General features: G+C 70.3%; 43 protein-coding genes and 8 pseudogenes. 24 read left to right on the top strand and 27 right to left on the bottom strand.

The window, feature by feature from the left end; all coding sequences use genetic code 11:
- Window positions 1-79 precede the first annotated feature (79 nt).
- The 5 genes from IG99_RS20465 (at window position 80) to IG99_RS20445 (ending at window position 4,353) form a co-directional block, all read left to right on the top strand.
- Window positions 80-643 (top strand): DUF5134 domain-containing protein, encoded by a 564-nt coding sequence (locus IG99_RS20465; RefSeq protein WP_037676037.1) that lies wholly within the window; start codon window positions 80-82, stop codon window positions 641-643.
- Between the two features lie 112 nt (window positions 644-755).
- Complete coding sequence (locus IG99_RS20460) at window positions 756-1,691, top strand: M56 family metallopeptidase (RefSeq protein ID WP_037676209.1); 936 nt, start codon at window positions 756-758, stop codon at window positions 1,689-1,691.
- Window positions 1,692-2,044: 353 nt separating this feature from the next.
- Window positions 2,045-2,716 (top strand): phosphatase PAP2 family protein, encoded by a 672-nt coding sequence (locus tag IG99_RS20455; RefSeq protein ID WP_037676036.1) that lies wholly within the window; start codon window positions 2,045-2,047, stop codon window positions 2,714-2,716.
- 125 nt (window positions 2,717-2,841) lie between these two features.
- On the top strand, window positions 2,842-3,552 hold the full coding sequence (locus IG99_RS20450; protein ID WP_037676035.1) for an HAD family hydrolase: 711 nt from the start codon (window positions 2,842-2,844) through the stop codon (window positions 3,550-3,552).
- Between the two features lie 123 nt (window positions 3,553-3,675).
- Window positions 3,676-4,353, top strand: coding sequence for a TetR/AcrR family transcriptional regulator (locus IG99_RS20445; protein WP_037676033.1), 678 nt, complete (start codon window positions 3,676-3,678; stop codon window positions 4,351-4,353).
- Here the strand turns inward: IG99_RS20445 and IG99_RS20440 are convergent.
- On the bottom strand, window positions 4,341-5,768 hold the full coding sequence (locus IG99_RS20440; RefSeq protein ID WP_037676031.1) for an LVIVD repeat-containing protein: 1,428 nt from the start codon (window positions 5,766-5,768) through the stop codon (window positions 4,341-4,343). The genes IG99_RS20445 and IG99_RS20440 overlap by 13 nt on opposite strands.
- 149 nt (window positions 5,769-5,917) lie before the next feature.
- Between IG99_RS20440 and IG99_RS20435 the strand changes: the two genes are divergently transcribed.
- Both IG99_RS20435 and IG99_RS20430 read left to right on the top strand, forming a co-directional pair.
- Window positions 5,918-6,577, top strand: coding sequence for a DUF305 domain-containing protein (locus IG99_RS20435; protein ID WP_037676030.1), 660 nt, complete (start codon window positions 5,918-5,920; stop codon window positions 6,575-6,577).
- A 125-nt stretch (window positions 6,578-6,702) separates the two neighbouring features.
- The gene (locus tag IG99_RS20430) at window positions 6,703-8,046 is read left to right on the top strand and encodes an FAD-dependent oxidoreductase (protein ID WP_037676028.1); all 1,344 of its coding nucleotides are present in this window, start codon (window positions 6,703-6,705) and stop codon (window positions 8,044-8,046) included.
- A gap of 20 nt (window positions 8,047-8,066) precedes the next feature.
- On the opposite strand, the gene IG99_RS20425 is transcribed toward IG99_RS20430, so the two are convergent.
- Entirely contained in the window at window positions 8,067-8,420 is a 354-nt protein-coding gene (locus tag IG99_RS20425) for an ArsR/SmtB family transcription factor (protein WP_037676027.1), read from the bottom strand.
- 120 nt (window positions 8,421-8,540) lie between these two features.
- On the opposite strand from IG99_RS20425, the gene IG99_RS20420 reads away from it, so the two are divergent.
- Window positions 8,541-9,620, top strand: a complete 1,080-nt coding sequence (locus IG99_RS20420; RefSeq protein WP_037676208.1) for an NADH:flavin oxidoreductase/NADH oxidase — start codon at window positions 8,541-8,543, stop codon at window positions 9,618-9,620.
- A 34-nt stretch (window positions 9,621-9,654) separates the two neighbouring features.
- On the opposite strand, the gene IG99_RS20415 is transcribed toward IG99_RS20420, so the two are convergent.
- From IG99_RS20415 to IG99_RS47695, 3 genes are all read right to left on the bottom strand, one after another.
- Window positions 9,655-10,212 (bottom strand): DUF2087 domain-containing protein, encoded by a 558-nt coding sequence (locus IG99_RS20415; RefSeq protein WP_078947804.1) that lies wholly within the window; start codon window positions 10,210-10,212, stop codon window positions 9,655-9,657.
- Window positions 10,213-10,369: 157 nt separating this feature from the next.
- Window positions 10,370-11,665: an extracellular catalytic domain type 1 short-chain-length polyhydroxyalkanoate depolymerase gene (locus IG99_RS20410; protein ID WP_037676022.1), complete on the bottom strand. Its 1,296-nt coding sequence runs from the start codon at window positions 11,663-11,665 to the stop codon at window positions 10,370-10,372.
- A gap of 120 nt (window positions 11,666-11,785) precedes the next feature.
- On the bottom strand, window positions 11,786-12,154 hold the full coding sequence (locus IG99_RS47695) for a non-reducing end alpha-L-arabinofuranosidase family hydrolase (protein WP_234311903.1): 369 nt from the start codon (window positions 12,152-12,154) through the stop codon (window positions 11,786-11,788).
- 351 nt (window positions 12,155-12,505) lie between these two features.
- Here IG99_RS47695 and IG99_RS20405 point away from each other — a divergent pair, with 351 nt between their 5' ends.
- Together IG99_RS20405 and IG99_RS20400 are read left to right on the top strand one after the other, a co-directional pair.
- Complete coding sequence (locus IG99_RS20405) at window positions 12,506-13,483, top strand: pectate lyase family protein (protein ID WP_037676021.1); 978 nt, start codon at window positions 12,506-12,508, stop codon at window positions 13,481-13,483.
- A gap of 39 nt (window positions 13,484-13,522) precedes the next feature.
- Window positions 13,523-14,332, top strand: coding sequence for a pectate lyase (locus tag IG99_RS20400; protein ID WP_037676019.1), 810 nt, complete (start codon window positions 13,523-13,525; stop codon window positions 14,330-14,332).
- A gap of 93 nt (window positions 14,333-14,425) precedes the next feature.
- Here the strand turns inward: IG99_RS20400 and IG99_RS20395 are convergent.
- Window positions 14,426-14,836, bottom strand: a pseudogene (locus tag IG99_RS20395) (PaaX family transcriptional regulator C-terminal domain-containing protein); the annotation flags it as partial.
- Between IG99_RS20395 and IG99_RS50400 the strand changes: the two are divergent.
- Window positions 14,773-15,045, top strand: a pseudogene (locus tag IG99_RS50400) (DNA alkylation response protein); the annotation flags it as partial. The pseudogenes IG99_RS20395 and IG99_RS50400 sit on opposite strands and share 64 nt — an antisense overlap.
- Before the next feature lie 342 nt (window positions 15,046-15,387).
- Here IG99_RS50400 and IG99_RS20390 read toward each other — a convergent pair.
- Window positions 15,388-15,972 (bottom strand): Rv1733c family protein, encoded by a 585-nt coding sequence (locus tag IG99_RS20390; RefSeq protein ID WP_037676018.1) that lies wholly within the window; start codon window positions 15,970-15,972, stop codon window positions 15,388-15,390.
- Window positions 15,973-16,243: 271 nt separating this feature from the next.
- On the opposite strand from IG99_RS20390, the gene IG99_RS20385 reads away from it, so the two are divergent.
- From IG99_RS20385 to IG99_RS20375, 3 genes are all read left to right on the top strand, one after another.
- Window positions 16,244-17,329: a WD40/YVTN/BNR-like repeat-containing protein gene (locus IG99_RS20385; protein ID WP_051865673.1), complete on the top strand. Its 1,086-nt coding sequence runs from the start codon at window positions 16,244-16,246 to the stop codon at window positions 17,327-17,329.
- Between the two features lie 81 nt (window positions 17,330-17,410).
- A complete protein-coding gene (locus IG99_RS20380; RefSeq protein ID WP_037676015.1) occupies window positions 17,411-18,088 on the top strand; it encodes a uracil-DNA glycosylase in 678 nt (225 codons plus the stop codon).
- Between the two features lie 314 nt (window positions 18,089-18,402).
- Window positions 18,403-19,323, top strand: coding sequence for a sirohydrochlorin chelatase (locus IG99_RS20375; protein ID WP_037676014.1), 921 nt, complete (start codon window positions 18,403-18,405; stop codon window positions 19,321-19,323).
- Between the two features lie 103 nt (window positions 19,324-19,426).
- Here the strand turns inward: IG99_RS20375 and IG99_RS20370 are convergent, their stop codons facing one another.
- From IG99_RS20370 to IG99_RS20355, 4 genes and pseudogenes are all read right to left on the bottom strand, one after another.
- Window positions 19,427-20,461, bottom strand: coding sequence for a lactonase family protein (locus IG99_RS20370; protein ID WP_037676011.1), 1,035 nt, complete (start codon window positions 20,459-20,461; stop codon window positions 19,427-19,429).
- A gap of 116 nt (window positions 20,462-20,577) precedes the next feature.
- A pseudogene (locus tag IG99_RS20365) lies at window positions 20,578-21,018 on the bottom strand (hypothetical protein); the annotation flags it as partial.
- Between the two features lie 140 nt (window positions 21,019-21,158).
- A complete protein-coding gene (locus IG99_RS20360) occupies window positions 21,159-22,655 on the bottom strand; it encodes an FUSC family protein (RefSeq protein WP_037676205.1) in 1,497 nt (498 codons plus the stop codon).
- 389 nt (window positions 22,656-23,044) lie between these two features.
- On the bottom strand, window positions 23,045-23,611 hold the full coding sequence (locus IG99_RS20355) for a TetR/AcrR family transcriptional regulator (RefSeq protein WP_037676007.1): 567 nt from the start codon (window positions 23,609-23,611) through the stop codon (window positions 23,045-23,047).
- A 151-nt stretch (window positions 23,612-23,762) separates the two neighbouring features.
- Between IG99_RS20355 and IG99_RS20350 the strand changes: the two genes are divergently transcribed.
- The 4 genes from IG99_RS20350 (at window position 23,763) to IG99_RS20340 (ending at window position 26,665) form a co-directional block, all read left to right on the top strand.
- Window positions 23,763-25,232, top strand: coding sequence for an MFS transporter (locus IG99_RS20350; RefSeq protein ID WP_037676005.1), 1,470 nt, complete (start codon window positions 23,763-23,765; stop codon window positions 25,230-25,232).
- A 60-nt stretch (window positions 25,233-25,292) separates the two neighbouring features.
- The gene (locus tag IG99_RS20345; protein ID WP_037676003.1) at window positions 25,293-25,946 is read left to right on the top strand and encodes a CatB-related O-acetyltransferase; all 654 of its coding nucleotides are present in this window, start codon (window positions 25,293-25,295) and stop codon (window positions 25,944-25,946) included.
- 58 nt (window positions 25,947-26,004) lie between these two features.
- Window positions 26,005-26,142 (top strand): hypothetical protein, encoded by a 138-nt coding sequence (locus tag IG99_RS48795; RefSeq protein WP_158973211.1) that lies wholly within the window; start codon window positions 26,005-26,007, stop codon window positions 26,140-26,142.
- A 175-nt stretch (window positions 26,143-26,317) separates the two neighbouring features.
- Window positions 26,318-26,665, top strand: coding sequence for a YciI family protein (locus IG99_RS20340; RefSeq protein ID WP_037676001.1), 348 nt, complete (start codon window positions 26,318-26,320; stop codon window positions 26,663-26,665).
- Between the two features lie 545 nt (window positions 26,666-27,210).
- Here the strand turns inward: IG99_RS20340 and IG99_RS20335 are convergent.
- The 10 genes and pseudogenes from IG99_RS20335 to IG99_RS50390 form a co-directional block, all read right to left on the bottom strand.
- On the bottom strand, window positions 27,211-28,533 hold the full coding sequence (locus IG99_RS20335; protein WP_037676000.1) for a ricin-type beta-trefoil lectin domain protein: 1,323 nt from the start codon (window positions 28,531-28,533) through the stop codon (window positions 27,211-27,213).
- Window positions 28,534-28,600: 67 nt separating this feature from the next.
- Window positions 28,601-30,583 carry an alpha-L-fucosidase gene (locus tag IG99_RS20330; RefSeq protein WP_037676203.1) on the bottom strand — a complete coding sequence of 661 codons (1,983 nt, stop codon included), beginning with the start codon at window positions 30,581-30,583 and terminating at the stop codon, window positions 28,601-28,603.
- A 68-nt stretch (window positions 30,584-30,651) separates the two neighbouring features.
- Window positions 30,652-33,060 carry a ricin-type beta-trefoil lectin domain protein gene (locus IG99_RS20325; protein WP_037675999.1) on the bottom strand — a complete coding sequence of 803 codons (2,409 nt, stop codon included), beginning with the start codon at window positions 33,058-33,060 and terminating at the stop codon, window positions 30,652-30,654.
- A gap of 79 nt (window positions 33,061-33,139) precedes the next feature.
- Window positions 33,140-34,981, bottom strand: a complete 1,842-nt coding sequence (locus tag IG99_RS20320; RefSeq protein ID WP_051865668.1) for an RICIN domain-containing protein — start codon at window positions 34,979-34,981, stop codon at window positions 33,140-33,142.
- A 201-nt stretch (window positions 34,982-35,182) separates the two neighbouring features.
- Window positions 35,183-36,610, bottom strand: a complete 1,428-nt coding sequence (locus IG99_RS20315) for an arabinofuranosidase catalytic domain-containing protein (protein ID WP_037675996.1) — start codon at window positions 36,608-36,610, stop codon at window positions 35,183-35,185.
- A gap of 427 nt (window positions 36,611-37,037) precedes the next feature.
- A complete protein-coding gene (locus tag IG99_RS20310; protein ID WP_037675995.1) occupies window positions 37,038-38,186 on the bottom strand; it encodes an SGNH/GDSL hydrolase family protein in 1,149 nt (382 codons plus the stop codon).
- Window positions 38,187-38,241: 55 nt separating this feature from the next.
- Window positions 38,242-40,695 carry an RICIN domain-containing protein gene (locus IG99_RS20305; protein WP_037676202.1) on the bottom strand — a complete coding sequence of 818 codons (2,454 nt, stop codon included), beginning with the start codon at window positions 40,693-40,695 and terminating at the stop codon, window positions 38,242-38,244.
- Window positions 40,696-40,796: 101 nt separating this feature from the next.
- Window positions 40,797-40,999, bottom strand: a pseudogene (locus IG99_RS50395) (arabinofuranosidase catalytic domain-containing protein); the annotation flags it as partial.
- 961 nt (window positions 41,000-41,960) lie between these two features.
- Window positions 41,961-42,866, bottom strand: a pseudogene (locus IG99_RS20300) (non-reducing end alpha-L-arabinofuranosidase family hydrolase); the annotation flags it as partial.
- Between the two features lie 544 nt (window positions 42,867-43,410).
- Complete coding sequence (locus tag IG99_RS50390; RefSeq protein WP_234311910.1) at window positions 43,411-43,575, bottom strand: hypothetical protein; 165 nt, start codon at window positions 43,573-43,575, stop codon at window positions 43,411-43,413.
- Window positions 43,576-43,889: 314 nt separating this feature from the next.
- On the opposite strand from IG99_RS50390, the gene IG99_RS20290 reads away from it, so the two are divergent.
- Both IG99_RS20290 and IG99_RS20285 read left to right on the top strand, forming a co-directional pair.
- The gene (locus IG99_RS20290; protein WP_037675993.1) at window positions 43,890-45,206 is read left to right on the top strand and encodes a ferredoxin reductase family protein; all 1,317 of its coding nucleotides are present in this window, start codon (window positions 43,890-43,892) and stop codon (window positions 45,204-45,206) included.
- A gap of 269 nt (window positions 45,207-45,475) precedes the next feature.
- Entirely contained in the window at window positions 45,476-46,600 is a 1,125-nt protein-coding gene (locus tag IG99_RS20285) for a glycoside hydrolase family 12 protein (protein WP_037675990.1), read from the top strand.
- A gap of 94 nt (window positions 46,601-46,694) precedes the next feature.
- On the opposite strand, the gene IG99_RS20280 is transcribed toward IG99_RS20285, so the two are convergent.
- The 5 genes from IG99_RS20280 to IG99_RS50380 all read right to left on the bottom strand — a co-directional run bounded on the left by IG99_RS20280 (window position 46,695) and on the right by IG99_RS50380 (window position 53,275).
- On the bottom strand, window positions 46,695-47,981 hold the full coding sequence (locus tag IG99_RS20280; protein WP_051865666.1) for a CE1 family esterase: 1,287 nt from the start codon (window positions 47,979-47,981) through the stop codon (window positions 46,695-46,697).
- 18 nt (window positions 47,982-47,999) lie between these two features.
- A complete protein-coding gene (locus tag IG99_RS20275; RefSeq protein ID WP_051865664.1) occupies window positions 48,000-49,448 on the bottom strand; it encodes a glycoside hydrolase family 43 protein in 1,449 nt (482 codons plus the stop codon).
- 58 nt (window positions 49,449-49,506) lie between these two features.
- Window positions 49,507-51,087, bottom strand: a complete 1,581-nt coding sequence (locus IG99_RS20270) for a glycoside hydrolase family 27 protein (RefSeq protein ID WP_234311908.1) — start codon at window positions 51,085-51,087, stop codon at window positions 49,507-49,509.
- A gap of 371 nt (window positions 51,088-51,458) precedes the next feature.
- Window positions 51,459-52,637, bottom strand: a complete 1,179-nt coding sequence (locus IG99_RS20265) for an SGNH/GDSL hydrolase family protein (protein ID WP_234311902.1) — start codon at window positions 52,635-52,637, stop codon at window positions 51,459-51,461.
- Between the two features lie 371 nt (window positions 52,638-53,008).
- Window positions 53,009-53,275, bottom strand: a complete 267-nt coding sequence (locus IG99_RS50380; protein WP_234311901.1) for a hypothetical protein — start codon at window positions 53,273-53,275, stop codon at window positions 53,009-53,011.
- 133 nt (window positions 53,276-53,408) lie between these two features.
- Here IG99_RS50380 and IG99_RS49620 point away from each other — a divergent pair, with 133 nt between their 5' ends.
- The 3 genes and pseudogenes from IG99_RS49620 to IG99_RS45630 form a co-directional block, all read left to right on the top strand.
- Window positions 53,409-54,440, top strand: a complete 1,032-nt coding sequence (locus IG99_RS49620) for a hypothetical protein (protein WP_051865661.1) — start codon at window positions 53,409-53,411, stop codon at window positions 54,438-54,440.
- 71 nt (window positions 54,441-54,511) lie between these two features.
- Window positions 54,512-54,708: pseudogene (locus tag IG99_RS50375) on the top strand (NF041680 family putative transposase); the annotation flags it as partial.
- Between the two features lie 30 nt (window positions 54,709-54,738).
- A pseudogene (locus IG99_RS45630) lies at window positions 54,739-55,150 on the top strand (isocitrate/isopropylmalate family dehydrogenase); the annotation flags it as partial.
- 44 nt (window positions 55,151-55,194) lie between these two features.
- Here the strand turns inward: IG99_RS45630 and IG99_RS20250 are convergent.
- Window positions 55,195-56,619, bottom strand: coding sequence for a family 43 glycosylhydrolase (locus tag IG99_RS20250; RefSeq protein ID WP_037675983.1), 1,425 nt, complete (start codon window positions 56,617-56,619; stop codon window positions 55,195-55,197).
- Window positions 56,620-57,503: 884 nt separating this feature from the next.
- Here IG99_RS20250 and IG99_RS47680 point away from each other — a divergent pair.
- A pseudogene (locus tag IG99_RS47680) lies at window positions 57,504-57,671 on the top strand (1,4-beta-xylanase); the annotation flags it as partial.

Here is a 57,671-nt window from a genome sequence, read left to right as displayed (position 1 = left end):
GTACATCCATGCGCTCGCGTGCGCGACGGGTGACCCGGGCATCGCATCCGGTGACCGACCGTCGAGCGGGGAGGTGCGTGTGACCGGACCGGCTTCGCCCGGCTGGCTGCTGGTCGCGCTGTGCGCGGCGACCGGCGTCTATTGCCTGTCGCGGCTGCGCAGCAGCGTCGAGGAACAGCGCCGGGCCGCGGGCGGCGAGGCGCTGATGGGGTTCGGCATGGCCGTGATGGCCGTTCCCGGGGCGGTGTTCACGCCCCCGCCCTGGGCCTGGCCCGTCTACGCGGCCGTGTTCGGCGGCGCCGCCCTGCGTGCCCTGTGGTCGGCGCGAACGGGCCACCGTCATCTGCATCATGCGCTGGGCGCGGCGGCCATGGTCTACATGGCGGTCGTGATGGCGGACTCCCCCGCGACCGCCACGGCGGGCCACGGTCACGGACACGGCGGTGCGGGAGTGCCACTGGTGACCGGTGTGCTGCTGCTGTACTTCGCCGGGTACGTCCTGGTCTCCGGCGTCCGGCTGCTCCCCGTGGCCGTCATAGCCGGGGGCGGCACGCCGGCCGGCTGGAGCGACCGGCCGGAGCTGGCGCGGGCGTGCCGGCTGTCGATGGGGATCGGGATGCTCGCGATGCTCCTGACGCTGTAGGGACACGGAGACGTCCGCCGCGTGAGGCCCGGCTACCGACAAACGTGGGCTGTGTCACTTTGCCGTGACAAGCCGTACCCGTGCGTAGCCCGGCGCTCGTAGGGTGCTGCTCATGATGGTCCCCGCGCTCCTGCTGCTGCTCGGCGCCCTGACCGCCGTCGCCGCCCCACGCTTTCTCGCCCGGGCCGAATGGCCGGACCGGGAACCGGTGGTGGCGCTGTGGGTCTGGCAGTGCGTGGTGGCGGCGGTCCTGCTGTGCTGCGCGCTGTCGATGACGCTGAGCGCGGCGGCCGCCTGGCAGGCGGTGCGCGGCCATGTGTTCGCCCCGGCGCCGCAAGGGGTGGTGGAGGCCTACGCGTTCGGCGCGACCGGCTCCTGGGCGGCGGCCACCGCCGTGGCTCTCGCCTGTGGTGCCGTCTGGACCGCGGCGATGCTGATCCGCGAGATCGTGCGGGCGCGGGCCCGGAGCCGGCAGCGACGGGATGAAGTCCTGCTGCGTGCGCCGCTGTTGCCGGGTGAGGAGCCCGGTACCGGTCGGCTGGTGGTGCTGGAGGGCGAGCGGCCGGACGCCTGGTGGCTGTCGGGTGCGGCGCCCCGACTCGTCGTCACCACGGCCGCGTTGCGCCGCCTGAAGGGTCGTCAGCTGGACGCGGTCGTCGCCCATGAAGAGGGCCACGCGCAGGCCCGGCACGACTGGCTGCTGCACTGCTCGGCCGCCTTGGCCGTCGGGTTCCCGCAGGTGCCGGTGTTCGCCGCGTTCCGTGACGAGATGCACCGACTGGTCGAACTCGCCGCCGACGACATGGCCTCCCGCCGCTTCGGCCGGGTGACGACGGCGCTGGCCCTGGTGGAACTCAACGAAGGCCGGGGAGTGTTCGGCCCCGGCCCCGCCCCGCAAGCCCACGTCCCCCAGCGGGTGCACCGGCTGCTCACTCCCCCGGGCCGGCTCACTGCGGCACGGCGGCTGCGGCTGACGGCGGCCGCGGCGCTGGTACCGGTGGTTCCGGTTCTGGTGGCGTTCGTTCCGGGGCTGCGGGCACTGAGCTGAGGCGTCTGGGGCCACACGTCGCCCAGCGCAGGAGTTCGCTCGGAACGGAGGGCACCTCGGGCCCCGAGCCCACGTCTGGTGGCGCAGTCCGCCTGGGACCCGGAGTTTCGCCTCGGGCCACACGTCGCCCAGCGCAGGAGTTCGCCTCGCCCCGGCCTCCGCCACGGGCCGGGAGCCCGACTCGGACCGGACACCCGACTCGGACCGGACACCCGACTCGGACCGGACGCCCGCCACGGACCGGACACCCGCCTCGCGCCCAGAGTCGGCCAGCGGCCCATGTCACCGCGGACCAGAAGCCGCCTCACCCCCGGAGTTCGCCTCGTGGCACCCAATTCGGCGAGGATCGAAGCATGCACACCTCGTCCGTCGACTCCCCGCCCCGCCCGCCCGCCGCCCGTACCGCCGCCCGCTCGGCGATCGTCCTGGCGCTCTGCTCGGTGCTGCTGCTCCTCCTCGTCGCGGCCGAGTGGCACCCGTTGATCTCCACGGACGGCGACATCTCCCGCACGACCCACCGCTGGGCGGTTGACGACCCGGACGCCACTCAGGCGTTCCGCGTCCTGACCGACTGGGTCTGGGACCCCGTGACGATGCGTATCCTCGCCGCGGCCGTCGCGGTGTGGCTGATCTGGCGCCGGCGGGAGTGGTGGACGGCCGTGTGGCTGCTGGTCACGGCCGCGCTCGGAACGCTGATCCAGCAGGGTCTCAAGGCCGCCGTCGACCGACCGCGCCCGGTCTGGCCCGACCCCGTCGACTCCGCCCACTACGCGGCCTACCCCTCCGGCCACGCGCTGACGGCGACCGTGGTGTGCGGCCTCCTGGTCTGGCTGCTCCACCGCCATGGCGTCTCCCGCGCCCTGTGGGGTACGGCGCTGGCCCTCGCGGTCGTCTCCGTGGTCGGCGTGGGCCTGACCCGGATCTGGCTGGGCGTGCACTGGCCCTCGGACGTTCTCGGTGGCTGGCTCCTGGGCGCGACGCTGATCGCGACGGCGGTGGTGGCCCACGAACGCTGGCGGCCATGAGCCGACGGGCGCGGGCAACGGCGCGGGAAGCGGCGCCGGTACCGGTCAACCGGCCCGTTTTCGCGCACCCCCAGGAGTTACGGACCTTCCTGCGCGGGCGACGGTGACTCCCTAGGATCACCTCCATGACCGCCGTACTGTTCGACTTCTCCGGAACCCTCTTCCGCGTCGAGTCCGCCGAGTCCTGGCTGCGCGCCGCGCTGGCCGAGGCGGCGATCGTGCTCCCCGAGGGGGAGTTGGCCGAGACGGCGCGGGCGCTGGAGGTCGCGGGGGCTCTGCCGGGCGGGGCGAACCCCGTGCGGCTGCCCGAGGAACTCGCCCGCCTGTGGGAGATCCGGGACGAGAGCGCGGAGCTGCACCGCGCCGCGTACACCGGCCTCTCGCGCCGGGTACCGCTGCCCGACCCCGCCCTGCACGACACGCTGTACGACCTGCACATGAGGCCGGCCGCCTGGTCCCCGTACCCCGACGCCGTGGAGGTGCTGCGGACGCTGCGCGAGCGCGGGATCCTGGTCGGCGTGGTCAGCAACATCGGCTGGGACCTGCGGCCGGTCTTCCGCGAACACGGTCTGGACGCCTACGTCGACGCCTACGTCCTGTCCTACGAGCACGGCATCCGCAAGCCGGACCCGCGTCTGTTCGAGGCCGCGTGCTCGGCACTCGACGTCGATCCACGGCGGGTGCTCATGGTCGGCGACGACCGGCGGGCGGACGGGGGCGCGGCCGCGCTGGGCTGCGAGGTGCACTTCGTGGACCACCTGCCGGTGGCGCAACGGCCGGACGGCCTGCGGCCCGTACTGGAGCTGGTGGGCCGGCCCGCCGGGGAATGGGCCTGACCGTCCTGGACGATCCCCCGCGTCGCCCAGGACGGACGGCAGCCCGGTCGCTCCCCGCGAGGGGGTGGACCGAGACGCGCTGAGTATAGTTGGCTGGCAGCCAGTCAACGCAGGAGTTACAGGATGTCCCCGCGCAGCGCCTCGGTCAATGAAGAATTGCGACGGCGCTCCCGCGAGCGTCTGCTCCAGGCCGCCGTGGAACTGGTCAGCGAGCGCGGCTACGAGGCGACGACGCTCGGCGACATCGCGGACCGGGCGGGCTCGGCGCGCGGCCTGGTCTCGTACTACTTCCCCGGCAAGCGTCAGCTCGTGCAGTCGGCCGTGCACCGGCTGATGCACCGCACGCTGGAGGAGGCGCTGGAGCGGGAGCCGCGTACCGACGACGGGCGGGAGCGGATGGCGCGGGCCATCGACGCGCTGCTGGGGCTGGCCCAGGACCAGACGGTGCTGATGCGCCAGCACATGGCGGGCCTGCTCCAGGCCGAGGGTTTCGTGCAGTGCCCTGAGCAGCACCGCCTGGCCGAGCTGCTGCGGGACACCGTCGCACGGCACGGCTCGAAGGACGTCGACGCCGACTATCCGATGCTGCGCTGTCTGCTGATGGGCGCCGTCTACGCGATGGTGCTGCCGAACGTACCGATGTCGATCACGACGCTGCGGGCCGAGCTGTTCGCGCGCTACCGGCTCGACCGGGGGCTCGGTACCCCGCCGGAGACCACGGCGGTCTCCGGCGAGGCGTGTGGAGCGGATCTGTCACGGTTCTTCGCGACGGGCAGCGAACCGGACGCTCAGTCGAAGTAGTCCGGCTGGGTCTGCACGTTGAGCTCGCGCAGCCGGACGTGCTGCGCGGGGTCCGTACGGCGGTCCCGGATCTTCAGCACGTCGAGCCCCTTGGCCATGTCGTTCGAGTAGATGTGGCCGTTGTAGTAGTACGCCGACCAGGAGCCGCCGCTGGTGAGCCGGTCGGTGGCCAGCGGACCCCGCTCGAAGTAGGCGATCTCCTTCGGGTGGCTGGAGTCGGTGAACTCCCACACGGAGACACCGCCCTGGTACCAGGCCTGGACGACGATGTCCTTGCCCTTGACCGGGATCAGCGAGGCGTTGTGTGCCACGCAGTTCTCGGTGTCGGACTGATAGCGGGGGATCTTGAAGTAGCTGCGGAAGACCAGCTTGCGGTGGTCCCCCCTGCCGACGATGTCGTAGATGCCGTCGGCGCCCCGGTTCGGTCCCGTCGCCTCGTTGCAGGTCGCCGCGCCACCACCGCCGAGCTCGTCGTTGAACACCACCTTGTCGGCCTTCTGGTTGAAGGTCGCCGAGTGCCAGAACGAGAAGTTGACGTTGTCCTGCACCTGGTCGATGACCTTCGGGTGCTCGGGGTCCTTGATCGAGAACAGGATCCCGTCACCCATGCACGCGCCCACGGCCAGGTTCTTGGAGGGCAGGACCGTGATGTCGTGGCAGCCGGTGGTCTTGGAGACACCCGGGTTGGTGGGTCCGCCCGGGTTGCCACCGCCGTCGGGGCCCTCGCCGGGGAACAGCACCGGGAAGCCGACGACCGCCGCCTTCTCGGGGGCCTTGCGCGGCACCTTGATGACCGAGATGCCGTCGTGCGGCGGCCGGCAGTCGGGGTAGGTGGCACTGGGAGAGTACGAGGAGACGTAGATGTACACGTTCCTGCGCTCGGGCACCAGCGTGTGGGTGTGCGAGCCGCAGGCGGTCTCGACGGCGGCGACGTACTTCGGGTTCGCCTTGTCGCTGATGTCGAAGATCTTCATGCCCTCCCACGACGACTTCTCGGTCGCGGGCTGCGAGGTGCTGTTGCAACTGCTGTCGCTGCGCGAGGAGTCGGTGGACAGGAACAGCAGGTCGCCGGAGACGGAGACGTCGTTCTGCGAGCCGGGGCACAGCACCTGGGAGACCGTCCGCGGTGCCCTCGGGTCGCTGATGTCGAAGATGCGGAAACCGTCGTAGTTGCCGGCGAAGGCGTACTTGCCCTGGAAGGCCAGGTCCGAGTTGGTGCCGGTCAGGGCGTCCTTGGGGACGTTGGCGAGGTGCTCGATGTTGGCCGAGTGGACGATCTCGTCCTGGCCGGGTAACTCCTCGTCCGCCGTCGCCCCTGCCGGGCTCGCGCTGAGCAGCGCGGCGAGGAGTCCGGCCGCCAGGGCGAGGACTCCCACGGATCTGCGCCGCGTTCGGGGGTGGTTCAACAGGATCACTGCGTCCTCCCTATCGCCGCTCGGACGGGAGCGGCACACGGTCCTCCGAAGTATCGTCTTGGTCATGCACAGACCAAAAGAGGGCATGGGTCGGAAACACCGCGACCACGCACGGACCGCCCTCAACCCGCCTTCTCCAGGAGGTCGTTGTGCTCTTACGACGTGGGTCTCGCGCCGCTCTCGCCGCGGTCGCGCTCACCGCGCTGACCGGGCTCGGGATCACGGCCTGTGACTCCGGTTCGCGCGCCGCGCCGGACGGCGGCAGCGGGCCCTCGATCCTCGTGCCGGGCGCTCCCGGCGAGGCGAACCGCACCCTGTCCGCGCAGGAGGCCGCAGGTCAGCGCGCGGACGACGACAGCCCCAACGCCGCCGACCTCGCCTACGCGCGCCGCATGATCGAGCACCACGCCCAAGCCTTGGAGATGACGGAACTGGCGCCGGACCACGCCGGGTCGGCGGGCGTGCGCCGGCTGGCCGCGCGGATCGCCGCCGCGCAGGGCCCGGAAATCGAGATCATGAAGAGCTGGCTCAAAAGCCACGGGGCCGAGGCCGACGGCCCGGGCGGTGGCCACGAGCACGCCTCGATGCCTGGCATGGCGACCGAAGCCCAGCTGAAGAAGTTGCGCGCGGCCCGGGGGAAGGCGTTCGACCAGCTCTTCCTCACCCTGATGATCAGCCATCACGAGGGGGCGATCACCATGGCCGTCGACGTCAAGTCGGAGGGCAACACCGTGCGGATCGAGGAGATGGCCGACGACGTGGTCGCCCAGCAGACCAGCGAGATCACCCGGATGCGGGCGATGGAATGAGCATCGACCCTGCTCAGCGGCGCGGCACCCTGTCAGTGGGGCGCTCCCGGTGCGATGCTGGACGCGTGAGCGATCTCCTCTGATTCCCCGGGGCCGCCGGGCCCCTCGAGAAAAGGGGTTCCGCCGTGCTGCGTGTCGCCGTGGTCGGCTCCGGGCCGAGCGGGGTCTACACCGCCCAGAGCCTCGTGGACCAGGATCCCGGGGTGCTCGTGGACGTCCTGGACCGGCTGCCGTGCCCGTACGGCCTGGTCCGCTACGGCGTGGCGCCGGACCACGAGAAGATCAAGTCACTGCAGAACAACCTGCGCACGGTGCTGGAGCACGAGCGGGTGCGGTTCCTCGGCGGGGTGCGGGTCGGCGCCGAGGGGGTGCCGGCCGACCGTCTGCGGGAGCTGTACCACGCGGTGGTGTACTGCGTCGGTGCGGCGACCGACCGCCACCTGGGGATTCCCGGCGAGGAACTGCCGGGCAGCTTCTCGGCCACGGAGTTCGTGTCCTGGTACAGCGCGCACCCCGACTCGGTGGCGGGCCGCTTCGTGTCGGCGGTCCGTTCGGCCGTGGTCATCGGCGTGGGCAATGTCGCGGTCGACGTCACTCGCATGCTGGCCCGGGGCGCGACGGAACTGAGTCCCACCGACATGCCACAGGCGGCGCTCACCGCGCTCGCCGCCAGCCGGGTGACCGAGATCCACATGGCGGGGCGGCGCGGACCGTCCCAGGCCCGCTTCACCACCAAGGAGCTGCGCGAGCTGGGCGCCCTGCCGGACACCGACGTGATCGTGGACCCGGCGGAGCTCGCCCTCGACCCCGCGTACGCCGACCCCTCCGGCCTGCCCGCTCCCCAGCGCCGCAACGTGGAGGTGCTGCGCGGCTGGGCCGAGCGGCCGCGGACCGGTGCCCCGCGCCGGATCCGGCCGCGGTTCTTCCTGCGCCCGGTCGAACTGCTCGCCGAGGGAGGCCGAGTGGCCGCCGTGCGCTTCGAGCGGACGGCGCCGGACGGGCACGGCGGGGTGACGGGCACGGGCAGGTACGAGGACGTCGAGGCGCAGCTCGTGATGCGTTCGGTGGGCTATCGCGGGGTCCCCCTGGAGGGACTGCCGTTCGACGCGGGGCGCGGGATCGTGCCGAACCTGGCCGGGAGGGTGCTGCGCGAGGGGGGTGTGGCACCGGGCGAGTACGTGGCGGGCTGGATCAAGCGGGGCCCGACGGGCGTCATCGGAACGAACCGGCCGTGCGCCAAGGAAACGGCGACGTCCCTGCTGGCGGACGCCTCCCTGCTGGTACGCAGGGAGCTGCCGAACGATCCTGCGGCGGTGCTGCGGGCCGAGGGTGTGGAACCCGTGGAGTGGGCGGGGTGGCTGGCCATCGAGCGGGCCGAGGCGGAGCTCGGGGCATCGCTCGGGCGGGGCGTGGTCAAGCTGCCGGACTGGGAGTCACTGCTGGCGGCGGCGCGGGGGTCCGTGTCGTAGACCCGCCCACGCAGTCGGCTTCAGCCGCCGCCGAGCCGGCGTGACTCGCGGGCGGCGGCTCCGAGGAGGGTGTCGAGGACCCCCGGGAAGAGAACGTCCAGATCGTCGCGGCGAAGGCCGTTCATCTTGGCGGTGCCCCGGTAGATCTGCCGGATCACGCCGCTCTCGCGCAGCACCCGGAAGTGGTATGTGGCGGTGGACTTGGTGACCGGCAGGTCGAAGTGCGAACAGGACAGCTCGTCGCCGTCGGCGGCGAGCTCTCGTACGATCCGCAGCCGCAGCGGATCGGACAGCGCGTGCAGCACGGCCTCCAGCCGGATCTCCTCCCGGCCCGGATGCGGCAGGTCACGGCTGCTGGCGACAAGGGTGGTCACGGCGGCTCCACTGCTCGGGGAGGTGCCATTGTACGAGTGTCTTCGTAGTTTGACATCTGCCGTACTACGGTGTCTATCGTACGAGTCCCGACCACCGGCCCGTGACGAATGGAGTCCGCCGTGAGCGCGCTCTTCGAGCCTTTCAGCCTGCGCGAAGTGACGATCCCGAACCGGGTGTGGATGCCTCCGATGTGCCAGTACTCGGCCGCGCCGGAGGGCCCGGACACCGGCGCGCCGGCCGACTGGCACTTCGCGCACTACGCGGCGCGGGCGGCGGGCGGGACGGGGCTGGTCATCGTCGAGGCGACCGCCGTCAGCCCCGAGGGCCGGATCTCACCGTACGACCTCGGCATCTGGAACGACACCCAGGTCGAGGCGTTCCGGCGTATCACCCGCTTCCTCGCCTCGCAGGGCACGGTGCCCGCGGTCCAGCTCGCCCACGCCGGGCGCAAGGCTTCGACCGACCGGTCATGGACGGGCGGCGCGCCGGTCGGGCCGGACACGCACGGGTGGCAGCCCGTGGGGCCGAGCGCCCTCGCATTCGACGAGCGGCACCCGGTGCCGGACGAGCTGACGGTGGAAGAGATCCGGGACATCGTCGGCCAGTTCGCCGACGCGGCCCGCCGGGCCCTCGCCGCCGGTTTCGAGATCGTCGAGATCCACGGCGCCCACGGCTACCTGATCAACGAGTTCCTCTCCCCGCACTCCAACCGCCGCACCGACGCGTACGGCGGTTCGTACGAGAACCGCGTTCGCTTCGCCCTCGAAGTCGTCGACGCGGTACGGGAGGTCTGGCCGCAGGAAAAGCCGCTGTTCTTCCGCGTATCGGCCACCGACTGGCTGGAGGAGGGCGGCTGGACGGCGGACGACACGGTTCGCTTCGCCGCCGAGCTGCACGCCCACGGCGTCGATCTGCTCGACGTCTCCACCGGCGGCAACGCCTCCGACGTACGCATCCCCACCGACCCGGGGTACCAAGTGCCCTTCGCCGCCCGGGTGCGGGCCGAGACGCCGATGCCCGTCGCCGCGGTCGGTCTGATCACCGAGGTCGAGCAGGCCGCGAAGATCGTGGCGAACGGCGAGGCGGACGCGGTGCTGCTCGGCCGCGAACTGCTGCGCGACCCGTCGTGGGCCCGACGCGCGGCACGGGAACTCGGGGCCGAGGTACGGGTGCCGGAGCAGTACCACCGCTCCGTGTGACGCGTTTTTGGGGCTGAACGTGCCGTGGCCCCGCTCAGCCGGCCTGCGCGGTGCCCTCGGGCGGGCGTCGGTAGACGCCGTCGTGGCGGTGCAGGTGATGCAGGTCGACCAGGTAGCGGCGCAGGGTCACGTGGTCGACCTGTCCGCCCTCGCACCAGACCCGGAGCCGGTCGTTCACCTCGCGTTCCGTGTACGCCCGGTCCGGCTCGAAGGTGCGCTGCGCGACATGGCGAAGGACGAGCGTCTTGCGGTTCCACTGGGCCGGCAGCCGCACCAGCCGTCCGTCGCGCACGAAGGTGCGCAGCACCATCTCGACGCGCTCGTCGCCGGAGCCGTGGTCCTGCTCCGGCCGGGGCTCGGCCGCGTCGCGCGCGAGGCCGCGCAGACGGTCGTACGACACCCTGAGGCCACCGTCCGTCGCCGTGACGACCCCGCCGTCCTGGAGCCGGCGCAGCGCGACCAGGGCGTCCCTGGCGCGCAGCCCCGCACGCTCGGCGACTTCCTCGGCGCTCGCGGCGCCCAGCGCCACGGCGGCGAAGGCCCGCGTACGGTTCTCGTCGGCCAGCAGCCCGACCACGTCGTCGGAGGTCATCCTCGGCTCTCTCCGTCCATCCCGAGCGGGGCTGGCGACCGGCCCCGCGCATCCGATCCCGGGGACGCTACTCCTCCGCCCGCTCCCCCGCCCGGCAATTCCCGCGGGCGGCCCACTCGGACCGCCCGCGGTTGATGATCCGTCAGTTCCGGCGATTCTACGAGCAGGCGTCCCCGTTGAGCGTGAACGAACCGGGTGCCGCGCTGTTGCCCGTGTGGTTCGCCTGGTAGCCGATGGTGACGCTCGCGTTCGGCGCGATCGTGCCGTTGTACGTCACGTTGCTGGCCGTCACCGCGCCGGAGGCCGGACTGTACGTGGCGCCCCAGCCGTTGGTGATCGTCTGACCGGAGGGCAGGGTGAAGCCCAGCTTCCAGCCGTTGATCGCGGTGGTGCCGGTGTTGGTGAGGGTCACGGAACCGGTCAGGCCGGTGCTCCAGGCGTTGGTGGACGCCGTCACCTTGCAGGCGCCGGGCTGAGGCTGGGGGCCCGGGCCGGAGCCGCCGTTCAGGCCGAAGAACGTCAGGACGCGTTCCGTCATGCCCCACTTGTACAGGTCGTGGCCGACGCCCTGGAGGCTGACGGCCTCGACGGGGGCCTGGTCACCGGTGCCGCCGTAGCGGGTGCGGGTCCAGCCGGACTGGGGCGAGTCGGTGGCGGCCGGGGTCTGGCTGACGCCCTGCACGTTCGTCCACTGCTTGATCTCCTCCCCGAAGTTCGGATAGCGCAGGACGTCGTCCTGCGTGCCGTGCCACACCTGCATCCGCGGCCGGGGGCCGGTGTAGCCGGGGTAGGCGTTGCGCACCAGGTTGCCCCACTCCTGCGGGGTGTGGGTGATGCTGCCGCCGGAGCACTCACTGTTCCACTCGGAGCCGTTCGTGGTGGCGAAGCAGCCGAACGGGACGCCCGAGAAGGCGGCGCCCGCCGCGAACACGTCGGGGTAGTCGCCGAGCAGGACGTTGGTCATCATCGCGCCGGAGGAGATGCCCGTGACGAAGATCCGGCCGGTGTCGGCGGAGTAGGTGCGGGTGGTCCAGTCGATCATCGACTTGATGCCGACGGGGTCACTGCCGCCACCGCGCTTCAGTGCCTGGGGCGAGGAGACGTCGAAGCATTTGCTGCTGCGGGTGACCGAGGGGTAGACGACGATGTAGCCGTAGCGGTCGGCCAGTTGGGCGTACTCGGTGCCGTTGTACATGGCCGGACCGGAGCCCGTGCAGTAGTGCACGGCGACCACGACAGCCGGGCGGGGGGTGACGTTCGCCGGGACGTAGATGTACATCTGGAGGTTGCTGGGGTTCGCACCGAAGTCGGTGACCTCGGTGAGGGTCGCGGCGGGAACCGCGGCGGACGCCTGCGCGCGAGCCGGCGCGGTGGCCTCCGTGCGGGCGGAGGCGACGGGTGCGGTGAGGACGGTGGCCGCGAGTAACGGCACCAGCCCGGCGAGTACGGCCATGAGCACCGAACGCGGCGATCTCCTGGCCGGGTCGGCGGTGCGGGGGGTGGTTGACACGTTCTGTCCCTTCTGGGTAGCGGCTCGGGGGACGTCGTGCGGGGGTTCAGCAGGCGGGGTCGGTCAGGGGCACCAGACCCAGCGGCCAGGGGAGCTGCGAGTAGTCGCCGCTCGAGCCGGGGTCCATGCCGTGGTGGAGGAAGCGGAGCCGGCACGGGTCGACCGTGGGGGTCTGGTCGATTCCGCCCCGGGTCCACTCGCCGTGGCTGACGTCCTTCGTCCAGGCGGTTCGGCCTGCGGCGAGGTCACGTTGGTGGCGCGCAGGAACGGGTCGGCCTCGGTGTCCGCGAGCGGGGTCCAGGTGCCGCCCGGGCTGTCGGCGGTCGAGGCGTGGAAGTAGCGCCGCCGGTCGGACTTGGTGGCCAGTGCCTGGACGAGCATCAGGAGCAGCACCAGGCCGCCGGCGGACGGGCGCGGGCGCGGAGTGGGCATCGACTCGCCCTTCTCGGAAAGGGAAGCGTAGCCGCATGGTGGCATGGACACGACCGTCATGGAAGCGCTCCCACGCCACTCGGGGAATGCGGCTCCCCCTCACCAGGGCTGGCCGAATGTGTTCTGCGCAAAGCGTTGACTAGAAAGCGCTTGCCCCCTACGTTCCGTTCAGCAGTGTGACCCACCCCCACACGGCGGGTCGCCCAGCGGAGCTCCCATGACCCGGGGAAGTGCACTCCTCAGGGCACTGTGAGGTCCCGCCACCGTCACACTGCTCGCGCGCGGCAATCAGAATGGCGTACGACATTCACATACATGCCCCAGCTGAGTCCTCCGAAGGGACGCACCCGCATGCGTACAGGCCCCCCACGTACACAAGCGCAAAGCTCCGTTCTCGGCGCGACCGTCGCCGCTCTCACCACGGTCGCCGTCCTCGCCGTTCCCCAGGCGGCGGGAGCAGCCGAGAACTCACCCGTCGGGTTCGGCGCCGGGACGACCGGCGGCGGAAGCGCCTCGGCGGTCACCGTGTCGACGCTCTCCGCCTTCAAGACGGCGGTGACCGGGAACTCTGCCAAGGTCGTCCGTGTCAACGGCCGGATCACACTGAGCGGTCAGGTCGACGTCGGGTCCAACACGACCGTCCTGGGCGTGGGTTCGTCGTCCGGGTTCACCGGCGGCGGTCTGCGCCTGAAGAAGGTCACCAACGTCGTCATCCGCAACCTGAACATCAGCAAGCCGCTGGCGCCGTCCGACGGCGTGACGGTCGAGTCGTCCACGAAGGTGTGGATCGACCACAACTCCTTCTCGGCCGACCGCGATCACGACGAGGACCACTACGACGGTCTGCTCGACATCAACCACGGCTCCGACTACGTCACCGTCTCCTGGAACACCTTCAAGGACCACTTCAAGGGCTCGCTGGTCGGCCACAGCGACAACAACGCGAGCCAGGACACCGGCCACCTGAGAGTGACGTACCACCACAACCACTTCAGCAACGTCTACTCACGCATCCCCAGTCTGCGCTTCGGCACCGGGCACTTCTACGACAACTACGTCGTCGGCGCCGACACCGCGGTGCACTCCCGGATGGGTGCGCAGATGCTGGTGGAGAACAACGTCTTCCGCTCGACGAAGGTCGCGGTCACCACGAACCGCAGCAGCGACGTCGACGGCTACGCCAACCTTCGCGGCAACGATCTCGGCGGAGCCGCGACCGAGATCTCCCGGACGGGCACGTTCACCAGCGCTCCGTACGGCTACACCGCGGAGCCGGCCTCGTCCGTCGTCGCCTCGGTGACGTCCGGTGCGGGCGCCGGAAAGCTCTGACCTCCCCACATCTCCCCAACAGGAAGAAGGAATCGGGACATGACTTCTTCGTTACGCTCGCGCGGCCGCGTGCGCGCGCTGACCGGCGTGCTGGCCGCCCTCGGCCTGTCGGTTGGCATGATCATGACAGATGGTGCGCTGTCCACCCCGGCGAGCGCCGCCACCTGGCCCTCCGCCAACGGCAGCCAGGGGGTGTCCTCCACCATCCCGGTCTCGGGCACCAAGGACTACGGGATGAAGCGCCTGTACGGCACCGGCGACCTGGGCAGCGGCAGCCAGGACGAGGACCAGGGCCCCATCCTCGAACTGGCCCCCGGCGCTGTCCTGAAGAACGTCATCATCGGCGCACCCGCCGCCGACGGCATCCACTGCAAGGGCAGCTGCACCCTGCAGAACGTCTGGTGGGAGGACGTCGGCGAGGACGCGGCCACGTTCCGGGGCTCCTCGTCGTCCAACGTCTACACCGTCTCCGGCGGTGGGGCGAAGGAGGCCAGCGACAAGGTGTTCCAGTTCAACGGCGCCGGGACGCTCAACATCTCGAACTTCGCCGTGAAGAATTTCGGCACCTTCGTCCGCTCCTGCGGCAACTGCTCGACGCAGTACAAGCGGACGATCAACCTCAACACCATCGAGGTGAACTGGAAGGGCGGCAAGCTCGCCGGCATCAACACCAACTACGGCGACAGCGCGTCCTTGAAGAAGATCACGATCATCGGGGACAGCAGCAAGAAGATCATCCCGTGCCAGAAGTACATCGGGAACAACACGGGCAAGGAGCCGACCACCAACGGCACCAATGCCGACGGAACCTATTGCAAGTACGCCAGTTCCGACATCACCTACAGGTAGGCCCCCCACGGTGAAGGCGGCCGTACGGAGCGCTCCCCCCCCCCACGGCGCTCCGTACGGCCGCTGTGCCGTTCGCGACGCGGTCGGCCCGCCTCACGGCCACACCGCGTCGGTCACCTCCCGCTGGTAGTCCTCGTAGGCGGCCCTCAGGTCGGCGCCCGACCAGTCCTCGGGGAGGAGCCGGGGCGGGAGCACGGGGTCGGCGAGCAGGTGGCGTACGACGGCCGCGTAGGCGGTGAAGCGGTCGGCCGGGCCGGGCGCCCGGCCGATGTGCGCGAGCAGGGCCCGGGACGTCGCCGCCCAGGCGTCCAGCGGCCAGAGCGCGGCGGCCAGTTCGCGCTCTGGCAGGCCAGGGCGGGCGGTGTAGTGCTGGGCCACCTCGCGCAGGTCGTCCGGCAGGGCCCGGGTGAGATTGGCCGGGCGCAGCCAGACGCCCTCCCGCAGTTCCGCGAGGCGCAGGGCGGTCAGGCGCGTACGCAGTTCGGCGCGTTCGGCGGGGCCTCGCTCAGGGGTCGCAGACCGGCGCCCGGCGGCTGGTGGAGCTGATGGCCCTCGCCCTTCAGGGCGCCCTCCTGGTCCGGCACGCCCCCACTGCCGTCGCCGACGCCTTCTGCGCCACCCGGCTCGGCGGCGACTGGGGACACGCCTTCGGCACACTGCCCCACGGCGTCGACCTCGACACGATCCTCGACCGGGCCCTGCCCGGCCACTGAGGCGGAGCCGTTGTGGACATGCGCGGCCCGGTTGCCGGCCGCGCCGACCGGCCGGCGCGCTGCGCGCCGCACCGTCTTCCGGCCTCCGGCACCCTCGTCGGCCGGTTGCGTCGGCTGCGGCCCTCGGACGAAGAGGGCTCGCGGCTGCGGCCAACCCTGCACAGCGCGCTCGGCGACCAGGTGTCCGAGCGGACAGCTCCGACGAGGGGCGAACTCGCTTCCTCACGACGACACCTGGCGCCGTCCCTCGGGTACGGCAGCCACGAGGTCCACTCGGGCGAGCGGTTGCCGCGGGCCTGCCGGGAGGAAGATTGGCGGCGGGTGGGGCCTGACGCGCCGCCCTCAGCCCGTCTTGCGTCCCCACAGGGGCCCGAGCAGGGCCCACTCCGCGTCCCACTGGTCCATGCGGCGGCGTTCCAGGCGGCCGCGGAGGGCGCGGCCGCCGACGAAGGGGAGTGCGGCGGCGCTGACGCCGGCCAGGCCGCCGATCAGGGAGGCCCGCAGCTGGGCCTGGGAGATGGTGGCGGGCTTGGTCACCAGACGGCCCTGCGGGTCCGTCCAGACGGTGACCGGGGCGCCTTGCGCGCTGCCCGCCTCGACCCGGGCCTGGCCGGAGTGCGAGGAGCCGTCCGTCGCGGTCCAGCTCACCTTCGCCCAGACCCGTTCGCCGCCGCCCGCCCCCGGGCGCACGGGAGCCGTGCCGGGGGCCTGCTCGGTGAGCCGGGCCACGACGGGGCGCCACTCGACGCGTTCCCTGGCCAGTCCGTGCTCCACGGACCGGGCGGCCGTGAGGCCGGCGAGCACCCCGGCGAGGAGGGTGAACGCCCAGGCGCCGAGCAGCACCCAGCTCTCCACCGCGTCTGCACGGCGTTTGAGGGGATTGCGTCGCCACCGCCACAGCCAGACCTTCGGACCACGGAACGCCATCGCAGGCTTCCTCCTCACGAGCGCACGAACATCCCGACCGCCCTCCCATACGCGCGACGTCTGCGCGATGCTCAGGGCGAGTCCGCCGGTTCGAGGGTTCCTCGGGCCCCGCGGCCCCGTGCGCACCCTCTCCGACATGGCCGGTTCCCGACCCCCGCCGATGTGGTGCGGCCGCTCTGACCTGCGGTGACGCCGTTTGCGGGGGTGAGTGTCAGTGGCGGGGTGCAGACTGGCCGGTGTCTGGGACAAAGATGTCGCGGAGGTGATCGGAATGACCGAGGTACTGCTGGCCGTGGGCACCCGCAAAGGCCTGTTCATCGGGCGTCGGCGCGGTGGCGCGTGGGAGTTCGACGAGACGCCCTACTTCAACGCGCAGGCCGTGTACTCGGTCGCCATCGACACACGGGGCGACTCCCCACGCCTGCTGGCCGGCGGTGACAGCGCGCACTGGGGGCCGTCCGTGTTCCACTCCGACGACCTGGGCCGCACCTGGACCGAACCGGCCCGGCCCGCCGTCAAGTTCCCCCAGGACACCGAGGCGTCGCTGGAGCGGGTGTGGCAGCTGCACCCGGCCGAGGCGGAAGCGGACGTGGTGTACGCGGGCACGGAACCGGCCGCGCTGTACCGCTCGGAGGACCGCGGGGAGAGCTTCGAGCTGGTCCGTCCCCTCTGGGAGCACCCCACACGCTCGAAGTGGGTGCCGGGCGGCGGTGGCGAGGGCCTGCACACGGTGCTGACCGACCGGCGCGACCCGAAGGCGGTCACGGTGGCCGTCTCGACGGCGGGCGTGTTCCGCACGACCGACGGCGGCGCGAGCTGGGCACCGTCCAACCACGGCGTCTCAGCGGTGTTCCTGCCCGATCCGAACCCTGAGTTCGGGCAGTGCGTCCACAAGGTGGCGCGCGACGCGGCGACCCCGGACCGTCTGTACCTCCAAAACCACTGGGGCGTGTACCGCAGTGACGACGCGGGCGCGCACTGGACCGACATCGGGGAGGGGCTGCCCTCCACGTTCGGCTTCGCGGCGGTCGCCCACCCGCACCGCGGCGACACGGCGTACGTGTTCCCGATCAACGCCGACGCCGACCGGGTCCCCGCCGACCACCGCTGTCGTGTCTTCCGTACGGCGGACGCGGGCCGGACCTGGCAACCGCTCACGGCGGGGCTGCCCCAGGAGGACCACTACGGCACGGTCCTGCGGGACGCGATGTGCACGGACGACGCGGACCCGGCGGGCGTGTACTTCGGCAACCGCAACGGCGAGGTGTACGCGTCGGCCGACGACGGCGACAGCTGGCGGCAGTTGGCGTCGCACCTGCCGGACGTGCTGTGCGTGCGGGCCGCGGTCGTCGGATGAGCCGGACGACGTCCACGGCCAACCGCCGGGCCTTGGCCACCGGTTGATCCCCGCTGCCCCCACGGCAGTAGGGTGGCGCCCGTGGCACCACGACCGTTGCATGAGATCGTCGAACCGGGCTGGGCGAGCGCCCTGGAATCCGTCGCCGGACGGATCGCCGAAATGGGCGACTTCCTGCGCGCGGAGATCGCCGCGGGGCGCACCTATCTTCCCGCCGGGGCGAACGTCCTGAGAGCCTTCCAGCAACCCTTCGACGAGGTGCGGGTCCTGATCGTCGGGCAGGACCCGTATCCGACCCCGGGGCACGCGGTGGGGCTGTCGTTCTCGGTCGCGCCGGAGGTGCGCCCGCTGCCCGGCAGCCTGATCAACATCTTCCGGGAGCTGAGCACCGACCTGGGGCTGCCCCAGCCTTCCAACGGCGATCTGACGCCGTGGACCCAGCAGGGCGTGCTGTTGCTCAACAGGGCGCTGACCACGGCTCCGCGCAAGCCGGCCGCGCACCGCGGCAAGGGCTGGGAGGAGGTCACCGAGCAGGCGATACGGGCGCTGGCGGCGCGGGGCAAGCCCCTTGTCTCCATCCTGTGGGGCCGTGACGCCCGCAATCTGCGTCCACTCCTCGGCGACCTCCCTTCGGTGGAGTCGGCCCACCCCTCCCCCATGTCCGCCGACCGCGGGTTCTTCGGCTCCCGCCCGTTCAGCCGGGCCAACGACCTGCTGGTGCGGCAGGGCGGACAGCCGGTGGACTGGCGTCTGCCGTGACCGCCGCAGGCCCCGGCCGCGTCCGGCATCCTCGCCGTCGACTCGGGGGGCTCGGGTCCGCGGGCGGCGGCCCAGCCGCGGACAGGCTCACCCTGCCGGGTGACGACACGGTGCCGCACGTCGTGACCACGAAGGGGGAACGAGCAGGAGTCGGCGGGCACGGTTCGCGGGCATGGCCAGAGGCGCAAATCACCCGGAAAACACGCTGATCACTTCTGATCCGTACGTAACTCATCAGACAAAACCGGACGGATACCGCTCACCTGCACCCTCCCCGAACAGGGGAGCCCAAGAAACCAGTAACATGCGGCGCCATGAGCTCCCCCACTGGGCCCGCCGGCCTGCCAGTACGAATGCCGCGCCCCCGCCAGCCCGGGCGGCACCGCCGACCCGAGCCCATGGCGGCTCCCGAGGGCGCGCCCGCGCTCGTCCTCGCGGTCCCGGGCGCGCCCAGCGCCGCGACCCGCGGCCTCGCCGAGGAGGTCGTGAGCATCGCCCGCTCCGAACTCCCCGGCCTCGACGCCCGCATCGGGTACTTGGACGGGGACGACACGGAGTACCCCACGCTCCAGTCGGTGCTGGCGCGTTGCGCCGACGAGCGCACGGCCCGCTACGAGCAGGCCCGCGCCGCCGGTCTCGACGTCAGGGAGCCCGACGGCCCGGTCGCCGTCGTCGTGCCCCTGCTGGCCGGGCCGGACAGCGCGCTGCTGCGTCAGGTCCGCCAGGCCGTCATGGAGAGCCGCATCGCGGCCGACCTCACCGATGTGCTCGGCCCGCACCCGCTGCTCGCCGAGGCCCTGCACGTGCGCCTGTCCGAGGCGGGCCTGGCCCGCGCCGACCGCGCCCGTCTGTTCACCGTGGCGACCGCGGCGGACGGCATCATCCTGGCCTCCGTCGGCGGCGACGAGGCCGTGCAGGCGGCCGGGATCACCGGCATGCTGCTCGCCGCGCGCCTCGCCGTACCGGTGATGGCCGCGGCCCTGGACCAGGAGGGCTCGATCGCGTCCGTCGCCGATCAGCTGCGCTCCTCGGGCTCCCAGCAACTGGCGCTCGCGCCGTACCTGATCGGCCCGGAGATCGACGCCGCGCTGATCGAGGAGGCGGCCAAGGAAGCCGGCTGTGCGGCCGCCGACGCGCTCGGCCCGTACCCGGCCATCGGCAAGCTCGCCCTGGCCAAGTACACGACGGCCCTGGGCATCGCCCCGCAGCAGCCGCAGGGCGCCCCGGCGCGGTAGGCGATGCGTGAACGGTCGTACGACCGCCGTCGCGCCGGTCGTACGGCGAACCCGCTCCTCGGTGAGGAGCGGGCCCTTCGCTTTCCGGGGAACGGGTGGTCGGTCAGTCGAAGGCCACGCAGGACGCGGCCGGCACCTCGATCGAGCCGGTGCGGCGCGGCAGGCCCGTGACGGGGTCCAGGCGGAACCAGGTCACGTCGCCGGAGCGTTCGTTGGCGGCGTAGAGGAAGCCGTTCGACTCGGCGACGGCACGCGGCCAGTTGCCCCCGCAGGGCACCGTGCCGACCAGGCGCAGTCCCGCTCCCTCGACGACGAACACGGACAGGACGTCCTCGCCCCGGGTGGCGGTCCACACGAAGCGGCCGTCCGGGGACACCACGATGCCCGACGGGTAGGCGTCGCCGGACGGGGCTCCGGGGAGCACGGGTGTCTCGTCCAGCGGCTTGAGCAGACCCTGGGCGGGGTCCCAGTGGCAGACCGTGACGGTGGGGGTGAGTTCGTTGACGACGTACACGTGCTCGCCGTCAGGGTGGAAGGCCAGGTGGCGTGGTCCTGAGCCCGGTCGCAGGGCGATCTCCCGGTGCAGGACGGGGCTGCCGTCGGCCACCGTGCACACCCGGACCGAGTCCGTGCCCAGGTCGACGCTGACGGCCCAGCGGCCGCTGGGGTCGCTCCGCACCTGGTGGGCGTGCGGGGCCTGTTGGCGGGGTGTGTGCGGCCCGCCGCCGGTGTGCCGGAGCACGCCGGACGGGGCGGGTGCGAGGGTTCCGTCGGCGCGGACCGGGACGGCGGTGACGCTGCCGGAGCCGTAGTTGGCGGTCAGGACGTGTCCGTCGTGCAGGTCGAGGTGCGTGGGCCCGCTGCCGCCGACCGGGACCGGAGGCCCGGCGAGCTCCGGCTTCCCGCCCGTGAGCCGGTACGCGGCCACCGCGCCCTCGGCCGTCTCGCTGACGGCGTAGAGCATGTCCCCGCCCGGCGCGAGCACCAGGTACGAGGGGTCGGGCAGGCCGTCGACGCTGCTCAGGACGGTCAGGGCGCCGGTGTCCGGATCCACGGCGGCGGTGACCAGCCCAGGTCCGCCGGCCGCCGTGAACGACCCGATGAACGCCCTCCGCAGCCGCGTGCCGCCCTCTGTCACCGCGGTCCCCTCTCGTTGGGTGCTGTCCAGGGGGTGACGGTAGCAGGAGTGCGCAAGGTCTAGACCAAGCATCGGACGATGGCGTGCCGAGGAGGGACGGGGGGGGAGCCCTCGGCTCAGGCACCCACCAACGGTGAGCCCGAAAGGGCGCGCGGCGGCTGGGTCAGGTCGGCGAGGGCGCGTTCCAGGCTGTGCAGGTGGGCGAGTGCGGCTTCTTCGGCGGGCGGGGTCGCGGTCGTGGGGTGCTGTTCGGCACCATCTCCCGTGAGGGGCTCGACCGTGGTCTGCACACGCCGGCAGGCGGCGGCGAGGCATGCGTCGTGGGACGCCTCCGGGGCGGCGACGACGGCGACCAGGCCGCGGATCTGCCGGGCGCAGTCGTCGAGGAGGGCGAGGACCTGGCCGACCCGGCGCTTGCGGCCGAGCACCGGGTCGAGCGGGTGCACGAGCGGGGCGACGGAGAGCCGTACCCGGCCGAGCAACTGCTCCAGTTCGGCCACCCGGCGGGACGGATCGGCGCCGGGGGCGTGTCCCGAACGGGCGGGTGCAGAGGCCGAGTACACGAATCGAGGTCACCCAGCGATCTATCGGCACCTCGTGCCGGGCTCCATCACGCCTGCGACCAAAATCCTCAACGAGCGGCTGTAAGCCGTCTGGCAGAGAGCGCCGCACCCTGGTTCGACACTCTTCCTCCCGTTCACGGACGGACAAGTGGAGGGCGAGACGACCCGAGCGGCATCGCCAGCTCAGACAGGGCCTTCTCCAAGCCGCGCAGATATACGAGGGCCGACTCCGCCTCGTCGTGCTGAGGCATCTCGCAGCCGGCGGACGCCACTCGCCTGCGCCTCGATTCGCTGACAGTGAGTGCTTCCACCGCTGCCTCGACGCGCCAGCACGCAGCGGCCAGACGGGCGTCGTGCGACGCGACAGGATCGGCGGCAACGGACACCAGACCCCGCACTTCGCGGGCGCAGTCGTCAAGCAGCTCAATGACCTGGCGGGCGCGGGCCTTCCGAGCACGGAAGGGAGTCAAGGGGTGCATCAACGGGGCGAGTGCCATCCGTACCCGGCCGAGCAGCAGGTCCAGTTCGGCGGCGTGCGGGGCAGGGTCACCCTTCGGGTCTCCAGCGAGGCGAGCGGTCGCTTCGGCGGTGGCCGCGTGGACGCAGTGCAGTGCCCGCTGGATCCAGGCGTCGTTCGTGGCGTGCGTGGTGACCGGCAGGACGAGGGCCACGGCCAGCGCGGCGCACAGCGCGCCCACACCAGTCTCCGCAAGGCGGAGCCCGAGCAGGCTGGGGTCCAGCACGCCCAGCAGGCCGTACAGCAAGCTGACCATGACCGTCACTGCCAGCATCATCCAGGAATACGAGACGGCGGCGGTGTAGAAGATGCCGAAGACACAGACGGCAACCAGGGCGGCCGTCGGCGCGGGCGCGCCATGCAGCGGGATGGCGACCAGCAGGCCGACGGCGATACCGATCACGGTTCCGAGGACCCGGCGGAAGCCGCGGACCAGGGTTTCGCCGCGAGAAGCCGTGTTGACGAAGATCCACCAGCAAGTACCGACGGCCCAGTACCAGCGCTCTTCGGAGAGCAGCTGCCCGACAAAAAGCGCGAGAGCCGAGGCAGCAGTGGCCTGGAATGCCTGCCGGGTGGTGGGCCGCGCCAATCCGATGCCGGGCAGGACCGGCGGGGCTGCCGAAGGTGCGGTCTGACGCTCGATGGGCCAGAGCACGAAGCGTGTGACGCCGGCCGCGAAGAGGGCGAGACCCTCGGCGGTGTACAGCTCGGGCAGCTGCGCGGCACCCGCGTGCAGGAACTGCGTGATGAAGAAGTTCATGAACGCGAAGATCCCGAGCGCGTGGCCCCGCGGGCCCCAGCGGCGGGCATAGACCCCACAGAAGACGACGGCCAGGAACGCGGCGTCACGGGCCGGGGTGATGCCGTGCAGTGTGGCGGCAAGCGCCAGCACGGGGAATCCGGCCAAGGGAAGCAGGGCGGTGGTGATCCGCTGGTCCCGGACGGTCGCATCGGTGACCGTGAAGAGGGCGAGCAGTGCCGCGAGCCCTCCGGTGATCGATGCGGTGAGCGATAGCCCGCAGAGGTCGGAAACGGCGAAGGCGGCGGCGACACCGATGACGGCGCGGGTAGCGTTCCGCAACCTCAAGCGCCCCGGGTCCGGAGCCACGAACATGCTCTTCACGGCGGTGCGCCGCCCCCTTGTGGTGGTTCGCGTCCTGCTCGCGGTCGTCCCGGGTGGCGGACGACAAGCAGGCAGGACGAAGGCACCGCGGTCCGGACCCGGCCTCGTCGCCGTCCGGCGCTACGCCCGCCTCGAGTACATGGATAGGACAAAGATAACCACCTCCGGGCCCACTGGCTCAACTGTCACGCCATTGACTGTGCCAATGGCACAGCTGATGAGCGCATCCGCGCGGTGACGGCCCGCCGACCGACGGATTCAGCCGGGCCGCGTGAGCCAGTCAAGGGCCGGATGCCTGAGCCGGCCGGGCGAGTGTGGGCGAGCACCTGACGGAGCCCTGGCACCGCGTCCGAGGGCTGATCGCGGGAACCGGGCTGAGGTCACAGCAGTCGGTCGACCAGCCCGTCGATGTAGTCCGGGGTGAGCGGGCCCATGCCGAACAGGACGCGGATGTACATCGGGGCCAGGATGTGGTCCAGCACGTCGAACGCGTCGGGTGCGTGCTCGCCACGGTCGCGGGCGCGATCGAGCATGGACTGCAGTTGGCGGGTGCGTTCGGCGCGGAGGTCGGCACCAGCCTGCAGGCCCTGCTGACCGCTGCTCGACAGGGCGACGGCCAGGTGCAGCACCGCCGGACCGTCGGGCCCGGTGATCTCGCGGGCCACTTGGGCCGCGTAAGTGCGCAGGTCGCCGGCCAAACTCCCGGTGTCGGGCATCGGCGACCGCGTGTTGAGGCGGGTGAGCGCCACGTCGGTGAGCAGGGTTTCCAGGTTGCCCCACCGGCGGTAGATGCTGCTGTCGGCCACGCCCGCGCGGGCTGCGACCTCGCCGACGGTGAAGTTGCCGTAGCCGCGCTCACTGATCAGTTCGGTGACGGCCTGGTGCACCTGCGCGCCGACGCGGGCGCTGCGCCCGCCGGGCCGCCGGGCTCGCTGTCGCTCGTTCATGCCGCCCACCTTAACGCAGTCAGAACTTGCGTTAGCGAGGGACCCTCCTTATAGTCGCTAAACGCAGTCGCTGACTGCTTTAGGGTACTCGGCTGTATCGCCACCCGCGTCGACCGTGACCGGGCGCAACTACCGATGGAGGGGGATCCCCATGGCTGCATCGCATGCGACCGTAGGCAGTCGATCGAACCGGGCTGTGCTGCTCACGGTGACCTGCCTGGGCCAGTTCATGGTCCTGCTCGACAACACGATCGTTGGAGCGGCGCTGCCCGATATGCAGCACCGGCTGCACACTCAGCTGACCGGTCTGCAATGGATCGTCGACGCGTACGTACTGCTGGTCGCCATGCTGCTGCTGTCCGGCGGTGTCTTCGCCGACCGGTTCGGTCGCAAGCGGGTCTACCTGACCGGCGTGGCGGTGTTCACCGCCGCGTCGCTGCTGTGCAGCCTCGCGCCCTCGCTCGGCTGGCTCATCGCCGGCCGGGTGCTGCAGGGCGTCGGGGCCGCGGCGCTGAGCCCTGCCTCGCTCGCCCTGCTCGCCGCCGCCTGTCCCGCGCCGCAGGAACGAATCAAGGCGATCGGGATGTGGGCCGGATTCAGCGGAATCGGTCTGGCCGCGGGCCCCGTGGCCGGCGGCGTGCTGACGGATGCCTTCGGCTGGCCCGCCATCTTCCTGGTGAATCTGCCCATCGGCGTGGTCCTCCTGCTGGTCGGTGGGCGCAGCCTCGAAGAGACCCGCAATCCGAGCGCCCCCGCCATCGATATCCCGGGAACGGCGCTGTCCGTTCTTGGGGTGGGGGTGCTGACCTACGGGCTGATCGAGGGTGGTACCCGCGGCTGGACGTCGCCGGTGATCCTGGGCAGCTTCACCGCCGCGGTGATCCTCCTCGTCGCCTTCGCCGCCGTCGAAGCGCGTCGTTCCGCGCCGATGCTGCCGCTGCGGCTGTTCCGGCAGCGCCTGTTCACCGTGTCCAACACCGCCATGGTCGTGGTGGGGTTCGCGCTCATGGGTTCGTCGTTCTTCTTCTCCCAGTTCTTCGTGTACGTCCAGGGCAGCTCGATCCTGCGCGCCGGTCTGCAGACCCTGCCGGTATCCCTCGCCATGGTGATCGTCAGCCCGTACGCGGGCCGGCTCGCCGCCCGGTACGGCTTCCGCATCGTGGTGACCACCGGCCTGGTCCTGGCCGGCCTGGGACTGCTGGCGCTCGGCATGGTGCACGCCGACACCCCCTACGGGAACGTGTGGTGGCGGCTGGGAGTCGTCGGCACCGGCTTCGCCCTGACCATGTCCCCACTGACGGGAGCCGCCATCCAAGCGGTCAGCCCGCAGGAAGGCGGCCTCGCATCAGGCATCAGCAGCACCACCCGGCAGATCGGCGCGGTGCTCGGCGTGGCGCTACTCGGAGCCATCGTCCGCACCCGGCAATCCGGCGGCGCCTCCTTCGAGACCGGCCTCAACAGCGCCTTCCTCGCTGCCGGCACGGTCACTTTGGCCACCGCCGTGTTCACCGGCCTGTGGCTGGCGAGGGCCAAGCCCGCGGAAGGCTCCGTGGCGCCGCAACGTGCCACCGATCCAGATGCGGTCACCACCTCGAACGTGGCATCCGCGAACAGCCGTTGACACCTCCCAGTACCCGCCAGGGTGACGCCCCAGGTCCACCAGAGAGGAACCGCCTCCACGATGCCGCCCGTTCCCGCTGACCCCACCGTGCTCCACCCGATGCCCGAGCACCCGCGCGTGGTTCTGCTCAAGCCGCTGGTGAAGTCGCCGCTGATCGAAGTCGGTGACTTCTCCTACTACGACGATCCGGACGCCCCGACCGCGTTCGAGACGCGCAACGTTCTCTACCACTACGGTCCCGAGCGGCTTGTCATCGGCAAGTACTGCGCGCTGGGGACAGGCACCCGGTTCATCATGAACGGCGCCAACCACCGCATGGACGGTCCTTCCACCTTTCCGTTCCCCACCATGGGGGGCTCCTGGGCGGAGCACTTCGACCTGATCACCGACCTGCCCGGCCGAGGCGACACGGTCGTCGGCAACGACGTGTGGTTCGGCCACGGCGCCACGGTCATGCCCGGTGTGCGCATCGGTCACGGCGCGATCATCGCCGCCGGCGCCGTGGTCACCGGAGACGTCCCCGACTACGGCATCGTCGGTGGCAACCCGGCCCGGCTCATCCGCACCCGTTACGAGGCTGCGGACATCGCCCGGCTCCTCGCCCTGGCGTGGTGGGACTGGCCCCTGCAGTCCATCACCAGGCATGTACGGACGATCATGTCGGGGACGGTCGCCGACCTGGAGGAGGCCGCCGCGCAGATCGACCAGCCCTGACACCGCGTCCTCGCCACACCGCCCGCATCCGTCCCGCGCCAGAAACGAGTGATCGCCCATGCTCCGTCGCCGCGCCCACATCGCGATGGTCGGTTCCAAGCAGTTGCAGGCCGCCGCGCGAGCTGAGGACGGCACCCCGCGCGCCGCCGACCTCATCGAGAACATGCCGGCCGCCGCCGCGAGCCCCGCGCTCTGAGCACCGCCGCTCCCTGCCCCGGCTGGCGCCGTCCTCATCCGAGGACCTGTACCTGCGGTACAGGCGCGGGGAACCCCCCGCATCGCTCCGGCGGGGGCGCCACCTGAACAGACCCGCCCCCCTTTCACCTGCCGTCAACAGCAGTCGCCCGCACGGCGTCTGGAGAGGAAGTTCCATGAAATACGCACTCGCGATCTTCGAGACGGACGAGTCGCGCCGCCGGATCCAGGCCGATCGGGCCGCCTACCGCAAGGAATACGAAGGCTGGATCGGTAGCCTCGCCGCGGCCGGGAAACTGGTCGGCGGGGAAGCCCTGGAGACCGAACACACCGCTCCCGCGACCGTGCGCACCACGGCCAACGGGACATCGACGGTGACCGACGGACCCGCACACGCCGGCGAGGAGACCCTCGGCGGCTGGTTCATCGTCGAGGTGGCCGACCGCGCGGAAGCCCTCGAACTGGCCAGGAGCCTCCCCACCCCGGAGACCGTCGAGGTCCGCCCGATCCTCGAATCCGCCTGACCGGCGGCAACCCCTCCGGCCGATTCTGTGACCGGACCTTGAGGGTGACGGCCGCCCGGTGGCCAGGCGCCTTGAGGTGGTACGACATCGGGAACCGTCACTCGTGCAGGGGGTGACGGCCGCCCGGTGGCCAGCCGGAAGCAACCCTTCTCGCCGCCCGGCGTCCTACACAGTGACACGCTCCGGAAGCTTCGCATCGTCGATGTTTCATGGGGCTTCCTCGATGGCGAGGGCGAACCTCACTGTCTGAGCATGTATTTCACGTTCGAACCTCGACCTGAAACCGCCCATCCCCGCGGCCTCTCATAGTCCCGCCTTCCCGGTGGCCGCCAGGGTTTCTCCCGCTGTCACAGGGAGCCCGCCTACGAACGGGGCCCTGCCGGTCAGACGCACGGCGGGCCAGGTGGCCGGTCCAGTCCGGTGGGCACAGTGCGTCGTTCTTCCGGACGGACGCCGTCCCGACTCCGGCATACCCGACGGAGCGTCGGGGATGCCGGAGTCGGCAGTTCGTCAAGGTGCTGGACGTGAGCAACGGCGTCCTGGCATCAGTTCTCCAGGCGCCAGTGCTGGTTCGCACCGCCCGTGCAACTCCACAGCTGGATCTTCGTCCCGTTGCCGCTCCCCTGGCCGACGGCGTCCAGGCAGAGCCCCGACTGCGCTGCTGTGATCGTGCCGTCGGGATTGACGTTCCACTGCTGGTCCGCCTGACCGTTGCAGTCCCAGATCGCCGCCGGGGTGCCGTTGCCCGCCGCCTGGCCTACGCCGAGGCACTTGTTGCCGTAGACCATGAGCTGCTTTCCGGTGCTGTGGGTCCACCGCTGGTTGGAGCCGCCGTTGCAGTCCCACAGTTGCGCCTGCGTGCCGTTGGTCGTGGTGGAGGCGTTGATGTCGACGCAGCGCCCCGACTGCTGGCCGACGATCTTCTGGTTGCCGGAGGGCTGGGGCGTCGGCGGTGTCGTGTCCGAGCCGAACTGGGTGAAGAACTGCCACACCGCCGCCGACGTCCAGGTGCGCCAGCCGTCACCGGTGGAGCCGTCGATGGGACCGGGGTCGTGGCCCGCTCCGTCGAACGCGGCCCAGACGACCGGGTATCCGGACCTGCATCCGGAGTAGGTGGTGATGATGTGCGTCAGGCTTCCGTTGGCCGGCTCGGGCGGGTTCTGCCGGGTGCAGCCGTTGTTCCGGACGAAGGTGTCACGCAGTTCCCGTCCCAGCGAGATGGGCAGCACGTTGTCCCTGAGGCCGTGCAGACCCATGTAGGCGATGGGCTGAGTGCCGCCGTTGCACCCGCTGAGGTTCGCGCCGGAGTAGACCGCGACCGCGCGGAAGACCGTCGCCCGGGAGCAGGCGAGGGCGTACGACATCCCGCCGCCGTAGCTGAAGCCGCCGGCGAACAACTGGGTGGTGTCGACGCACAGGCCGGCCTCGATCTGGTTGACCATGGCGTCGACGAAGGCCAGGTCCTGGCCGCCGGGGTTGGCCCAGCCGTTGCCGTTCCCCTGGGGCGCGACGAAGATCGTGCTGTTGTTCGCGTTGTCCGCCAGGCGCCTCAGGCCGTAGTACGACCAGTTGTACCCGTCCGTACCACCCGAGTCGACGTCGTTGGCCGTACCGCCCCGCCAGTGGAAACCGAAAATCAGCCGGTACGGGTGGTTGTTGTCGTAGCCGGCGGGGACCCGCAGGATGTAACTGCGGTTCTGGCCGCCGCTCTGAATCGTGTGGTTACCACTCGTCAGCGCCGGGGCCTTGCCGCAGCCGGCACTCGCCGCGGCGGCACTCCTCGCGGCCGACGCGGGTGCGCCGAGGCCGCTGCTGAAGGACGTGCCCGCGCTTGTCAGGACGAGAAGCAGCGCGGCCACGAGGGACATTAAGAGCGGTTTGCGTTTCATGCTCTCCTTCTTCCGTGCTCGGGGGTGGGACAGGGAGCGCCGGTGTTCAGACGGCGGTGATGGTCCATGCGTTGTTGGTGCTGGAGTTGGGCGTCCACAGCACCGTGGTCGAGCCGGCCGCGGTGCTGCCGCTCCCGTCGAGAGCGGTGCCGGTGCCGCGATTGACGATCTGGTAGCGGTTGTTGCCGAGGCTGCTCAGCGACCACTGCTGGTTGTTGCCGCCGTTCCACGCCTGCTGGCGGGCGGGAGCGCCGTTGGCGGAGTTGCCGTAACTGTCGGCGACCATGCCGTTGGTGCGGTTCACGATGCGGTAGTAGCCGTTGCCGAGGGCGATCAGCTGCCACTGCAGGTTGGTGCTCCCGTCGTAGTTCCACTGCTTGAGGTTGGATCCGGAGGCGACGTTGCCCCCGCTGTCGAGCACCAGTCCGCTGGTCGCGTTGGCGATCCTGACCCAGGTCGTGGAACCGCCCGGCGCGCCCAGGACGGGGATCTCACCGGAGAAGGTGAGCTTCACGGTGTACGCCAGGGCGTTGAACGGCGGGTTGGACGAGGGCATGGTGAGGCGCAGGCCGGAGGCGTCCTGGGTGGGGGCGGGCAGGTCGATGTAGGTGCCGGCGGTGTTGTCCAGCAGTTGCGCGCGCGTCAGACTGCTGAGGTTGATCTGGTTCGAGTTCAGCGTCGCGATGGTCATAGTGCCGCCCTGCCAGCCCAGCGCGGTGGCGTAGAGGACCTTGTTGTCCCGGCTGCGGGTGAACCGGACGTCCTGCGGCTTGCCGGCCACCGGTCCGCTGAACGAGCCTCCGCCCATCTTGGTCGGGCCCTCGCCGTAACTGGCCCAGGAGCGGGTGCCGTAGACCGCTTCTCCGAAGCGGCCGAGCCAGTCGCCCATGGCGAGCAGGATCGACTGCTGCCCGGAGGGGATGGTGCCGTCGGCCATCGGAGCGATGTTCAGCAGCATGCTGCCGCCCTTGCTGACCCGGTCGATCAGCGAGTGCAGCAGTGCCTGCGTCGAGTAGTAGCCGATGCCCACCGTGTAGCACCAGCTGGAGGAGGAGATGCTGTCGTCGGTCAGCCAGTAGGGGGTGAGCAGCCCTGCCGGGCCGCCCCGCTCGAAGTCGAAGACCTCGCCCTTGTTGTTGAGGCCGTCCTTGTAGGTCGCGACCACGTCCTTGTTCCACGCGACTGCCTGGTTGTAGTAGTGCGCGAGGAACTGGAGCCGGTAGGACTCCTGCACCCGGTCCAGGGCGAAGTCCTGCCAGACCAGGTCCGGCTGGTAACCGTCGATGACCTCGACCAGCTTGTCGTACCAGAGTTTGTTCTCCGCCGCCGGGCCCAGCTGCCCGTAGAGGGTGCGGAGCGTGGGGTCGGACTGGGACGGCACGTGGTCGTAGTAGCCGTTGAAGTTGTAGGCGTGGTGCAGCGAGGCCATGAACTTCAGCCCCTGCCCGCGGATGGCCTGGGCGTGCAGCCCCACGAGGTCGAGTCTGGGGCCGCGCTGGACCGAGTTCCACGGGTTGGCGTGGCTGTTCCACATGGAGAAGCCGTCGTGGTGTTCGGCGACCGGTCCGGCGAACCTGGCGCCCGCGGCCTTGAACAGCCGCGCCCAGGCGTCCGGGTCGAACTTGCCGCCCTGGGAGGCGAGTTTGGGGGCGAACTGCACGTAGTTGCCGGCCTTGTCGCGGGCGCCGTCAATGAAGTTGTGGTATGGCCAGGCCGAGGGGTCGCCGTAGGTGGCGATGTGGTGCCGGTTCTCGTTGGAGCCGCCGATGTACATGTTGCGCGGATACCACTCGTTGCCGAACGCGGGGACGCTGAAGGCGCCCCAGTGGTAGTAGATGCCGAACTTGGCGTCCTGGAACCAGGCCGGAGCCGGGGGGTGCTGGTCCACGGAGGACCAGCTCGCGGTGTAGCTTCCGGGGCCGTCGGTCGCGGCGGCCTCGGGGGCGAACCGCAGCAGGCCGAGGGCCGAGGCCGCGCCGGCCGCCGCCAGCAGTCTGCGTCGGCTCAGCGGCAGGGAGGAGGAAGACATGGAGGGGGGCCTCTCGGGGGGATGACGGAGGTCGTGCGGGGGCCGGCGGTTGTCGGCCGGCCACCGCATCAGTCGCGCGTCCACTTCTGGTTGTCGCTGCCGTTGCAGGTCCACAGCTGCAGCAGGGTGCCGTTGGCCGTTCCCGCGCCGGTGGCGTCCAGGCACAGGCCGGACTGGACTCCGGTGATGGTGCCGTCGGCGTGGAGCGTCCACTTCTGGTTGCTGCCGCCGGTGCAGTTCCAGATGTCCACCTTGGTGCCGGGGCTGGTGCCCTGGCCGGCCGCGTCCAGGCAGTCACTGCCGTAGACCCGCAGTTCACCGGCCGAGGTGTTCGTCCACTGCTGGTTGCTGCCGCCGTTGCAGTCCCACAGCGCCACCTGGGTGCCGGCCGTGTGCGACTGGTTCGGCACGTCCACGCACCGGCCGGAGGCGGCCCCGACGATCGCGCCGGTCGTCCCGCCGTTGTCCCCGCCGCTGCCGGGGGTGATGGACAGGTTGTCGAACTGAGCCGTCTCGCCCTGGCTGGTCCCGTAGCCGATCTGCCCGGCCGCCCAGGTGCTGTCGTTCGCTGAACCGACCGTGGCACCGTCGACGACCGCGGTGATCGTGGTGCCGGAGAAGGTGAGGCCCAGGCTGTGCCACCGGTTGGTGCCCAGCGCGGCGGTCGTGCCGCGGGCCAGGGTGGAGACGGTGCCGTTGGTGTTGGAGTTCAGGATCGACCAGGCCCCGGTGTCGCTCACCCGCAGACGGTAGGCGTTCTGTCCTCCCCCGCGGTCGTAGTCGTGCCCGCCAGCACGGCCGATCAGTTCGACGTATCCGGGCTGTTCGAGCAGCACGTCCGACGAGAGCGTGTAGTTGCCCCAGCTCACGTCACCGAGCAGGGCGTGCGGATCGGTCAGCGAGTCCCAGGTGATCGGCTTCTGCGGGCTCATCTGGCGCACGCACATGCCGCTGCGGCCGCCGCCGCAGCCCACCGCCTCGAAGGCGCCCTGCCAGTCCATGAGGTACTTCGCCTCGCTACCGGCGGCGTTGCCGTCGAAGGAGTCGCTGTACGGCAGCTTCAGCGGAGCCTTGGCAGGACCGGTGGCGGTGCCCTTGCCCTGTCCGGTCGTGGTGGTCAGGGTGTACATGCGCCCGGGCTGTACGGTCAGGCTGAAGGTGCTGCCGGACGGGGTGATGTCGGTGGCGTGCACGAAGTGGTCGGCCGGGTTGTTGGACCTGACGTCGGTGGACCAGACGTGGACGGTCCTGGTGGACAGCCCCCCGGTGACGTTGAAGTCCAGCGTCTGTGCGCCGCCGGCGTCCATGGTCTCGATGACCGTGGAGTAGTCGGAGTTGTTGGGGGACTTCAGCGATACGTAGCTTCCGTTGGCGCGGTTGCCGCCGATGTAGCCGCTGGAGGAGTCGAGGTAACGCCACCCCGGCGCGGTGAACTGGCTGGTGTGCGCCATCACCCAGGCGTTCTTGCCGATCGAGTAGGCGCCGGACCACGGCTGCGAGGCCAGGGCGAGACCCATCGTGGGGTACGGCAGGTTGGGGGTGAGCGCGGCGACCACCGGCCAGTTGAGGTAGGCGGTCATCCGTCCGTCGATGTACCCGCGGTTGATGCCGCGGGCCACGGCCTGCGCTCCCCCGTTGTAGTCGTCCGAGCCGTTCTCGCTCGCCCAGAGGGGCTTGCCGGAAGCCAGGGCGGCCGACGGAACCGAGCAGTTGGTCTGGGCCGACCGGTAGCCGCAGGGATAGTGCGTGCCGATGGCGCTCACCGCGGAGGCGAACGACGGGTTGGAGTTGATGTCGTTGGCCACCCCCCAGTCCGAGTCGGCCGCGACGATCTTGACGCTGCCGTAGCCGTTGCTGTTGAGCGCGCCGCGCAGCTGCTGGTACCAGGAGACGTTGTAGCCGCGCTCGTTCCAGCCGCCGAGGTAGTCGATGCTCAGCCCGTGCTTCTTGGCGCAACCGAGCCAGGAGAGCGCGTAGTTGACCATGTCGGTGGACCAGAAGTTCCCGCCGCCGATCCAGCCGGGCGCGCCCCAGGCGAGCCCGTACAGCTTGATGTCGGGGTTGCGGGCCTTGGCCTGCTCCATCAGCCACCATTCGTAACCGCGGTCGCAGTTCAGGTCGGAGCGGGTGTGCTGGTGGCTCGGCTCGGCTCCCGAGGTGGAGTTGGTGTCGCCGCCGATCTCCGCTTTGAGCATCTGCAGGGAGGCGCCGTAGCCGGGCCGGAACAGGTAGTCGAGGATCTGGCCGCGCTGGGGCTCGGGGTAATCGATCAGGAGTCTGCTGTTGCCGCCCCCGCCGCTGATCGCGCCGACGCCGTCGAAGGTCCGGCCGCCGGAGGCGCCGTTGATCGTGACGGATGTGGCGGCCTGGGCCGGCCCGGCGGCCGTGCCCACGATACCGCCGGCGGTCAGGAGGAGGCCCGCGAGCACGACCGTCGAGGCGCGCAGGCGCCGTAACAGCCGTCTGAATGCTGACACGGTGGGTTCCTTTCACAGGTCGGAGGTGTCCGGTGGCCGGTTGTGGCGGGTCCGGCCACCGGACCCGATGGCGGGGTGATCAGCGGACGATGAAGTCCTGGTTGGTGCCCGGCGTGTTCTTGCACTGCCACTGGTCCAGTTGCTGGCCCGTGTTGCCGCCGGCGCCGTAGACGTCCAGGCACAGACCGCTGTTCTTGTTCTGGAACGCGTAGGACCCGTCGGACTGCCGCACGGGCAACCAGAGGCCGTTGGCCGCGGCGCCGGGGGCCTGCTGGACGATGTCCGGGACGCCCGCCGCCGTGGAACTGCCGGCCACCGCCACGTCCAGGCCGGAGTTCTGGGCCCGCAGTTCGCCGTAGCCGCCCGCGGCGGGCACGAAGCGGAACTGCTGGTTGCCCTGCCCGTTGCAGGTCCACTGGTCGATCACGGCACCCGGGTCGGCGGAGTTGCCGTACACGTCCAGGCAGAGGTTGTCGTTGGCGACCACGAGTTGGTGGTAGCCGTCCGGGAAGCCGCCGCCACCTGACGAGGCGGGGGTCAGATGGACGGCGAACGCGTCGTGCGAGGCCTGGAAAGTGAACGGCACCGTGATCGAGCCGCCGGTGGTGCTCACGTTCTGGTCGTACACGGTCTGTGGCGCTGCGAGCGGCGCCTGGTCCGGGATCCGGTGCACGATGACGTGCACGCTGCCGGCGTTCGCCAGCCAGGGTACGGACGACAGTCCGTCGAAGGTCACGGACGCGGCTCCGGTGTACCCGTTCGAGTCCCCGATGACCGCCACCGCTCGCTTGGCGGAGGAGTCCTCGGAGGCCGAGATGGCCGTCGAGCCGACCTGGCCGGAGGTGTCGACGAGGGTGCCGGTCATGTCGGCGTAGTCCCGAAGAGCCCACCAGTTGCCGGTGGGCTGCCAGCTGCCCCCGCTCTGGGTGAGGACGCCGGTCAGGTTCGGGGTGACGCAGCACACCCAGTTGCCGCGCATCGCGTTGGTGTACCCCGACTGCGCGAACCGCGCCAGGTACCAGGCCGTCACCCCGGCGGTCTGCCGGTCGGCCGGCTGGTACTCGTTCGAGGACAGCGGCAGCGAGCCGATGCCCGCCGCGGTCAGGGCGCCGTTCAGGGCACGCGCGACGGTGACCGGGTCGTCGACATCGCCCTCGTTGTGGTTGGCGATCATGTCCGGCACCGTCCCGGCCGCCTTGACGTGCGCGAGCCAGGTCCGCCATTCACCCGGGTTGCGTTCCGGGGTGAACGCTAGTGACGGGCCTACGATCTGCGCCCCGGGGGCGATGCGCCGGATCTCCCGGTAGGCGGTGTCCCACATCTGGAAGTACTGGGCGCTGTTCACACCCCGGGTCCAGAAGGCGGAGATGTCGGGCTCGTTCCAGATGTCGTAGGAGAACGTGAGCCCCGAAGCCTGCAGCGCCCCCACCGTGGAGTCGATGAAGCGCACCCAGTTGGAGCAGTCGCCGTTGTCGCACGGGTACCTCGTGTTCGACGGCTGGCCGCCGTTCGCGCCGTAGATGTCGCTCACCAGCACCTGGTACTGCGCGTGATAGGGCGGCCGGGTGAGGCGTTTCGCCTGCGCGACGATCGAATCGATGTCGGCCCGGGTGGCCGAGCCGTACTGGTAGCCGTCCCTGATCCAGCCGCCGGAGAACCAGCCGCCGCCGCGGAAGGCGTTGATCCCCAGCGGCTGGAGGAACTGGTCCGCCGGCCGGCTGCCGTCTTCGCTGATGCCGTAGAGGAACCCCTCCCCCACGCCGGTCGACGGCCCGCGGGTCGACGCCAGGTTCACGCTCAGCGACTTGCCCGCGGCAGCCTGGCTCGTGGCCGTCGACAGCAGCGGCAGCACCAGTGCCAGGACGATCCCGGCCATCAGCGCCAGACGGCCGGATCTCGCTCTCGTCCGCCCTCGGACCATGGTCCTGCGCAAGGAGGGCAGCGCAGACGGCGGCTGCGGTCGCCCGGCTCTCTCGGTGGTCATGGGCATGATTGATCGACTCCTGGGTCGAGTTGCGGGAGCACACAGGCATGGCGGCGGGCTGGTCCGGCGGCGGTCCTTCACACGTGCCGGACGCCGCGCACATGCCGGGGGCCGCACCCCCTCACCGGTGAAGAAGGCTCAGCGGTAGCCGGCCGCGGTGATGTTCGCCTGCACCGCGTTGTCGGTCGCGTCGGAGGGATAGCCGGCGACGATCGCTCCCTCGTAGAAGGTGCCGGCGCTCAGGTTGGCGCCGCCGCCGGGCTTGCAGCAGTCGCCGCCGCTCCCCAGCACGATGGCGCCCTGCTTCTTCATGGGGCTGTATCCGCCGGGAAGCCCGCCGTCCCACAGGGTGGTCAGGCCGCCGGACTGCGCGTTGCCGCCCTTCAGGGCGAACCTCGATGTCCCGTTGTTCTTCAGCATCGCGGTGACGAACTTGCTGGTGAAGGCCCGCTGGTTGCCGTTCCAGGACTGGCTGCCGCCGGGGTACAGACCCCACTCGAGATCGGCCTGCACCCAGGGACCTCTGCCTGCGCAGCCGCCGAACCAGCACTGGGTACCGAAGTTGATCGCGTCCATCGCCCCGGCGGCGTCGGCCTTGCGGGTCGTCTCGCTGTTGCCGTAGTCGAAGCAGCAGCCGCTGTTCACGTGGGTGCCGCTGGTGACCATGTACGCCCCTTCGGGTGCGGCGCCGGTCGGCACGCCCGTCAGGTGACCGTCCCGCCAGTAGCTGTTGCCGGGATTGATGTACAGCGAGTACGCCTTGGTACCCCCGGCGGTCAGCGACTCGGAGGTCGCCTTCGCGGGGCTGCTCTGATTCGATCCCGGCACCTGGGCCGATCCCTGGTACCACAGGTCGTTGCCGCGTCCGGACTGGTCGCGTACGACCGTGATCACGCAGGAGGTGCCCGCGCAGAACGCGTCCTGCGCCGCCGCGTCGGCGAAGCCGCCGGGCGCCAGCACGGCGATGTCCCTGGTGGCGTTGTCCGAGGAACGCCTGACCTGGTACAGGGCGCCGCGGTAGGAACCGTAGAGCGCCCGCACCGTGCTGTGCGCGGCCACGCACGGCGTACCGCCCGCGGCGTAGATGTCGCACGGACCCGATCCGCTGGGCGTGGGTGGAGGTGTCGAGGTGCTCCACTCCTGGTTGCTCTGGCCGTTACAGGTCCAGAGGATGACCGCCGTGCCGTTGGCCGTGCCCGCCCCGTTGACGTCCAGGCACAAGCCGGACCGGGTCCCGGTGACGGACCCGTCGGAGTTCTGCCGCCACGTCTGGGTCGCCCGTCCGTCACACGCCCGGATGACCGCCGGGGCTCCCGGAGCCGTCCGGTCGTCGTAGGTGTCCACGCACCGGGTGCCGCCCATCGCCTTCAGCTCACCCGCCGACGTGAACTCGAACCCCTGATTGACCTGGCCGTTGCAGTCCCAGATGTCCAACGTCGTTCCCGGCGTGTCGACGTTGCCCTTGACGTCCAGACACCGCCCCGACGCCGAGCTCACCAGGGGTGCCGCAGCTGCTGGTGCCGACCATGTCGGCGCGGTCTCCAGCAACACGGTCAGCAGTGCCATCACGCATACGGCGACGGCCGCGGATAAGCGTGGTCCACGAGCGAGGCTCCGAAACGGAGCGGATGAAGGCTGCATGCTGTTCCTCGGGTGTGAGGGGGAAAGGGGACGGAGAGTGCCGTTTCTGCTCGGAGGGACGCAGAAGTGGGCCGTCGACCGCTCCCGTCAGCGTGCCCGAGAGCACAACAGAGAACTCTTAGACATCCCATGTCGCATAGTGATCCCACAGCCTCTATGCGGTGTCAATAGGTGCGCCTTCAGGAATCAGGGCCTAATCCATCCCATGTTTCTGCTGGTCAGACGCCCTGAGGGCATGCCAACTCCCGCGTCCGGCGACAGCCGTCGTGCCGCCGGGCGCGGGAGTTGGTGCCGGTCACCTCACCTGAGGTCGGCCGCTGTCATCCGGCGGCCGCCAAGGGCACGAGTCAGGTCATGGAGCCGAGGTGACCGGCAGGGTGGTCCACTGCTGGTTGGCGCCGCCGTTGCAGTCCCACAGGACCAGCTGCGTACCGTCGGTGGCGGACGAGCCGGGAACGTCGAGACAGCGGCCGGAGACCGGGTTGCGGTAACCACCGCTGTAGGCCTGCCACTGCTGGTTGGCGCCGCCGTTGCAGTCCCAGATCCCGATCTTGGTGCCGTTGGCGGTACTACGGCCGGTGGCGTCGAGGCACTTCCCGAGGGCCCGCAGGGTGCCGTCGGGAGGCGCAGACCAGAGCTGAGCGTCCGAGCCGTTGCAGGACCGGATGTCCGCCGCGGTGCCGTTGGCGCTGTCGCCGCCGTTGACGTCCAGGCACTTACCGGCGATTCCGGAGCGCACCTGGCCGCCCACGGAAACCGGAGACTTGATCCAGCCTGCCGCGTCCGCGGCCTGGACCCCGGCGTTGAAGGCGTCCGCCATCTTGCGGTAGCCGTTGTCGTTGGGGTGCAGGGAGTCGGCCAGGTCCGCTCTGGTCAGAGCGCTCATGTCCACCAGGCGTACGTGCTTGCCGGCGGCCTGCGCGGCCTGGACGATGCCGGGGAGCTTGGCGTTGAACGCGGGCCGGTTGGCCTCCTCGGTGGCGCTGGTGGAGACGATCACGGTGCCGACGAGGACGGTGGCGTCGGGGGCGGCGCGGGTGATCCGGTCGATGAGCGCGCGGAGCCGGTCGGGGGCGGTCGGGATCTGGTAGTTGCCGTTCAGGTCGTTGGTACCGATCTCCAGGGTGACCACGTTCGGGCGGTAACGGGCCAGCACGCTGTCCGCGATGCCGGCTATCTGGTCGATCCGCCAGCCGGAGTGGCCTTCGTTGTCCGGGTCGGACATGGTGCCGCCCCGGCCCGAGCCGACGAGGTCCAGGGCGTGCCCCCCGGCCGTCAGCTGGTTCCACAGGAAGCTCCGGTAGCCGTTCCCTGACGGGCTGCCGACGCCCCAGGTGATGGAGTCGCCCAACGGCATCAGCCGCAGGGCGGCGGGCGCGGCGGCGGCCCGTACGGCGGAGGGCGGGGGCTCGGTGCCGGTGACGGCCACCGCGGATGATGTGCCGCCGACGCCGAGCGCGGCCGTCAGCGCGGCAGCCAGGGGTGCCGAGTACTTCTTCATCTGCGTTCCTCACTGGTGCGGGACAGTGGGTGGGGTGAACGAGTACGCCGGCCGGTCATCGAGCGGTGAAGTCCTGGTTGCTGCCGGCCGTGTTCTTGCAGGGCCACTGGTCGAGCTGCTGGCCGAGGTTGCTGCCGCCGCCGTAGACGTCGAGGCAGAGGCCGCTGTTCTTGTTCTGGAAGGAGTACGAGCCGTCGGACTGCCGTACCGGCTGCCACAGGCTGCCGGGCGCTCCGTCCGCGGGTTGCTGCACGATGTCGGGTGTCCCGGCGGTAGTGGAACCGCCCGACACCGCCACGACGTGTCCGGAGTGCTGTGCCCGCAGTTGCCCGTAGCCGCCCGAGACCGGCACGAACTCGAACTGCTGGTTGCTCTGCCCGTTGCAGGTCCACTGGTCGATCGCGGCGCCCGCGCTGCCGGAGTTGCCGTGCACATCCAGGCACAGGCTGTTGCTGCCGATCACCAGCTGGTGGTAGCCGGTGGGGAAGCCGCCACCGCCGCCACCCGATGACTGGACGCCTGCCTGTTGGATGACCTCTCTGGCGCCCTGCGGCCAGTTGGTGCCGCTGACCTGGACGTTGCCGGTGAGGACGTTGTTGTGCGGAGGACCGGTGGCCACGTACGTGTTGCCGCCGTTGTACCAGTTGCCGGAGAAGGTGCTGTCGTCGGTGTGGTTGTTCGCGTTGGCGTTGGTGAGCGCCCAGTTGCCGGCGTCCTGCACCACGTTGTTGGACACCTTCAGGTACCGGGAGCCCTCGTCGAGGTACAGCGCGGTGGTGCGGTTGTTGTCGTACATGTAGTTGTCGGAGATCACCGAGCCGGGCATGGCGGACAGGCTGTAGATGCTGCCGCCGTCGAACATCGCGTTCTTGGTGTCGAAGACCAGGTTGTGGGAGACGGTGTTGTTCTTCAGCGTCGTGGGAGTGCTGTAGACGGGCTGGTAGTTGTACGTGCCCCGGTTGGCGTAGTCCTGGCTGCCGCCGGGGTCGTTCATCCCCCAGCCCCAGCCGATGTCGATCCCGTCGTAGGGCAGGTGGTCGCACTGGTTGTGGGTGATCGTCGCGTTGGTGACGTAGGTGGACAGGATTCCCGCGGTCTCCTTGTAGTCGGTGCCCACCCCGCTGACCTTGTTGTTGCTGATGGTGATGTTCTGGTTGGTCATCTGCGGGTTGCTCGGGTGGTGCGCGTCCGGCTGGATACCGCCGACCTGGATGCCGCTGCCGGCGATGTCGGTGAACGTGTTGCCGGTGATCGTGACGCCGTTGGCGCCGAGTCCGGTGCCGGAGGCCGTGGCGACGCCGTCGTTGCCGACGCCCAGTCCGGCCTGCCCGAGTTCGGAGAAGGTGTTGCCGGAGAAGGTGATGCCGGTGGCGGCGGAGACCTGTACGGCCGCGGGCATCTGCGCCCAGTGGTTACGGGTGGCCTCGAACTGCGTGCATCCCGACTTGCAGGTGCTCAGCCAGTTGGCGGGCATGGCGTAGGCACCGGTGATGTGCGCGCCGCTCTGCTGGTCCGCGTAGCCGTCGGGTCCGCTCGGGCCGAGCCAGGAGGTTCCCGTGAACCGGACACCGGTGAATCGCAGGCCGGTCGCAGGTGAGCCGTATGTGCCGCTGATGCCGAGCAGGCTCTGCAGCCGGGGCAGTTCGACGTCGAGGCTGTTCGGGTTCTGCCCCGGCTGGGCCCGGTAGTAGAGGTCGCCGGTGGACGAGTCGAGGTACCACTGTCCGGCCTGCTTGAGGAACGCGTAGTTGTTCTCGAGATACATGGTCCCGCCGGCGAACGGCGCGTTCATGGTGTCGTAGCCCCAGGAGTTGTTGTTCCACGCGGGCTGCTGCATGGTGATGGTCCGGCCGCTGATCGACTTGACCGGGGCGTAGCGGTCGGTGAAGGAGTTGAGGCTCTCGACTTCCATGTGGTTCTGGTCCGAGAGGCCGGCCAGGTAGTCGAGGGAGGAGTTGGTGACGGTCAGGCCGGTCGGGGTGAAGGTGAAGCTGGAGCGGGGCACCTGGATTGCGGCCCGCGGTGCCACCTTGCCGTCCACGTACAACTGACGCGTGTTCACGCCGGTGCCGACGTGAACGGACCAGATGTTGCTGTTCTGATCATGGACCTGCCAACCAGATACACGTTGGGCGCCGCTCACGACCGGTTGCTGCCCGGACATCGCCTGGTAGCTGATGGTGTGGCCGTTCTGACCGCCGTCGCCGGAGCCGAAGGTCAGCGGGTTGGACAGCCGGTAGGTGCCGCCGGCCAGGTGGACCACGACGTCCGAATCGGCCGAGAGCCGGTGCGCGGGCTGCTGCGCCTGGTCGATCGTGGCGAACGGCTGCTCGACGGTGCCGTTCCCGCCGGGAGCCGCGCCCGGCGCCACGTACAGGTCCGCGGCCGACGCCTGACGCTCGGCGGGTACGGCGGACGCGGCCCCGGCCCCGGTCAGGCTCTGGGCCAGTAAGGCGAGCAGGGCCACGGGGGCGGCCCAGAGGCCGCGGGGCACTCTCGATTCGGACATCGTCATCCTCCAGTGGTGACGCACGGGGCCCGTCCTGTTGGGGCGAGGGAGACCGGGTGGCCGGGGCTGAGCCGACCACGGGTTGGAGCCGTTCAGGTCAGTTGATCCTGGGCGGCGGCGTATCCGCCCGCGTTCAGGACGCCGATGTTCCGGGTGGTGTTGTCCGCGGTCCGCCGGACCTGGTAAGCGGCCCGTTGCACGAGGTGTACAACGCTCGTGTCGTGCTGTGCGCCGCCACACGGGGTGTACCGCCTGCCGCACTGATGTCGCACGGCCCGGACGTGTCTGAACGGGCCGTACCCACCGAGACCGTGGCACCGGGTCGGCGTGCCGGCGACGAGCACGACTGTGGGTCGCGCACGCGCACGCGCACGCGCGAAGCCTTCGGCAGGAAGCCGGGCGAGCGCTCCGGCGGAGGGACGTGTGCCCGGACGTTGTCCGGCCTGCCACGGCGCCGTAGCGCCGCGCGTAACCGTTGCCCGCCACGCCGCCCGGACAGCAGGTGGCGTTCTTGTCCATATGGTGCCCATCTGATCTCCCTACCGTGCCGGCGCAGCCCGATCGGGCGCGCCGGTGGCGCCGACCATCCGGAAGCGCTTGGAGGTGCCGTATGTGCAGCGAGTTGCAGAGAGGTTTCGGGGGGAGACGGTGCCCCCGCCTTGACGGGCTGTCAAGGGTGTGGAGGCTCCTGCTGCCAACCTTGTCGCGAATCGGTTCGACGGCTGATTCCTGCGGTTCGGGACCGACCGGTACGCTCGAGGGCTTTCGAGGTGGAGGAGTGTGGAGGGCGGCGTGACCTCCCGCCGCGCGGGGCGCGGTGGGCCCCGCCGCTGTGTGCACGGCCCGGCCCGGCTTGCCGGGTGGCTGCCCGTCGTACCGATGAGCAGGGATGCAGCCGCCGCATCCCTACGACGGCGCCGGCCCGCACGGCACGGGGCGAGGCGGCGGCGCCTCAGCCCGCGCACCGGCGCCGCCTTCGCCGCGCGGCACGTCATTGACCATGAACTCCGCCAGTCGTACCACCCCGTCGAAGCGCTTACGCGGAACCGGTTCGCCCTGCGCCTCCCCAGGGCACACACGGGCATCCGCGATCACCGTCCAGGCGGTCCGACCGCCGTAAATCGATCTCGGCGGACTGCGCATCGTCAGTGATCCGACCTCGACGACGCGGGTCCCCACCGGTGAGAAGAACCCCAGCCGGTGTACGGCTGGGGTTCCGCGACGCGGTGTGCGCCGGTCGGCAGGTGCGGCGTTGCCCCAGCAGGTCAGCGCTGCAGGGTGAGGACGCCCGGCCGCCAGGGCAGCGAGTTGTAGGGGCCGGTCGCGGAGGGCGACTTGCCCTGGTAGAGGAACTGCAGGTTACAGGGGTCGATGGTCATGGTCTGGTCGGGGTTGTTGCGGACCAGGTCACCGTGGCTGATGTCGTTGGTCCAGCCGGCACCGCTGTTGGCCTTGCCCGCGAAGGGGTTGTTCTCGCCGGCGGCCTGCGGGGTCCACGAACCGTTCAGGCTGGAGGCCGTGAACGAGCGGAAGTAGCGCCGCCCGTTCGTCCCCATCGCCTCGACGATCATGAGGTACTGGTTCTGGCCCTGGACCTTGTAGACCTGCGGCGCCTCGAACAGGTTGTTCGTCGTGTCGCTCATGATCGTCGTGTACGACGAGCCGAAGCTGCCCGGGAAGTTGCCGATCGGCATGCTCGCCCGGTAGATCTTGCCGTTGTCACCGGCGAAGAACAGGTACATGTTCTGGCCGTCGGCGATCAGCGTCTGGTCGATCGGGCCGGTGCCGGAGCCGGAGATGCTCCCGGTGAACAGCGGCTTCGGCGCGGACCAGCCGTTGGGGTTGGTGGGGTCGCTCGACGTGCGGTAGATGAAGGGCCAGGCGCCCCACTGGTACGCCAGCACCCAGATGTTCTTGGGCGCGAAGTAGAACAGCGTGGGCGCCACCGCTGACTGGTTCATCCCGGCCTGGCCGGCCGAAGCCATGTCCGACCAGTTCGTGAAGGGACTGAACCTCATCGAACCGTACGACGATCCGGCCACGTTCGACGCGTAGACGAGGTGCTTGCCCTGATACACCACGTTGGTGAAGTCCTTCAGCGATACCCACCCGTTCGCCGGCTGCGCCAACGGACCCGTCGACGTCCACCGGTACGTCGATGGTAAGGAGCACGCGTTGGGGGCCGCCTGAGCCGGGTTGGCGACGAGCGACGCCGCCAGCGAGCCCAGGGCGGCGACCGAGGCGGCGAGCACCGCGGACAGACGTTTGCGGCTGAACTTTTCTCTGCGCATGGGGACCTCTTGCTTCGTCAGTGAGCGGTTCCGGCCTGCCCCGTCAGGGGCTGCCCGGACTGTCGATGTGCTGCGGTCGCCGTCCCGCATCGCGGAGTGGCCGAGCTGAGCTGACGGGCCATGACATATGCATGAGCGGCATGCTCCTTGCGTCTCGGCGGCCGTTCGGTGGGCGTGACGCGGAGGCGCGTGTGCGCGATATCGAACAAGGGGCGAAGTGTCGAGCACCTGGATGATGGGGCGGCCCGAGAAAGGCGTCAATACCTCTCGCAAGATTCGCTGCCGATGTCGAAACATTTCGCAGGGCCCGCGGCACCCGATGCCACGCTCCAGGAGGAGTGAACGCACCGGTTCGTCGGCGCGCGGTTCGATGTGGAGGACGCCGTCCATCGATGTGGATGACGCCGTCCATCGGCGTGTTGAGTCACGTCCACGGTGACAGGGAACCCGGCAGCGGAATCTCGGTGTACGGGACGCGGAGGTCTCCGTACGTCGTCATGGTCAGGCCGAGCACTCCGGAGCCGCCGCGGGCCGGTGCCCGGGCCGTGCCGGCCGGGCTGTAGCCGAGTTCGCGTGCCGCGGCGAGCACACGCTGCCTGGTCGACTCGAACAGTCGTCCGGCGCGTTGAGCGCGTTGGACACCGCAGCCGCGGACACACCGGCCCGTGCGGCCACGGCGTCGAGCGTGGGGCGCCGCCAGACCGGCGAGCTCTTCATGCGTCCCCCCACAGCCCTTGTTACCCCAACAGCCTTGCGACGGGCTTGTGGTTAAGGCCTTAATCACTCAGCGTACCGGCCACGGCGGTCGTTTCCGGCCACGACCTGTGTGTCTGTCCGGGCGTCCGACGGGTTCACGAGAGCACATGACCAAAAGGGGAAGCGGTGGAGGCGACGATTTCACGGGTGCGGCAAGGCACCATACCTCCGGTCGTCGCGGCGCGGTGGGCGCTGTGGACGTTCGTCATCGTCAACCTGGTGATCGTCGAGGCCTTGTTCCTCACCGCCGGAACCGGCAAGAACGGGGTGCTCACGGTCGCCAAGTTCTTCGGACTGCACGCCGCCGTGCTGCTTCTGTTCCAGCTGCTGCTGGTGGCCCGGCTGCCCTGGCTGGACCGCCGTATCGGCATGGACCGGTTGACGGTGTGGCACCGGTGGCTCGGCTTCACCCTGCTGTGGACCGTCCTCACCCACGCCGTGCTGGTGGTGCTGGGCTATGCGAGGCTCGACGGCGCGTCGGCGACGAAGACGTTCGGGGCACTGGCGGGGGTGCCGGCCTCCCTGCTCGGGATGTGTGCCGCGGCGATCGTCGTCGCGGTCGCCGCGGTGTCCGCCCGGTACGTCAGACGGCGCCTGCGGTACGAGATCTGGCACGGCCTGCACCTCCTGCTGTACGTGGCGTTGGGACTGTCCTTCGTCCACCAGCTGCTGGAGACCACGACCTTCAGCTACTCCGCGACCGCGAAGCTCTACTGGTGGGCCCTGTGGCTGTTCGCCTTCGGCGCCCTGGTCACGGGCCGGATCGTCATGCCGCTGTGGCGCAACGCCTACCACCGGTTCCGGGTCACGGCGGTGGTGCCGGAGTCGAACGACGTGGTGTCGGTGCACGTCACCGGCCGTCATCTCGACAGGCTGCCGGCCCGTGCGGGCCAGTTCTGCATATGGCGCTTTCCCGGACACAGCCACTGGTGGTCGGCCAATCCGTTCTCCCTGTCCGCAGCACCCGACGGCCGGACGTTGCGTCTCACCGCCAAGGCGGTCGGCAACGCCAGCGCCGGCCTGCGCGGCCTCCCCATCGGGACCCGCGCGTTCGTCGAGGGGCCGTACGGGGCGTTCACCTCGCTGCACCGAACACGGCCCGGCGTACTGCTGATCGCCGGAGGGGTGGGAATCACGCCGGTTCGAGCCCTGCTAGAGGAGGAACCGGCCGGCGACATCGTCGTGCTCTACCGGGTGCGCGGCGAGAACGACGCCGTGCTGGTCGAGGAGGTACGCGACCTGGTCGCGGACCGCGGCGGGCGGCTGCACCTGCTCACGGGCCGCACCGGGGAGGGCAGCTCACCGTTCGAGCCGGAAGGTCTCCGCGCCCTCGTTCCCGACATCACCGAACGCGACGTGTACGTCTGCGGCCCGCCCGGCATGACCTCGTCCGTGCTCGGCGCTCTGCGCGGACTGAAGGTGCCCCACCGGCAGGTTCACGCCGAGCGGTTCGGTCTGGCGTGACACCCACAACCGGCCTGCGGGCCGGGTGATGCCGGGTGCCCGGATCGCCGCCAGGGCGATGCGCAGCCGCTCCGAGCCTGATGGCCCGGGGCGGTTTGCGCACGTCTCAGGAGCGCCGCCGCAGGAACCCAAGAGCAGGGTTGTCATGAGCATGATCAAGCCTTACAGTCCGGGACAGATGGAGACATGGGAGCGCTCCCAACCGGGGGGGTGACGGGAGCGCCGGCACGCCCCCCGAACACAGCCGTACCTCCGGAAAGAGGCCCCGCATGCCACCCTTACCGCGCCTTCTCCCCACCCTGCGCGACGCGTTGGGCGCCCTGGTGACGGCGCTCGCCGTCATCGCCGCACTCGTCGCCGCCACGCCACCCGCCCAGGCCGACACCACTGTCTGCGAAGAGTTCGGCTCCGCCGTCATCCAGGGGCGCTACGTCGTCCAGAACAACCGCTGGAACACCGGCGCGCCCCAGTGCGTCACCACCACCGACACCGGCTTCCGGGTCAGTCGGGCCGACGGCTCCGTGCCCACGAACGGCGCACCGAAGTCGTACCCTTCCGTCTTCAACGGCTGCCACTACACCAACTGCTCGCCGGGGACCCGGCTCCCCGCGCAGCTCGCCGGCATCTCCAGCGCGCCGAGCAGCATCTCCTACGGCTACGTCGGCGATGCCGTGTACAACGCCTCTTACGACATCTGGCTGGACCCGACGCCCCGCACCGACGGCGTGAACCAGACCGAGATCATGATCTGGCTCAACAAGGTGGGGCCGATCCAGCCGATCGGTTCTCAGGTCGGCACGGCCACCGTGGGCGGACGCTCCTGGCAGGTCTGGTCGGGCAGCAACGGCACCAACCGTGTGCTGTCCTTCGTCGCCCCCTCGGCGATCGGCAGCTGGAGCTTCGACGTGATGGACTTCGTCCGGCAGGCCGTCGCGCGCGGGCTGGCGCAGAACAGCTGGTACCTGACCAGTGTCCAGGCCGGTTTCGAGCCGTGGCAGAACGGCACGGGGCTGACCGTGAACTCGTTCTCGTCGACCGTCAACACGAGCGGTGGGCCGGGCGGTCCGGGCGGTTCCACGGCGTGCACCGTGTCATACGCCACGAACGTGTGGCAGGGGGGCTTCACCGCGAACGTCACCGTCGCCAACACCGGTTCGGCACCCGTCGACGGCTGGCGCCTCGCCTTCACCCTGCCCTCCGGACAGCAGATCACCAGCGCCTGGAACGCCTCCGTCGCCCCCTCCTCGGGAGCCGTCACGGCGAGCGGCCTGACGCACAACGCGAGCATCGCCCCCGGAGGCAGCCAGACCTTCGGCTTCCAGGGCAGCTACAGCGGCTCCTTCGCCGCGCCGGCCGCCTTCGGCCTGAACGGCACGGACTGCACCAAGGCGTGACGTGACCGGCGCCGGGTGTGTGACTGCCGCCCGGCGCCGGGAGCTGCCGGGCGGGCCGCTTCTTCGCGGAGCCGGCCCACCCGGTCACGTCAGCTCATGTGACGCTGCAGGCCGTGCCGTTGAGGGTGTAGGAGCCAGGCGGGGCGGTGTTGCCGGTGTGGGTGGCCTGGAAACCGATGCCGACGGACGCGCCGGGGGCGATGGTGGCGTTGTGGGCGGCGTTCCTGGCCGTCACATGGCCGGAGGCGGGCGAGTAGTCGGCGTTCCAGCCGGACGTGATGCGCTGGCCGTCGGGCAGCGTGAGGACCAGGGACCAGCCGTCGACCGCGGTGGTGCCGGTGTTGGTGAGGGTGATGTTCGCGGTCAGACCGGTGTTCCACGCGCTGACGGTGGCGGTGACCCGGCAGGTGCCGGTCTCCGGCGACGGCTCGGAGGTCTGGAACTGTGTGAAGAACTTCCACACCTCTCCCGGAACCCAGGTCCTGCCGCTGTCACCGGGGGCCCCGTCGTGGGGAGCGGCGATGTGTCCTTCGTCGAACGCGGCCCAGGCGACGGGGTGTCCGGCCGAGCAGCCCGAGTAGGTGGTGACCCGGTGGGTCAGGCTGCCCTGCGCGGGCTCGGGCGGGTTCTGGGGGGTGCAGCCGTTGTTCCTGACGAACCTGTCCCGCAGCGCCCGTCCGCCGGAGATGCCGAGGACGTTGTCCCTGAGGCCGTGCACTCCGAGGTAGGCGATGGGCTGCGTTCCGCCGCTGCATCCGCTGAGCTGCCCACCACTCTGCACCGCGACCGCGCGGAAGACCGTCGCACGGGAACAGGCCAGTGCGTACGACATGGCGGCGCCGTAGCTGAATCCCAGAGCGAAGCGCTGGGTCGTGTCGACGCACAGGTCCGACTCGATGCGCCGGATGATGTCGTCGACGAGGGCGACGTCCTCGCCGCCGGAGTTTGCCCAGCCGTTGTTGAGGCCCTGGGGTGCGACGAAGACGGCACTGTTGTTCGCCAGCCGCTGGAGCCCGTAGTAGGCCCAGGTGCCCGTTTCCACGGTGCGGCCCGTGGCGACGTCGGTGGAGGTGCCGCCCAGCCAGTGGAACCCGAAGACCAGCCGGTAGGCGCGGTTGCGGTCGTAGCCGTCCGGGACCCGCAGGATGAAGCTCCGGTTCTTGCCACCGCTCTGGATCGTGTACGTACCGCTCGTCAGGGTGGGTGCCTTGCCACAGCCGGCGCTCGCGGCAGCGGCGCGCGGGGGTGCGGCAGCCGTGCCGGACGCCGTGAGCTCGGTGTTCTCGCCCTGGCCGAGACCCAGTGCGGTGCCGCCCATGCTCAGGACGACCAGCACCGCGACCAGGGCGGGCCATAAGAGGGATCTTGTCCTTGTCGTCATGCAACTGCCCTTCTGTGGTTACCGCGGTGCCGTCACGGTGGCGACTGGGGTGCGGGAGGTGCCGGGGGTGAACTGCCACCAGTTCAGGTTGAGGAGGTAGCCGCTGCCGCCGCTGAACCGCAGGTAGAGGTCCTGGGTTCCGGCCGCGCCGGCGACCGGACAGGTCACCGTCGTCCAGTTCTGCCAGCCCCCGGTGTTCGGCACGGCGCACCGGCCCACGACCGTCCCGCTCGGCGACCCCAGGCGCAGTTCGACGGTGCCGCCGCCGCTGCCCGAGGCCACGCGCGCGGTGAAGGAGGACGCGCCCGGCCCGAAGGCCACGCCCTTGACCTTGATGTAGTCGCCGTTGTCGATCCAGCCGACGTTCATTCCGCCTTCGCCGGCCGGTTCCGTCTCGATCCCGGATCCCCAGGCGAGCGTCTCGGCCTCCTGGCGTACGTACGGGTTGAGCGTGCCGTTCTGGGGGGCGCCGCCGTTCGTCATGTTGATCACCGGGATCGTGCCGTCGGCGTTGTAGGCGAACTTCTCCACCGCTACCGAGCGGGTGAAGCCACCGCCGCCCGGAAGTGCGCCGTTGTGGTAGAAGAAGTACGAACTGCCCTTGAAGTCCACGATCCCGGGGTGGTTGGTGAAGCTGCTGCCCTGGGTGGGCATGACCGTCCCGCGGTAGGTCCAGGGCCCGGTCGGGCCGGGCGCCGTGGAGTAGGCGATGAACTCGGAGCAGCACTTGGCCGCGAACACCATGTAGTACAGGCCGTTGCGCTTGTAGACCCAGGGGCCCTCCTCGTACAGCGTGGGGCGGTTGGGGTCACCGGTGCGGGTGCCGAACCCCGCGGTGGTGAGCGGGATCCTCGTGGGGCTGCCCGAGTAGGACGTCATGTCGGCGTTCAGCCTGACGTACGTCAGATTCGGGTTGCCCCAGTACAGGTACGCCTGGCCGTTGTCGTCGATGAAGACGGTCGGGTCGATCTCCCCGTTCTCCACCAGCGGACGGCCGATGGCGTCCCGGAACGGGCCGGTGGGGCTGTCCGACACCGCCACGCCGATCGCCATCCGGCCGGTCGCCCGGTTCTTCACGGGCACGTACCAGTAGAACCGGCCGTTGCGCTCCACGGCCTGTCCGGCCCACGCGTCGGCGGACGCCCAGCTGAAGGTGGCCAGGCTGAGCGGTGAACCGTGGTCGGTCCAGTTGACCATGTCGGCGGAGGACCACACCCGCCAGTCCTTCATGGTGAAGTAGGTGGAGCCGTCCTCGTCGTGCCCGGTGTAGAGGTAGACCCGCCCGTTGTGGACCAAGGGGGCCGGGTCGGCGGTGTAGACGTGCTGGACGATGGGGTTGTCGGCCCGGGCGGCGGTGGGGTTGACCGCGGCGGGAACGACGGCGAACGCCAGCAGCAGGCCCAGGGTCCAGGCGACTGCCCGGGTGAGCCTGGTGCCGGCGGTGGGAGACGGCCGAGCCGGGATCATCGCGGCCTCCTGGGGGCGACGGCGGGCGGGCGAGCCGTTGGCGGGTGCGCTGCGTCCCTCATGTGCGGCTCCACTTCTGGGTGGTCCGGCCGTTGCAGCTCCACAGGACCAGGCGCGTTCCGTTGGCGGTGTCGGCCCGGTCGGCGTCCAGGCACAGCCCTGCGTGGACGTTGCGGAGGGAACCGTCGGAGCCGACGGTCCACTTCTGGTTGTCCTGGCCGTTGCAGGGCCAGGTGATGACCCGGGTGCCGTCGGTGGTTCCCTGGTTGTAGGCGTCCAGGCACTTGTCGCCGAAGACGCGGATCTCGCCGCCGGCCCAGGTGGTCCACAGTTGGTTGGCGGCCGTGTGACAGTCCCAGAGCACCGCTGCGGCTCCCGACGCGGTGGAGGCGTTGTCGACGTCCAGGCAGCGGCCGGACGCGTTGCCGCGCAGCCGCGAGGTGGTGGCGGCCAGCGGGCTGCCGCCGGTCACCCGGAACACCGCCGCACCGTGCGCGGGGACGCTCGCCGAGATCTGCCCGGACGTGCTCGACGTACCGCCGGTCCACAGGTCCGTCAGGGTGAACGACCCCCCGGACAGCCCGACTTGCGCGGCCGAGGTGGTGACCGTCACGGCGCCTGATCCGCGGTTGAACAGGCCGACCGCGACCGAGCCGTCGGACAGGGGCTTGGCGAACACCTCGGTGCTGCCGTCGTCGCGCACCCTGCGCCCACCGGCGCCCAGGGAATCCTGGTTCACCGCGAGCAGACGTGGGTTGCGCAGGATCGCGCTCACGTCGGCGGACATGGTGCGGATGTCGTTGCCGGCCATGAGCGGCGCCCCGAGCAGCGACCACAGGGCGAAGTGGGAACGGGACTCCGTCAGGGACAGGCCGGGCCGGCCCACGACCAGCATGTCGGGGTCGTTCCAGTGTCCCGGGCCCGACTGCGCCGCGAGCGGCGCGGTGACGTCGAGGACGTTGCCGACGCCCATCGGATAGCTGTTGGTGTTGCCGTTCTGCCAGATGTCGAGCAGGTCCTCGGTCGTCCGCCACAGATCGGCGACCTCGCCCCAGTTGTAGGTGGCTCCGGTGATGGCGTGGAAGCTGTTGGGGTTGATGCTGTAGACGATCGGCCGCCCGGTGGCGCGCAGGGCGTCCCGCATCAGCGTGAACCGCGCGACCTGTTCGTCTCGGGTGCCGCTGGAGGAACACCAGTCGTACTTGAGGTAGTCGACGCCCCACGACGCGAACGTGGCGGCGTCCTGGGCCTCGTGTCCCCTGCTGCCCGTCGACCCCGGATAGGCGCCGGAGGTCTGCGCGCACGTGCGATCGCCCGGCACCTGGTAGATGCCGAACTTCAGGCCCTTGCCGTGGATGTAGTCGCCGAGCGCCTTCATCCCGCTCGGGAACTTGGACGGGTTGGCGCGCAGGTTGCCCGCCCCGTCGCGCTGCGGGTCGAACCAGCAGTCGTCGACCACCACGTACCGGTAACCGGCGTCCCGCATGCCCGAGGACACCATCGCGTCGGCGGCCTGGCGGACCTGGGCCTCGGTGATCCCGCATCCGAAGCTGTTCCAGCTGTTCCAGCCCAGGGGTGGCGTGAGCGCCGGGCTGCCGGGCGCGGCTGCCGAGGCGGCGGAGTGAGCGGAGGCCGTCATGGACGCGGTGACCGTGAGTGCGGCGGCCGCGAGGAGTTGGAGCAGTCGTCGTCCGCCTGATCGTCTGGGTCTGCGCACCGGGGCTCCTTTTCCGGAGGCGGGATGTCAAGTTCATGACATCTATGGGAGGTTCCGTGCTCGCACTTTCGATGCGTCGTTCGGAAAGTCAGGCGTCACGGATACTAGAGAGACGTCCCGGCATGTCAACATCCTCCGACGTCCGCGCTCCCCCGCGCTCCCCCGCACGCCCCTCGGGCTGCGGGGGAACGCCACTGACCTGTGGTATCCGGTTGACGGACCGCGGCAACCGGCCTCGATTCAGCTCCGAATGTTTCGAGTGAGCCGACGAATCATGCGGTCTAACTCGCCTCTCACCAGCCCGTCGGCAGACCGGCGATGAACGGTGTGAGCCGGTCGGAGACCAGTCGGTCGTCGTGCGCCGAGTAGTGCCAGTGACAGCCGAGGAAGTCCAGGCCCGCGTCGTCGAGGAACCAGTACCGCACCCGGCTGTCGCCCTCGTCGTTGCGTGCCTTGACCACCTGCTGGACATGGCCCGCGAACTGGCCTGCGCCGACGGCCACGATGGTGGTCGCGGGGCCGTAGCGCGTGCGCAGCTTCCGGAGGAAGTCGCCGTAGGCGGTGCGGTAGGCGGCCGCGAGGCTGTCGGGCGTCCACGGCTCACCGGGGTTGACCGCGGTCGAGAAGTCGTTGGCGCCGAGGTTGACCACTACCACCTGGGGGCGCCAGGTGCCGGGGTTCTGCCAGACGTCGCCCGGCACGTTCAGCAGGGCACGGTCGTAGAAGGTCCGGTACGTGACCTCCGGCGAGCCACCGTTGTAGTTGCGCACCATGCCGAGGCCCGAGTAGGCGTTGAGCTGGTAGTCGGCGTTCAGCCGCCGCGCGGTGAGGGCGCCGTAGCTCACATCGGCGTTCGTGGTCCGCCTGACCTGGTCCGAGGTGCAGTCGCGGGAGGTCGAGAGGTTGCCGTAGCCCACCGTGAGGGAGTCCCCGATGAATTCGATCTGGCGGTGACGGGCGGTCGGTTTGCTCAGCACGGCACCGCCGCGCGCGGCGAGGAAGCCTCCGAAGGCGCTGGTGTCCCAGGGGCTGTCGTTGCGCTTGACCAGCCGGACGGCGTGCACGCGGTCCTTCAGGCCGTTGATCCAGTGCGTGGTCCGGCCGGGCGTGACGAGCGTGGCGACGGTGGCCCCGTCGACCTGGACGTCGTAGTCGGCGGCCGAGTCGTTGAGCACGACGCCCACACCGGTGCCCCTGACGGAGCCCTCGAAGTACACTCCGGGCCAGCTGTACTGCACCGTGCTTCCGGCGTCCTTGACCCGTCCCGCGGTGTGCACCTGCGCCAGCACTCCTTTCGTGCGGCCCAGTTGCTCCCGCGGTGCGTTCGGATCCCCCGCGGCCGCCCGCGCCGTCCCGGCGGCGCCCGAACCCGTCACCACCGCGGCCAACAGGGCGGTCGCCGCGGTGAGCACCCGCACTCTCCTCCCGCGAACCCTCGACGGCACCCCGCGCACGCTGAACATGCCCTTCATCTGCGTCTCCTTCACCGCGCGAGTGCGCCGACGCGCGACAGCGCCGCCTGCACTCGGCACTCCGGTCGGTCGATGACGAGTCGTCGGCTCGGAGAAGGCGTCCGGGCGTTTCTGGCGCTCCAAGCACTGCGGACGCGCACTCCCCGGCCCACACCATAGGGTCGATGCGCTTCGAACGTAACTCCCCCGCTGTACACCGCACTTCAGGGCTCTGCGCCGGGGGGCACGCCGGTCCGGCGGCGGCGCGGCGTCGAAGCGCTTGGTCGGCGGGCACCGTCGAGCACGGCCCCTCGTCCCCCGAGGGCCTTCGTCAGTCCCGGGCAACGAAGACCATCTCGTTCTGCGGTCACGTCATTGTTCGTGGCCCGGTGTTACCAGGCGGGCATCATCGGCGCGGGGCAGCGGTCGCCGACCGCGCCGTTCGGCAGGAGCGAGCCGATCGGATCCAGCCCTTCGGGGGTGAAGATGAGGTGCGCGGCGGCGGCGTTCTCGGCCACGCGCTGTGCGCTGCGGGTGCCAGGGATCGGCACGATGTCCCGGCCTTGGGCCGGCAGCCAGCCGAGGGCCACCTGCGCCACACCCGGGCCCTGAGCTTGTCGTTCAACGTCCAGCTTCGGATGGGCGAGCCTGACGATCACGCGTCCGCGCGGTCTGCCCGGGGAATGCCGGCCTCGCGTCCGCCCTGCGGTGCGAGGGAAGTGCCTCGAAAGCGATGTCGGTCCGCTCAGGCATGATCTACTCCGATCGGACTCAGCGGTTGGGTGATGTGATGTGGGCGAGTGGCGAACCGATCCGACGTTCGCGATGTGCCGGGCGTTGACGGACGGGGCAGATCTGTACTCGTTCGTGGGCGGGCCGTTCGATGTGCGTGCGGTGGCGGCCGCCATACGGCCGGAGGTCAAGGACGGATTCCTGCTCTGCGAAGTCCCCTGGGAGAACTTCCCGCAGGGGGATCACGTCAGGGAGGCCATTCACCTGCTCCACACCAGCGGCTCGCCCGTTCGTACCGGCACGGGTGTTGTGAGCGGCATGTGCGCCAACGACATGCGGGCCGCCGCCGTGCTTGCCGTGCCGTTTCTGATCCGGATCGCTGCCGACCCCCGCCACCCTTACCGTGCCGACGCGCTCGCTGAAGTCTCCTCCCCGGCCCGCGCCCGCTACTTCAACGTCGCCTCCCGCGGCGAACTGCTGCTCCACCGCGCCGAGCCCCAATACGACGACCTCTACGGCGACTACGGCGTCGAGGTGACTGGTTACCCGGCGGGCTGGTCGGTTGCCGCCGCCCGGGGCGCGATCACCGCCGACGCCACCCTCCTGACGCCTCTTCTGCACGACCCCGACCCTGCGATCCGGATCCGCGCCGCCTACGCACTGGCCGCCGCCACCGACCTCGACCGCGCGGTCCGTGCCGCCTTCCGCACCCGGCTCGACGCCGAGCAGGACCCGATCGTCCACGCCGCCCTGGTCTTCGCCACAGCCGAAGCCACCCGCGCCCACCCCCACCCGCCGACCACCGTGTGGATGCGAGAGCGCTGGCGGGACCGAGCGCAAGTGCCCGAGGCCCGGCTGGCCGCCGCGATCGGCTGGCTCTGCCTCACCGACGAACCCGCCCCTGACGACCTGCGCGCAGCCGTCGACGACCTCGCCACCGACGAGCGTGCCCACGCCATGGACGACCTGCCCTGGATGGCCGCCGCGGGCGGATCCAGCGAGACGGGACTGCAGCGGTGCGTCCGAGAGATGCTCCACCCCGAACAGCCTGATCCGACGGAGCACGACGACCCGTGGACCCCGCGATCCTGACGGCGGGAGCAGACCCCCGCCTACGTTCCCCCTCGAACAGGCGGACCCGAGGACCACTCGTCCGGGTGTTCACCTTCCGCCTGCTCAAGCAGACCCTCGACTGGACCCGCCCGCGCCTGCGCGACTCCGAAGCGGTCGGCCGCTGGACCTGGCTGGTCATCGCCGCCGACACCCAACTCCGCCTCGCCCGCCCCCTGTAGCCGACCTCCGCCGCCCCTGGGAACGGCCAGCGGAACCGAACAAGCTCACCCCCGCCCGTGCCCGGCGCGGGTGTTCAGGAATTGCATGGCGGGAAGACGAGGCGGACGCGATCCTGCAGGGCGCCGTCGGCTACCCGGGCGTGCAGGACCACGTCTCGCTGTGGGGTTGCTGATTCCCATCGGCCAGTACGTCAACCTGCGGCCGATCCGGGTCTTCGAGGGCATCGACAGCCCGGTGCGCGACGCACGGCCGGGCGAGGTCGATATCGTCGTCGTGCGGGAGAACGCCGAGGGCGAGTACAGCGAGATCGGCGGACGGCTGAACCAGGGCACGCCCGAGGAACTGGCCGTCCAGGAAGCGGTGTTCACCCGGGCCGGGGTCACCCGGATCGCCGACTACGCGTTCTCGTCCGCCGCCGGGGGAATCTCACCTCCGCCACCAAGTCCAACGGCATCATGCACACCATGCCGTTCTGGGACGAGCGGGCCGCCGAGCACCCCGGAGTCACCGGACCAGGAGGCGGCCAAGACCGCCGACTCGCGGCCGGTGTCGCTCACTGGGTGTAGAAGGTGGCGTCGGCCCGGTCGGTCGCCGTGCTGAGAGCCTGGACGTACAGCAGGTAGTTGTAGTGGCGGATGTAGCGGCCCGGGAAGTTGAACGACTCGTACGAGACTCCGGCGGAGTCCGCGAGGCCGGCCCGGGCGGTGAAGGAGGCGTCACCGGCGAACAGTGCCGTCCCGTCGTTCTTCTCCACCCACACCTCGTTGTTCTTGTGGCGAAGGAAGTAGCCGGGGAAGTTCGCCGACTCCAGGGAGACGGTGCCGGTGCCGGCGAGACCGGTGACGACACGGAACTGCGAGTCGGCCAGCGGGGAGACGTTCGCCTCGATCTTGGCGCGATAGTCCCAGTGCCGGATGAACCGGTCGGGGAAGTTGTACGAGGAGAGCCGGATCGGGGTGAGACCGTCGGCGACCGGGATGCCGAAGTCGGGGGTGCCGTCGGCCTTCCAGTAGATCTTCTGGACGCGGGTGCGGCGGTTGGGGTCCTTGAGGGGGTCGCCGCTGATGTCCTTGTAGCTGCGGTCGTGGTAGACGAGGATGTCGGACTTGCCGTCCTCGGAGACCGTGAACTGGTTGTGCCCGGGGCCGTACTGGCTGGTGGCGTCGTTACTGGCGAAGACCGGGCCGGCGCTCTTGGCCCACGACGACGCGGTCAGCAGGTTGGCGGAGGCGGACGCGGTCAGCATGCCCATGCAGTAGACGGCACTGGTGGCGCTGGCCGAGAAGGTCATGAAGACCTTGCCGTTGCGCTGGAGCACGGCCGGGCCCTCGTTGACCGTCGCGCCTCCGGCGGTCTCCCACGCGGCGGTCGGCCGGCTGATCATGACCGGGGTGCCGGTGATGGTCCACGGGCTGGACATCTGCGCGATGTAGAGGTTGGTGCCGGAGCCGACGGCCGGGTCGTTCTGCGCCCAGGCGAGGTAGCGGGTGCCGTTCACGGCGAAGGTCGTCGCGTCCAGGGAGAAGGTGTCCAGCGGCAGGGCGATACGCCCCTTCTCCGTCCAGGTGCCCGTGATCGGGTTCGCGGCGGTGCACTCCAGGACGTAGGGCCGGATGTGCCAGACGTTGTTGGCGTCACCGGCGGCGAAGTAGATGTACCACTTGCCGTCGATGAAGTGGATCTCCGGGGCCCAGATGTAGCCGCCCATCGTACCGCTGGCGTGCTTGGTCCAGATGGTCGTCTCGGCGGCCGAGGACAGTCCCTGGATCGTGGTGGCACGGCGCAGCACGATGCGGTCGTACGCCGGCACCGTGGCGGTGAAGTAATAGAAGCCGTCGGTGTGCTTGAAGATGTGCGGGTCGGCCCGCTGCTCGGCGATGGTGTTCGTGTACGTCACACCGGGTGACGCGGGCACGGCGGCGTGGGCGGTACCGGCCGAGACACCGGTGAAAGTGGCGGCGGCCGAACCGGCGATCATGCCGAGGACCGTTCGACGGGTGAGCTCAGGTCTCACGGGTTGCTCCCTCAGGTGTGGGTGGTGCAGAGATACCACCTGCTCACGACATCCGGTATTTCGAACACCGTTCGTCACTCCGGCCAGAAGATAGATTCTGCACCTGCCCCGGTCAACGCTTGCGTCATAAAAAAGGCATTGATTCGAATCGGTTGACGTACGCCACGAACAGCCGTACAAGCTCACTCACGCCACCCCAGTGACAGAACTGGCCGGACAGAACCATTCGAGGAACTGCGAATGTCGGACGTATTGACGCATCCCGTTTCCCTCACTTACTGTCTGCCCGATCTTACGAACGTTGTTCGATATGCCGCACAATTCAGCTGGTCGGACTCCGAGTTGGCTATGGAGCTTCCGCCGGCCGAGCACCGGGAGGGAACGCCGCCGGACGCACAACGGTCAGCACCAAGCGGCGACAACTCGGTCACCCGTCGCTGATGTCGCCGCATTCCGCAGACCGCCACCGCCGTGGACGCCGCAGAGGCGCACATATGAAGTGCTTGTGGGCGCCGAATGAGCCCCAGACCGTCTTGCCGCGCTGCACCCGCGCGCTCGGATCGCCAATCGTCCGTCCGGCCCGCACCACGACCGCCCCACCCGGGCGGCACTCGTGACTTCGCCGCACAATCCGTCGCACCGCCGACGCACCGGCTCGCGTGCCAGCCCCGCCGTCACCACGGCGACACCCACCGCACGTGGGAGGAACACCGTTGCCCGGATCCGCCCCCTTTCGGATCGTGCCTAACCGTCCTGTCTCGCCCCACACCGAGACGGAGCTTCCCCCGCCGCCCTGCCTCCTCCCCCTTCACCCGACGGTGGCACCTGCACGACGATAGGAGATCCACATGTCCGCGCTTCGCGCCCGGCTGTCGGTGATGTTGCTCGCCGTATGCCTCCTCTTCACAGGCCAGGCCCTGACCACACCCGAGCGGGCGGCCGCTGCCGACCCCGGCTACCTGATGGTGCACTTCACCGGCGATTCCGCGACCGGTCAGATGTTGTACCTCGCGCAC

This window comes from Streptomyces griseus subsp. griseus, assembly GCF_000720255.1.
In the GTDB taxonomy this organism is placed as follows: Bacteria; Actinomycetota; Actinomycetes; order Streptomycetales; family Streptomycetaceae; genus Streptomyces; species Streptomyces griseus_I.
Note: the sequence above shows the minus strand (reverse complement) of the source record. Positions and strands in the feature narration are given on the sequence as shown.

Excerpts from the sequence above, each read along its gene's own strand:
- IG99_RS20310 (WP_037675995.1), bottom strand. The coding sequence starts at position 38,186 with ATGAAGAAGTACTCGGCACCCCTGGCTGCCGCGCTGACGGCCGCGCTC.
- IG99_RS20360 (WP_037676205.1), bottom strand. The coding sequence starts at position 22,655 with ATGTTCGTGGCTCCGGACCCGGGGCGCTTGAGGTTGCGGAACGCTACC.
- IG99_RS20335 (WP_037676000.1), bottom strand. The coding sequence starts at position 28,533 with ATGTCCCTCGTGGCCGCGCTGCTTCTCGTCCTGACAAGCGCGGGCACG.
- IG99_RS20320 (WP_051865668.1), bottom strand. The coding sequence starts at position 34,981 with ATGGTCCGAGGGCGGACGAGAGCGAGATCCGGCCGTCTGGCGCTGATG.
- IG99_RS20315 (WP_037675996.1), bottom strand. The coding sequence starts at position 36,610 with ATGGCACTGCTGACCGTGTTGCTGGAGACCGCGCCGACATGGTCGGCA.
- IG99_RS20280 (WP_051865666.1), bottom strand. The coding sequence starts at position 47,981 with ATGACGACAAGGACAAGATCCCTCTTATGGCCCGCCCTGGTCGCGGTG.
- IG99_RS20385 (WP_051865673.1), top strand. The coding sequence starts at position 16,244 with ATGACCGAGGTACTGCTGGCCGTGGGCACCCGCAAAGGCCTGTTCATC.
- IG99_RS20390 (WP_037676018.1), bottom strand. The coding sequence starts at position 15,972 with ATGGCGTTCCGTGGTCCGAAGGTCTGGCTGTGGCGGTGGCGACGCAAT.
- IG99_RS20350 (WP_037676005.1), top strand. The coding sequence starts at position 23,763 with ATGGCTGCATCGCATGCGACCGTAGGCAGTCGATCGAACCGGGCTGTG.
- IG99_RS20250 (WP_037675983.1), bottom strand. The coding sequence starts at position 56,619 with ATGATCGCCGGTTCGGCCGCCGCCACTTTCACCGGTGTCTCGGCCGGT.
- IG99_RS20270 (WP_234311908.1), bottom strand. The coding sequence starts at position 51,087 with ATGACGGCCTCCGCTCACTCCGCCGCCTCGGCAGCCGCGCCCGGCAGC.
- IG99_RS20445 (WP_037676033.1), top strand. The coding sequence starts at position 3,676 with ATGTCCCCGCGCAGCGCCTCGGTCAATGAAGAATTGCGACGGCGCTCC.
- IG99_RS20275 (WP_051865664.1), bottom strand. The coding sequence starts at position 49,448 with ATGATCCCGGCTCGGCCGTCTCCCACCGCCGGCACCAGGCTCACCCGG.
- IG99_RS20450 (WP_037676035.1), top strand. The coding sequence starts at position 2,842 with ATGACCGCCGTACTGTTCGACTTCTCCGGAACCCTCTTCCGCGTCGAG.
- IG99_RS20375 (WP_037676014.1), top strand. The coding sequence starts at position 18,403 with ATGAGCTCCCCCACTGGGCCCGCCGGCCTGCCAGTACGAATGCCGCGC.
- IG99_RS20340 (WP_037676001.1), top strand. The coding sequence starts at position 26,318 with ATGAAATACGCACTCGCGATCTTCGAGACGGACGAGTCGCGCCGCCGG.
- IG99_RS20285 (WP_037675990.1), top strand. The coding sequence starts at position 45,476 with ATGCCACCCTTACCGCGCCTTCTCCCCACCCTGCGCGACGCGTTGGGC.
- IG99_RS20400 (WP_037676019.1), top strand. The coding sequence starts at position 13,523 with ATGACTTCTTCGTTACGCTCGCGCGGCCGCGTGCGCGCGCTGACCGGC.
- IG99_RS20405 (WP_037676021.1), top strand. The coding sequence starts at position 12,506 with ATGCGTACAGGCCCCCCACGTACACAAGCGCAAAGCTCCGTTCTCGGC.
- IG99_RS20265 (WP_234311902.1), bottom strand. The coding sequence starts at position 52,637 with ATGAAGGGCATGTTCAGCGTGCGCGGGGTGCCGTCGAGGGTTCGCGGG.
- IG99_RS20355 (WP_037676007.1), bottom strand. The coding sequence starts at position 23,611 with ATGAACGAGCGACAGCGAGCCCGGCGGCCCGGCGGGCGCAGCGCCCGC.
- IG99_RS47695 (WP_234311903.1), bottom strand. The coding sequence starts at position 12,154 with ATGCCCACTCCGCGCCCGCGCCCGTCCGCCGGCGGCCTGGTGCTGCTC.
- IG99_RS20415 (WP_078947804.1), bottom strand. The coding sequence starts at position 10,212 with ATGACCTCCGACGACGTGGTCGGGCTGCTGGCCGACGAGAACCGTACG.
- IG99_RS20410 (WP_037676022.1), bottom strand. The coding sequence starts at position 11,665 with ATGGCCGTACTCGCCGGGCTGGTGCCGTTACTCGCGGCCACCGTCCTC.
- IG99_RS20345 (WP_037676003.1), top strand. The coding sequence starts at position 25,293 with ATGCCGCCCGTTCCCGCTGACCCCACCGTGCTCCACCCGATGCCCGAG.
- IG99_RS20455 (WP_037676036.1), top strand. The coding sequence starts at position 2,045 with ATGCACACCTCGTCCGTCGACTCCCCGCCCCGCCCGCCCGCCGCCCGT.
- IG99_RS48795 (WP_158973211.1), top strand. The coding sequence starts at position 26,005 with ATGCTCCGTCGCCGCGCCCACATCGCGATGGTCGGTTCCAAGCAGTTG.
- IG99_RS20330 (WP_037676203.1), bottom strand. The coding sequence starts at position 30,583 with ATGTCTTCCTCCTCCCTGCCGCTGAGCCGACGCAGACTGCTGGCGGCG.
- IG99_RS20305 (WP_037676202.1), bottom strand. The coding sequence starts at position 40,695 with ATGTCCGAATCGAGAGTGCCCCGCGGCCTCTGGGCCGCCCCCGTGGCC.
- IG99_RS20460 (WP_037676209.1), top strand. The coding sequence starts at position 756 with ATGATGGTCCCCGCGCTCCTGCTGCTGCTCGGCGCCCTGACCGCCGTC.